Below are 56,694 nucleotides of genomic sequence, written 5' to 3' on the forward strand. Positions count from 1 at the left end.
ATATTTTGACTACTTCATAATGAACTTATAAACATTGATTGGTGGTGAATGGGATGAAAAAACTTGTCAGTGCTTTGGTTCTGGGCTTCATGCTATTGGGCGCAGTTTCTTTAAGCAATCCGGAAACAGTAGAAGCGAGTACTGTTAAATCGGATACAACAGAAACCGTGGCCGAGTTTCAGACCACTGGTTATCTACCTGACGGCAGACCCAGACCGATCGATGTTTACTAGGGACTCATAGTAAGTTCATTTTTCCTTACCCTTAATTGGATTGACCCCTGCCTGCTGAATGCACCCGACCTCTTAATAATTTCAGGCAGGGGCTTTTTTGTGTCAAATTTGCATGATGTATTTGGATCAGGGCGCTTCTCTTACGTTTTATTATACATAATTGTGACTATAATTTCATTTTTCCTTTGATTTGTTATAATAAGCTAAAAGCGATTTTGGAGGAAGCAATGAAAAAGTATATCAGAGTTGTCGGCGCGGTGATTGTAAATGAACAGGATGAAATTTTATGCGCCCAGCGTCCTGAAGGTAAAAATCTGGCGTTAAAGTGGGAATTCCCCGGCGGTAAGGTTGAAGCAGGGGAAACCCCGGATGCCGCTTTAATCCGTGAGCTTAAGGAAGAGATGGACTGTGATATCAAAGTTGGAGATAAGATCACAACGACAGTTCATGAATACGATTTTGGAACGGTGGAACTGACGACATACTACTCCACAATCATAGACGGTGAAATTCAGCTGATTGAACATGTGGATATGAAATGGCTGGAGCGAAAAAGGATCGGGGCGCTTGAATGGGCACCTGCGGATATTCCGGCGATTAAAATGATTGCCAGTGGATAGAGAAAAGACGCCGGTCACATGAGTGGCCGGCGCTTATTTGGATTAATCTGGCTTTTTTGCAGGGAGTCAGTCATTCCGATTATGAACGTTCACTTCCGCATTGCGGTTTTCCACAATTTCTTCAGCGCGGGCGACTGCGTCTCTTTTATATTCAAATGTGTCGCTTGGTTTATCCGCCCCTTTTGTTTTCACTTTCCATTCTTTTTCTTTAAAGTACACGTCCACATTATTATCTGCGAGTTCCGGCCCTTTGGCGTCCGGGTCGCTTTTATGCTGTGTAATATTTTTATCTTCCAATTTCCTTATATCAGCTTCGTTTGCATTCTTGTACCATTCCTGTGCCTGTTCCGTGCCTACAGGGATTGCACGCCCGGCCTCATAGCCTTCCTCAAGCATCGCATTGATGATATCTATCGCTTTTCTTCTTTCAATCTTTTCAAGGCTTTTTAATGAACTCGGATAATCCGTCATTGTATAAGGCATTATGATTTCTCCTTTCATAGAAATCTAGTAGTATAATACCCAAAATACAAAAATTTAAAAGGTGATATTTTATGCTATTTACATTCAATGTGGATACGAACGAACGGGAAGAATTCGTGAATATTGATGCTTTGGTGGATGAGGCTGTTAAAAAGAGCGGGATAAAAAACGGTGTGGCCACGGTGTTTACGCCGCATACGACGGCGGGGATTACGATCAACGAAAATGCGGACCCGGACGTGACGCGTGATCTTGTTTACGGTATGAATGTAACTTTTGACAATAAAAAGGAATACCGTCATGCTGAGGGCAACACTGATTCTCATATGAAATCGTCTTTGACAGGGGCGAGTGAAACGCTGATCATAGAAGCGGGGAGCGTGATCTACGGGACGTGGCAAAGCACTTATTTTGCCGAGTTCGACGGTCCGAGGACACGCAGGGTCCATGTTAAAATAATTGAAGGGTAGTTCAGGCAAAATAAAACCTGCACTGGGTCAGTGCAGGAAAAATAGGAGAAATTTTTATTAAAAAATGGAATAGGTTGTAGTTAATATCTATTAACTGTCCCCTATAATACTGAATTTTCTGATTAATTTCAAGGGAAAATCTCTAAATTTTTAAAATTAATTGAAATTCTCCGGGTGAAGTATTAAAAATTTATATTGGAGGCTATCATGCAAATGATAAAATCGCTGTTACAGATTGTTTTCAAACTGATGGTCACGCTGCTTGTCATTTTAGCCGCGGGCTCTGCAGTGCTGGCGTTCTTCCTTAAAAAAGATGTGGATGAGATCAAGGCATTCACTGATAATCTCAAGCGGGAAAATGTATGAGGGAACGCTGGCGGACCGGCCGTTCCGCCAGCGTTCTTTATCATTCATTCAAAGCCCGGTCCAATACTTCTATGTTTTCTTGCATAATGGACTGATAAGTAGCATCTTCCGGATCATCATCGGTCAAAACGGAAATGTTGTGGAATTCGAGCGGCTCTGTGTCTGTCTGGTTTCGGATGGTGTCAGTTGTACTTGAGCTTGTGTTCTGTTCATAAAGGATATAAGGCGCCTCCGTCGATTCTATACTGTCAACGATTTCTGTCAGCGCCTGCTGTGAAGGCTGCTGGTTGTTGATGCCGGAAATGCCGATCTGCTCGAAATGATATCTGTCTGCGAGATAGCCAATGGATTCATGGGATATATATACGCTGTCTCTTTTCGGTGATTGTGTGATTTCCTGGAGCTGGCTGTCGATATCTTCCAGGTCTGATTTGAGCGCCTCAAAGTTTTCATTATACAGATCTTCATGCTCCGGATACATTTCGATCAGACGATCCAGGATCGATTCGGCCATGCTGATCGATACTACCGGATCCAGCCAGAGATGCGGATCCTGTGAACCTTGAGCGTGTTCATGGTCATGCGATTCACTTTCGTCATGTTCATGCGCATGATCTGTTTCCACCATGTTTTCTTCAGATATTCCCTCGGCTGCTGCAAATGCTTCAGTATTTTCTCCTATGGCACTTGTGATCGTTTCAGCGACCGGGTCGAGTGCATCTGTCGTGTAGATGAAGAGGCTGCCCTCAGCATACTCCAGGATTTCTTGCTGTGTCGGTTCATATGAGTGCGCATCGACGCCGTTCGGATAGATTGTCTCGACGGTCACAGTGTCCCCGGCAATTTGTTCAGTAAAGCTTTGCAGTGGAAATACTGTGGTATAGATTGTTGCTGTCTCACTGCCGTCCTCCTCAGTTTCAGCTGCATCGCTGCATGCTGTAAGTGAGAGTGCGAACAGAGTCATAGATAATAAGATTAGCACCTTTTTCATGTGAAGCTCTCCTTCTTCATTCGTAATCATTACGATTTAAAATTATATCGTAACGATTCCGATTAGGCAAGGGGGTTTTTAACCTTTTTACCAGGTGATTGATAAAAGTATTGAAAAATTGAGGATGAACCTTTAGAATAAGTAAGGCGGTTTAATGAAGATTCGGGTCTGGCTGTTATGTAATTGATAAATGTTTCATCTTTACCGAGATGATCAACTGGCCAGTTGAAAAGCGGCCGGGCAGTACTTTCAAAAGACGGCCCGGCATGGTATTATACTAATAATGTTCCAATTTACAGATCCATCACCCTTAAATCGAATGAGAAACACCAGATAAAGGAGGTGTAATTGATGAGAGTAAATATAACTTTGGCTTGCACTGAAACGGGAGATCGCAACTACATTACGACTAAAAACAAGAAAAACAATCCTGAGCGTATCGAAATGAAAAAATTCTCCCCAAGATTGAACAAACACACAATGCACCGTGAAACTAAATAATGGGTACAATCTGCCATCCTCATTTGGGGATGGTATTTATTTTGTGATGAGTGGAAGTGAACAAGCCTGTTTGATATCATTGAATTATCATTAACTGTATTTTGGCAAGTGAATCATTCTTAAGGAGAATTGGCTGATGACTACTATTATGGACGGCAGGAAAGTTGCAGGGCATTTATCTGAAGAGATCAAGGATGCGCTGTCACAGTCGAAGAAGCACGGTATCAGACCGAAAGTTGCCTTTGTCAGGGTCGGGGATATGCCGGACGCCATCTCATATGAAAATGCGGCGTTCCGGCGGTTTGAAAAGCTTGGCATCGATGCGGAGCAATATCATTTTCCGGAAGATGTTTCCGCGAAAGCTTTCTTAACAAAATTCAGGGAAATCAACAGCGATCATGCAATTAATGGTATTCTGCTGCTGCAGCCGGTGCCGGAACATATTTCCATGAAGCGTGTCGTCGAACTGATGAACCCGATCAAGGATATTGACGGCATGACACAAGTAAACCTCGGCAAGGTTCTGACCGGTGAGGATGATCGGCTGGAACCCTGTACGCCGGCAGCAGTGATGGAAATGCTCAATTTCTACAATATTGACCTGAAGGGCAAAAATGTCACGCTCGTCGGGGCCAGTGCCGTGGTCGGCAAACCGCTGGCCCTGTCACTGATGAATAAGGACGCAACGGTAACAATATGCAATCTCTATACGGATGATCTTGTAAGCAGGTGTGCGGATGCCGATGTGATCATCAGTGCCGCCGGCGCAGTTAATCTCATCGATGAACCGCATGTGAAAGCGGGGGCGATCATCGTTGATGTCGGTATCAATTTCAATGCGGATGGCAAAATGGTCGGCGATGTGAACTATGAAGCGGTTAAGGATAAGGCGGCATTCATTACACCTGTCCCCGGCGGTGTGGGTGCCATTACGACAACTGTACTTGCATATCATCTGATGATGGCAACGGATTTCCAGAAAGAACCGGTGTTGTTTCTGGAAAACTGATGGGTTCCTGCTCAATACGAGCAGGATTTTTCAGTTACAGCATAGCGATATCCAATATGTCCATGAATGATACGAAAACCACATCATCAGTATCACCCCCGGCATCCAGTTGCTGAGCAATCAGCATCATGCTCCAAATATCCACTTTGATGATCTTAAGCTTCACTTGAAACCGTCTGCCGTCATAATAATATTCCAGTTTGATATTGCGTTTGTCGTTCATGGCTTTTTTCAACACACGGTCCATGTCTTCCAGCCGGTCATCAGAAAGTTCGGGGCGGCTGATTTTAGTCTGGCTGTCAATCATGTCCTCCACTGCTTCAAACTGTTCGGGCATCGTTGCAAATGGTGCCCATTTAATCATGCCGCGGCCTCTGGGAATATTAGAATCCAGCTTGTCGATGGGCATATCACGGTAATCCATTTACATCCCTTCTTCTCTCTTAAAAAGTTTATACTGCAATTATACGAACATACGTTCTACTTTTCAAGCGGAGGATTTAAAACATTTTATTTAGGGGAGGGGCGGGTGTATGCTAATATGAATGAAAATGTCTGAAACAGGAGGAATAAAATGATCGGATACGCAGGTACTTATACGAAAGATCAGGGCAAAGGCATTTACCGGTTCGAACTGGATGCTGAAGCTGGCAGGCTTTTAAGTGCTGAAACAGTGGCAGAAACCCCCAATGCAACTTATTTAGAAGTTTTGAACGACCGGGTTTTTGCGATTAAGAAAGGGAAGACTAAAGCAGGGATTGCTACTTTTGAAATTGAAAATCTTGAGACAGGCACCCTCCGGTTCATCGACGACTGCCTGGAGGAAGGCGGTTCGGGCTGCCATCTCACCGTAACATCTGACCACAATTATCTGCTTGATACTGTGTACGCTTCCGGAGAAGTCAGATTATATGAAATTGACGACCGGGCAGTTGTGACAGACCGGCTGGATACCTACCAGGTGGAAGGGGACGGCCCCCATGAAAGACAGGATGGTCCGCATGCGCATTTTGTAGCAGAAACCCCTGATAAACAGTATATTGCGGCGGTGGATCTCGGAGCAGATAAGATCATTACGTTAAAAATTGAAGACAACAGCCTGGTTGAAGCAGCAGAATGCAGGGTGGCAGCCGGCAGCGGGCCGCGCCATCTGGTGTTCAATGATACAGGAGATTATGCCTATATCTTCACAGAGCTGTCCAATGAAGTCATTGTGGCTGCTTATGCCGATGGGGAATTTACGCCGGGGGCGGTCTATACGGCTCTGCCTGAAGATTTCGACGGCCATTCGCAGGGCGGTGCCATACGCATCCATCCAAACGGCCGGTATATATATGTATCAAACAGAGGACATAACAGCATTACTGTGTTTGAAATCGACAATGATGGCAGCGCATTGAGGAAAGTGCAGACTGAACCGACAAACGGCGACTGGCCGCGTGATTTTAACATCACGCCGGATGGAGCGTATCTGATTTGTGCGCATGAACGCTCGCATAACCTTGTACTTTTCAAAGTCGGAGATGACGGCACGATTGCCCGTCGGGAAGGGGAGCCGGAGGTGCCGGAAGGCGTCTTCGTCGGATTCTTGTAAACGATGAGAAAAGGGAACTGGGTTGTCATTGCGCTTCTCATCATTGCAGGATTGGTGCTCTTTTTACCATTGGCAGACAAGACGAGCGGATCAGAGCGTGTCATCGTCGATCATACACTTCATGAGATTGTTTCCCCCGGCTGTTTCGATCAGGCAGAGCTGACGAATTACATTGATGAAGTATCTTTCTCCAGGGCGGTTGACGAGCTGGAGTACACAGTGGAAGATGAGTGTTCAAAAGAATTTCTTCAGAAGGGCAAAGAAAGTGTAATAAGTAAAATTTTTAATGAATAAAAATATGAATACGATATTGATTTTTCTGAATATTGGTGCTATTATTGATTCATACCATTTTTTTCATTCTTTCAACTATAATTTTGGAATTGCCTTCCAAGCAGAAACCCCCCGCTCTTGAGCGGGGGGTTTCTGCTTGGCTGCGGTCTATAGCCGGATATCGTCGTAACTGTTATCTCTGATTGCATGTTTCACATACGGACAAGTCGGCTTGATCTTCATGTTCTCGTCTCTGGCATCTTTGACGATTTCATCCACCAGATCTTTGGCAATGCCCCGGCCGCGTTGGTCCGGATCTGTGAATGTGCTGGTGACGTCATAGTAATCATCGTGTTCGGTGTATTTGAGGTCAGCAATTTCCACATCGTTCTCTTTGATATAATACTTGCCTGCTTCCTTATTAATCATACAAACACCCCTTTCTATGACAGTGCTTCGGTAATGTTGGGCACGACTTGTTTCTTACGTGATACAACACCTTCCAGCACTGCTGTATTATCATCCAGTGAAACGTCAAACGCTTGTTCAACAGCACCTGCTTCTTTGCCGAGTGACAGTATTTTTGAATTAGAATTAAGAATATCAGTGACTACAAGTACAAACAGATCGTAATCTTTTGCCTCAATTTCCTGATTGATTGCGGCTTCGATTTCATCTCTTCTTTCGAAAACTTCATCCACATCTACAACGTTGACCTGGGCAATCCGCGTCGTTTTAGGGCCCATCTCGAATGACTTGGCATCTCCTGTGATCATTTCTTCAGCTGTTTTTTCCTTCGTGGATGCGCCCGCCCTCAGCATGTCAATGCCGTATGCCTCAAGATCTACATCTGCAATTTCCTTAAGTTCTGAGGCTGTATCGATATCTTGTTCAGTCGTTGTCGGTGACTTGAACAGGAGCGTATCGGAAACGATGGCTGAAACCATGAGTCCAGCGATTTCTTTTGTGATTTCAAGGCCGTTTTCCTTATACACTTTGTTCAGGATTGTCGCTGTACAGCCCACGGGTTCGCCGCGGTAGTAAAGCGGTGAACCGGTCTGGAAGTTGGCGATGCGATGATGGTCAAATACTTTGGTGACGTGCGCTTTGCCGATATCTTTCACGGACTGCTGGAATTCGTTATGGTCCACGAGAATGACTTTGTCTTCCTCCGTCACCGATTCCAGAAGTTCCGGCACACTCACATTGAAATAATCCAGCGCATATGCCGTTTCGGCATTTATCTCGTCGAGGCGGTATGCGGTCGTGTCATTGCCCAGCTGACCTTCGATATCTGAAGCGACGATTGCTGATGCTATTGTGTCAGTGTCCGGACTCTGATGGCCAAAAATTTTAACTGCACTCATATTTAATGTCTCCTTTATATATATTTACTATTCCCATTTTATCACTCCGCTATGCATTCTTCTATTCTTCAACCACAGCCCCCATGGAATTTTTAAAATGATCCAGTGCCACCTTGTGGCCGTCAGGGTTAAATGAGGCGACGCATGTTGAAGGGACAACGATCTTGTACCCGGCATTGTATGCGTCCACAGCGGTATGCATTATGCATATATCCGTTACAAGCCCGGTTAAAACAACAGTATCGATCTCTCTTTCATTGAGCAGCTGTGCCAGGTTTGTGCCGGCAAATGCGCTGTACCTTCTCTTGTCGATGAAAAACACGTTTTGAGCCCCTTTAATTTCTCCATATTTTTCTTTCACTCTGCCATACAGTTCCCTGCCTTTTGTTCCTTCGATATTGTGCGGCGGAAAAAGCGCTGTTTCGGGATGATACGGATCATTTTCATGGTGGAGATCCATCATGAAAAATATCGGCGTTGAAGCGCTGTAGAAAAGATCGATTTTCGCAGCAAGTGCGTCCTGTATCGCCTGCGCCGGCGCCCCGGCGGTCAGCTTGCCATCTGGTGCGGCAAAGTCATATGAGTAATCAATGACAATGAGTGCCTCTGACATTAAAATCCCTCTTTCCCCGGTTATTTTAATTTTATTATTTCATTAATTTCCCTGAAATGCTATTGTGTTGAAGCATTTTTCTTGACGATAAAGAAGATGTTCAACGACAGTGCCGTTACAATGATCAGCGCGATAAATGTAAAATAGAATGCGCCGCCGGTGGCACCGATAATTGCGCCGCCGATGGCCGGGCCGAAAATACTGCCCAGACTGAACATGATGCCCGCCATCAGGTTGCCGGCAGGCAGATTCGATTTCGGTGTGATATCTGTCATGTAGCTGATGCCGAGTGAGTACATCGAACCTACGAAAATTCCGGCAAGTATGAACAATATCAGCAGCATGATGAATGAAGTGCTGAAAAGTTCCATCAATATGAATGTGCCTGCACCCAAGGCGAGTAATATCGATATCATTTTTCCGCGTCCCATCCTGTCGCCGAGCGCGCCGATCGGGACCTGCAGTATGATTGCGCCAAAGCTGAATGCAGGGAGGATCCATGTCACCTGTGAAATTTCAAAACCGTTGCGGACAGCAAAGACCGGAAAGTTACTGTTTAAGGACGCTTCCAGCACTCCGAATATCATCGGGAACAGAAACGCCGCCCAGCTGGTGATGATTACAGCTTTGAAATTCCGGAACGTATTGAAGATAGTCACTCTTGCGCCGGTATCGACAGGCTTGGCATCTGCGCCTGAGATCAGAAAGATCAGCGGCCAGGCAATCATCGACAACGCCCCTGAAATGAGGAAAGGTAAAGGTTCCCAAATCGTCACCAGCTCACTGACTTTCGGTCCGGCCATGAATCCCAGCGAGAAGAATAACCCGTAAAACGCAACGACTGTACCCAGTTTCTGTTTTGGCGCGGTCTGTGTCAGCCACGTCTGCGTGCTGAACTGGAGGGCATTATCCCCGATGCCGACAAAAAGCCGCAGTACAAACCAGAATATGATACTGCCCCAGAGCGGGAAGGCCAGAAGTGATAAGCTGACAATGATACCGCCCGTGATGATCATTGGACGGAATCCGTATTTTCTGAGCGGTGCTTCTATGAAGAGTGCCGAGAGGAGCACACCAATATATAACCCCGAAGCATGCAGGCCGTTGACAGCCGGGCTGATACCGCGATTTTCAAATATGAACGAAATCAGCGGCAGCAGCAGGCCCTGGGAGAACCCTGAGATACAGACGATGACTGACAGAATGATAAAATGGGCTCTGAAACGCTCAAATTGCATGTGATCCCTCCAGTTTTTAATAGTATTGGTGTAGAATATCTTATGTTAAAATAATTATAATTGGCAATAGAGAATTTATGAAGGGGCGGCTGGCATGTATAAATTTGATGATGACAGTTTCATGTTACACACAGATCTATATCAGATCAATATGAGCAAGACCTATTTGGAGATGGGGCTGGCAGACCGCAATGCGGTGTTCGACCTTTATTTCAGGGAGATGCCCTTCGACAATGGTTATGCGGTATTTGCCGGGCTCGAGCGAATCATAGATTTTCTCGAGCATTTAAGGTTTACGGACAGCGATATAGAGTACCTGCGTTCACTTGGGTACGACGCGTCATTTCTTGCCTATCTGAAAGAACTGAAATTCACGGGTAATGTCCGCTCGGTCCAGGAAGGGGAAGTCGTATTTTCCAAGATGCCCCTGTTGGAAATCGAGGCGCCGATCATTCAGGCGCAGCTGATAGAGACAGCACTGCTCAACATCGTCAACTTTCAGACGCTGATTGCCACGAAAGCGAGCAGAATACGTCAAATTGTCCCGGATGACCAGCTGATGGAATTCGGCACAAGGCGGGCGCATGAGTTCGATGCGGCAGTGTGGGGCGCCAGGGCGGCGGTGATCGGCGGGTTTGACGGTACAAGCAATATGCGGGCGGCAAAGCTGTTCGGCCTGCCGGCCAGCGGGACGCATGCACATGCAATGGTCCAGGCATACGGTGATGATTACGACGCGTTTAAAGCGTATGCGGATACACACAGGGACTGTGTATTTTTAGTCGACACCTTCGATACGCTGCGGTCAGGGGTGCCGAATGCGATCAAAGTCGCAAAAGAATATGGGGATCAGATCAATTTCCTCGGTATCCGTCTGGATTCCGGGGATATCGCGTATCTTTCAAAAGCGGCGCGAAGAATGCTGGATGAAGCCGGATTTACAGAAGCCCGGATCGTTGTCTCAAACGACTTGGATGAAATGACCATTGTCTCTCTGCTCAACCAGGGGGCACAGGTGGATAACTGGGGCATCGGGACAAAGCTGATTACTGCGTATGACCAGCCGGCACTGGGGGCAGTATACAAACTCACTGCGGTTGAAAATGAGGAAGGAACGCTTGAGAATCGTATAAAAATCTCAGGCAATCCTGAAAAAGTGACGACACCGGGCAAGAAAAATGTCCACAGAATCATCAATACGAATACCGGCATGTCCGAAGGCGAGTATATCTCCCATCATGACGAGGCACTGGACGAGGATGAACCGCTGCTCATGTTCCACCCGGTCCATACGATGAAAAGGAAACTCATTCGTTCATTCAGGAAAGTGGAATTGCTGGAAGATATTTTCAGACATGGGGAACTGGTCTATGAGCGGGAGGAAATATCGGATATACAGAAACGGGTGGAAGATAATCTGGATATACTATGGGAAGAGTACAAGCGTTTCCTAAACCCTGAAGAATATCCGGTAGACCTGTCCAGTGAACTCTGGCAGATCAAGCAGGACCTGATTGAAGAGGTCAGTAATAAAACATTGGAGTGATGTATGTGAAGGGGCTTCAGCAGAAGATCATCGATGAGATGTTTGTGAAGCCGTCGATAGATCCGGCGGCAGAAACAAGAGAAATTATAGATTTCATGAAAAAGTATGCCAGGGACCACACCTTCATCAAATCTTTTGTCCTGGGTATCTCGGGCGGTCAGGATTCCACTCTGCTCGGCAAATTGGTCCAGATGGCAGTGGATGAGTTGAACAAGGAAGATAGTGCAAGCTATGAATTTCACGGCCTCCGTCTCCCTTACGGGGAACAGAAAGATGCCATTGATGCTGATGATGCAGTGGCATTCATCAAACCCACACACAGGGAAACCATTGATATCAGACCGTCTGTGGATGCCAGTGTCAACGCTTTAAATGAAGCAGGGTACACAATCAGCGAATTTGTGAAGGGCAACGAAAAAGCAAGGGAGCGCATGAAGGTGCAATATGCTGTGGCGGCATCGAGCAGCGGAATCGTTCTGGGGACTGATCATCCTGCAGAGGATATCACTGGATTTTATACTAAATTCGGCGACGGCGCTGCGGATCTTGCACCGTTGTACGGACTCAACAAACGGCAGGGCAAAGAGATGCTGAAGTATCTGGGGGCGCCCGCCCGCCTCTATGAAAAAACACCGACAGCAGATCTGGAGAGTGATCAACCGCTCCTTAGCGACGAGGAAGCGCTTGGTGTCACCTATAACGCCATCGATGATTTTTTAGAGGGCAGGGAAATTTCCGAAGAGGATTATGAAACGATTATAAAGTGGTATATCAGAACCCAGCATAAGCGCGATCATCCTTATCACAGAAACTTCCTTCCGGACTATGAATAATTTATAAAGCAGAGAGGTAGAAAAAATGTTAACAGCCATATCACAAAACCCCTGGCTGATGGTCCTGGTCATATTTATCATCAATATCATCTACGTCAGCTTTTTGACGATGCGTACGATAGCCACACTGAAGGGGTATCGCTACATAGCAGCATCTTTCAGTATTCTCGAGACTTTCGTATATGTCATCGGCCTTGGGCTGGTGCTTGAAAACTTGGATCAGTTCCAGAATATTATTGCCTATGCACTTGGTTTTGGCACAGGTATACTCGTCGGTATGCGAATTGAAGAGAGACTCGCACTCGGTTATCTGGTGGTCAATGTAATTACGGCTGAAAAGGACAGGGATCTGCCGATGAATCTCAGGGACCTGGGTTACGGTGTGACCCACGGTTATCAATATGGCCGTGACGGCGAGCGGACCACCCTTCAGATCCTGACGCCGAGGAAGTATGAACGCAAACTGATAGAAACGATCAAAGAACTGGATCATAAAGCATTCATCATCACACATGAACCTAAAAATATTAACGGCGGTTTCTGGATGAAAGGTGTCAGACGCCGCAGGCTTAAGAATTATCAGCCTGAAAATGTAGAAGAAGTGCTGGAAGAAATTTATGAAGAAGAGGTCAGGCAGGATGAAACCAAATAAGAAAAAATTTGAAGTTGAAGCAAGCGAAACACTGGCCGGCTGTCTCGCCCGCATGAAACAGGAAGGCTATACACCGGTGCGACGTATGGAACAGCCTGTTTTCACAGAAAAGGATGGGGAAAAAACCGTAGATCATCAGAAAACAGTCTTTGAAGGGAAATTGATTGAAGAATAGAATACTCATTTAAGAACGAACGTTAAAACCCAATATATATTTAATGTTCGTTTTTTATGCTGAGTCTGTTATACTGTTGACGGATAAATTATTAAGGAGCGTGCATTCATGATTTCTCGGTATTCCAGAGCGGAAATGTCAAAGATTTGGACAGAAGACAACAGGTATAACGCATGGCTTGAAGTGGAAATTCTGGCCGCTGAAGCCTGGGCGGAATTAGGTTATATCCCAATGGAGGCAGTCAGGAGTATCCGTCAGAAGGCATCCGTCGATGCGGATCGCATTAAGGCAATTGAAGCTGAAACAAGGCATGACGTGGTCGCGTTTACCCGCCAGGTATCTGAAACACTCGGCGAAGAAAAGAAATGGGTCCATTACGGTCTGACTTCAACGGATGTTGTGGATACAGCCCAAAGTTATCTGATCAGGCAGGCCAATGAAATTATCGAACGTGACTTAGAACGATTCATAGAAGTGCTAGGCAGCAAGGCGGTAAAATACAAAACAACTCTGATGATGGGCCGGACGCACGGTGTGCATGCAGAGCCGACAACATTCGGTATCAAAATGGCACTCTGGTATACGGAAATGAAGCGTAATCTGGAGCGTTTTAGAAATGTCAGAAGAGAGATTGAAACAGGGAAGATGAGCGGGGCTGTCGGTACGTTTGCGAATATTCCGTTCGAAGTGGAAAGCTACGTCTGTGAAAACCTGGGCCTTGGTGCCGCCGAGGTGTCCACCCAGACACTGCAGCGGGACCGTCACGCCTATTACATAGCGACACTTGGTCTGATAGCGACGTCCATCGAGAAGTTTGCGGTTGAAATACGCGGGCTTCAAAAGACGGAGACCAGGGAAGTCGAGGAATCTTTTGGCAAAGGGCAGAAAGGTTCAAGTGCCATGCCTCACAAGCGGAATCCGGTGGGCAGTGAGAATGTTACAGGCTTATCCCGTGTCATCCGAGGCTACATTACAACGGCTTATGAAAATGTCCCGCTCTGGCATGAGCGCGATATCTCCCATTCTTCATCAGAACGTATCATGCTGCCGGATGTTACCATCGCTCTGGATTACATGCTGAGCAGATTTACTGATATCATCGATAACCTCACAGTGTTTGAAGAGAATATGAAAGCGAACATCGATAAGACATACGGGCTTGTCTATTCACAGCGCGTGATGCTGACGTTGATAGATAAAGGTCTTGCCCGGGAGGAAGCGTATGATCTTGTGCAGCCGAAAGCAATGGAATCATGGGAAACTCAAGTACCGTTCAAGGAACTGGTCGAGAAAGACGGACGGGTTCGGGCGCTGCTGACCAAGGAAGAAATCGAAGAGTGTTTCGATGAGACTCACCATCTTAAGCGGGTGGATACGATATTCCAGCGAGCCGGATTAGCATAAACGATTGTGGTTAGGAGTAGATAGGGTATGAAGACAATGGGCACAGGTTTTTTCATCTTGGCCGTCTTCTTTTTGACAGCCTGCGGCACCGTCACTTTGAGCGGGGAAGAGACCCAAGACCATGCGGCGCATCCTAAAGATTATTCGGTGGCGGCCATTGATGACATGGCCGCCCTGCCTGATATAGAAATGGTGGATGGTGTCACCTATGTTGATGATATACTGGTGGTCAATGAAGCGTTCTCGCTGCCTGCTTCATATAACCCGGGGCTTCAGCCTGAAGTGGTTGAAGCTTATCAGCAGATGTTTCAGGATGGTTCCGAAGAAGGCCTTGATTTCGTTCTTGTCAGTGATTTCAGAACCTACCAGTATCAGGAGCAGCTGTATAACAGCTATGTTGCCCGGGATGGCCGTGAAGCGGCTGATGAATACAGCGCACGTCCCGGACATTCTGAACATCAGACCGGACTGGCCATAGATGTCGGCTCTGCTGACAGCGCAACGACTTTAAGTGTCGAGTTTGGAGACACACCGGAATTTGAATGGATGGAATCGGCTGCCCATGAATATGGGTTCATTATCCGGTACCCTGAAGGGAAAGCGGAAATTACAGGCTATCAGTATGAACCGTGGCATCTGAGATACGTTGGAGAGGAAGCCGCGGCCATCTATGAAAGCGGATTGTCACTGGAAGAATATTTAGGTATTGACTGATAAAATTCCCGGTAATCGTATATCGGGATTTTTGTATGCAGAAAATAAGGTTCCCTGCATATATTATGAAACAGTAATCGCGTAAAAATGCTATAATGTTCTTATGAAATTTAATGGGAGTTTTCCAAATGCTTAAAAATTGCAAACACGTATTCAAGCTGGACCCCGCGAAGGAAATCAGTGAAGAGACCCTGACCGGAATCTGTGAATCACAGACGGATGGAATCATCGTCGGCGGCACGGATAATATCACAGAAGATAACGTGCTGAATCTCTTGTCGCGGGTGCGCAGATTTTCAGTGCCGGTTGCACTTGAAATCACTGCGACAGACGCTGTCGTGCCCGGTTTCGATCATTATTTCGTGCCGGCAGTGTTTAATACTGAAAATATAAAGTGGCAGCATGGTATCCTGCTCAGGGCGTTGGAAGAATTCGGTCATCTGCTCGATTATAGTCAAGTGTCGCTGCTGCCGTATCTGATCATGAATCCGGAGTGCAAGGCATTCAAAAAAGCCGAAGCAAAAGAAATCACTCTGGAGATGCTGCCGCATTACGTCAATATGATCGATAAACTCTATCAGACCCCGTTTATTTACATTGAGTACAGCGGTACCTACGGCGATCCGCAGGTGATGCAGATTGTACGCGACAATACGCAAACGTCACATATCGTTTACGGCGGCGGTATTTCCTCAAGGGCACAGGCTGAAGAAATGGGTCAGTATGCCGACACAATCGTGGCGGGCAATATCATTTATGAGAGTAAAAAACAGGCCATAAGGACAATTATAAAGTAAAATGGAGTTTTTAAAATGGATTTGAACACGATGAATAAAGAACAGAAAAGAGCGATCGAAACCACCGAAGGCCCGCTGCTCATAATGGCAGGGGCCGGCAGCGGAAAAACAAGAGTGCTCACCCACCGGGTCGCCTATCTGCTTGAAGAGAAGGATGTCCCCGCCGGGAATATCCTGGCGATCACATTTACGAATAAGGCAGCGCGTGAAATGCGTGAGCGGGTGACCGCACTCATCAATGAAGGCGCGCGCGATATGTGGGTGTCCACATTCCACGCTATGTGCGTGCGTATTTTAAGAAGCAGCATCAACTACCTCGGGTATGAGAACAGTTTTTCAATTCTCGATCCCACAGATCAGAAATCCGTTGTCAAAGACATTTTGAAACGCCGTAACCTGGATGTTAAACAGCACAACCCGAGGAACATCATCGGTTTTATCTCAGACAAGAAGAACCAGCTCATCGGGCCAAAGGAGAGCATGGAGGCGGCGGCAGGCTACCCGGATACGCTGTACAGTGAAATGTATCATGATTACCAGCAGATCCTTTACCGTAACAGTGCGCTCGATTTTGATGATCTGATCATGCTGACCATCGAACTGTTCGATAAAGAACCAAAAGTACTTGAGTATTATCAGAACCGATTCCAGTACATCCACGTGGATGAATATCAGGATACGAACCACGCACAGTACCAGCTGATAGCGAAGCTGGCGGGCAAATATAAAAATATATGTGTCGTCGGCGATTCTGACCAGTCCATTTATAAATTCCGCGGAGCGGACATCACCAACATACTTAATTTTGAAGATGACTACCCGGATGCAGCTGTGATAAAGCTGGAGCAGAACTACCGTTCCAGCAGAAACATCCTGGATGCAGCCAATGCTGTGATTGATAACAATACGGAACGGAAACCGAAAAATCTCAGAACCGGGCGTGATGGCGGACCGAAGATACAAAGCATCGTCTCCGATTCGGAACGTGATGAAGCCCAGGCAGTCATCAGAAACATTCTCGATTTGTCTGACGGGCAGTCATATAATGATATGGCTATTTTATATCGGACCAACGCACAATCCCGTGCAATTGAAGATGCGCTGGTCAAATCCAATGTACCGTACAGAATGGTCGGCGGCATGAAATTTTATGATCGCATGGAAATCAAAGATTTGATGAGCTATCTTAAGGTGATCCAAAACCCAAACGATGACATTGCATTCGAACGGATCATAAATGTGCCGAAACGCGGCATCGGCCCCAAGACTGTCGATAAGTTGAAAGAACATGGCCAGCGTACAGGCGCCAGTATTTACGGCGCAATCAAAGAAGCTGATTTTATCGGTATTTCCAAAAATGCGGTTGTAAAGCTGATGAATCTGAATGACATGGTTGAAAATCTGCAGGAAAAATCCAAATATATGTCAGTGACAGAACTGGTCGATGAAATACTGGGGGATACTGGCTATGTGGACCTGCTTGAGAAAGAAGATTCACTCGAGTCAAGAAGCAGGATTGAAAACCTGGAAGAGTTCAGAACGGTGACACGGGAGTTTGACAAAGAAAACGACATTTCAGATGAACTTTTATTCTCGTTTCTCAGTGATATGGCACTCGTATCCGACCAGGACAATGTGGAAGATGACGCAGGCGTTACCCTGATGACCATGCACGCTTCAAAAGGCCTTGAATTTAAAGTGATCTTCATCGTCGGACTGGAAGAAGGGATTTTCCCGTCAAGACGTGTGATGTTTGATGACAAAGAGCTGGAGGAAGAGCGGCGCCTGATGTATGTTGCACTGACGCGGGCTGAAGAGCATCTCATCCTGTCGAGAGCTGACAGCCGGATGATCTATGGAAAAACAGAAACCAATATGAAGAGCCGGTTTCTTGCTGAAATCCCTGAAGAACTGGTCGAAGGCGGGGCACAGGAAGAACCGGTGCCCATTGCTTCCGGAAGTTTTACAATGAAAAAGCGCGGGCCCAAGAAACAATCCAGAGTGGTTTCAGACAACAGGGATGTATCCTTCTCAGTTGGAGATAAAGTGGAACATAAGAAATTCGGCGACGGCATCATTTCCAATGTCCAAGGGGAAGGGGACGGACAGGAACTGGATATCATTTTCACTAAAGAAGGTGTGAAGCGGCTGCTGGCAAACTTCGCACCGATATCGAAAAAGGAGTAGAGATTTATGGAAGAGCGGATCAAAGAACTTCAGGAAAAACTGAATAGATATAACCATGAATATCATGTGCTCGATAATCCATCCGTCCCGGACAGTGAATACGATAAGCTCCTGCATGAACTCATCGAACTCGAAGCGCAGCACCCGGAGCACAAATCCAATACGTCACCGACTGTAAGAGTGGGCGGCGAAGTACAGAGCAAATTTGAAAAGACCGCCCATGACACGCCGATGCTGAGTTTATCCAATGCTTTTGGCAGTGCTGACCTGAGGTCATTTGACAGGAGAGTCAGAGAAATGGTGGGGGAAGCCGATTATATGTGTGAACTTAAGATTGATGGGCTTGCGGTCTCCCTTAAATATGAAAATGGAAGATTCGTTCAGGGGACCACGCGCGGAGACGGCACAGTCGGTGAGGACATTACTGTTAATCTCAGAACGATCAGGGCGATCCCTCTGACGATAGACAGCCCCTTGTCATTCGAGGTCAGAGGAGAAGCATATATGCCGAAAGCCTCGTTTGAACGGTTGAATGCTGAAAGGGAAAAGAATGATGAAGGGCTGTTTCAGAATCCAAGAAACGCAGCCGCAGGTTCTCTCAGACAGCTCGACCCGAAACTGGCATCCCAGAGATATTTGTCAATATTTCTCTACAGCGTCAATGATCTGAGGGAGCTGGATGCATCTGCGCAGAGTGAAGCGCTCGACAAATTGGATCAGGAAGGCTTTAAAACGAATCAGGAAAGACGTCTTGTTGGTTCGATCGATGAGGTGATTGAGTACATAGAATATTGGGCCGACAGAAGAAAAGCGCTCGATTACGACATCGACGGTATTGTCATTAAAGTGAATGATATTCGTAAACAGGATACCATGGGTTTTACTGCAAAGTCACCGAGATGGGCAATCGCTTATAAATTTCCTGCGGAAGAGGTGGTAACGGATCTGCTGGATATTGAATTGACCGTCGGACGTACCGGTGTGATCACACCCACAGCAATACTGTCGCCGGTCAAAGTGGCAGGAACGACAGTATCAAGAGCCTCTCTTCACAATCATGAAATGATTGAAGAAAAGGATATACGTATCAATGACAGGGTGGTCATCCGAAAAGCGGGCGATATCATCCCCGAAGTGCTCCATCCGATCCTTGAGGAGAGAAAAGGCCAGGCGGTTTATGAAGCGCCGATCACATGCCCGGTATGCAATCATGAAACGGTCAAATTGGAAGATGAGGTGGCGATCCGCTGCATTAATCCCAGCTGTCCGGCCCAGCTCGTTGAAGGGATGATATATTTCGTATCCAGAGAAGCGATGAATATCGACGGTCTCGGGGAGAAAGTGATCCGTCAGTTGTACGATGCAGGCCTGATCAAAGATGTGAGTGATATTTACGGTCTGACCCGTGATGATCTGCTGCCGCTCGAAAGGATGGGCGAAAAGAAAGTCCGCAACCTGCTCGCTGCCATTGAAGCATCAAAACATAACCCGCTGAGCAGGCTTCTTGTCGGCCTTGGTATCAGATTCATTGGGTCAAAAGCTTCAGGGCAGATTGCACAGGAATTCGGCTCTATGGAAGCGGTGATGAAACAGCCGGAAGCGCGTTTTATAGAAATACCAGAAATCGGCGAAAAAATTGCCCGGTCCATCGTTACTTACACCAGTCACCCTGATTTCAAGAGATTGGTCGAAAAGCTGTCAGATTTCGGGGTCAACATGACGGAAGGTGCATCAAAGCCGGACAGTAAAACTTTCGGCGGGATGACGTTCGTGCTGACTGGCAAGCTTGCCCGCTTGACGAGAGATGAAGCGAAGCAGATGATAGAAAATGCCGGTGGTAATGTGACCGGCAGTGTTTCCAGCAATACTGATGTGGTGGTCGCGGGTGAAGCCGCCGGCAGCAAACTCGAAAAGGCACAGTCTTTAGACGTCTCTGTTTGGAGCGAAGACGAATTCATTGAGAAGTTGGGGCAGTGATTATGAAAAAGATAGTAAGTCTGTTTCCCTTGCTGATTGTACTTATGGCAGCAGCATGCGGCGACCCTGAAAGTGACGTGGCTGAACAGCAGCCGCAAAGTGATGAAACAAATGAAGCAAGCAGTGTACCTGATGAAGAACAGGAGGAGACAGTGACGGATGGCACCGGAGCCGGGGGCGGTTATTATCAGACCGTCATTCCTTATGAAATTTCCCCGTCCAGAGGGCTGACCAGTTCCAACATGGTTTCCAGTTATAATGTGCAGGCGTTTGAAAAGGGCCTGTTTGACATCAGTAAGGAAACATTCAGCCCTGACAATTTTGTCTTCAGGGAAGGTCAGGTATTCACCGAGGAGATGGTTCGCGGTTTCCTTGGCAGAAGCTATACCACTGAAGAGATTGATGCAATGAGTGAAGAGGAAAAGGCGGAAAACAATGCCTTCAGCAACCTCGGACTCAACCCTTCAGTGAACGGTGAAACAGATCCCGAAGTGATCGCCGAGGAATCACCGCTTTATCTGTCGCATATCCTTGAACAGAACTATATGCAGCAGGATGAGAATGGAGATCTGAATTTTTCCGGCATGACTGTTGGTCTGGCGATGAACAGCGAATACAATTACCAGCCAGATGAAAATGGACAAACGGAGACCGTGCAGCTTGATGAGCAGGAGGTCAGGGAGCAGGGCGAACAGATGGCTTCTGAAATCCTCGAGCGTATTCGCGCCAATGAACAGTACCAGGATATGACTATCGTTTTCGGGATTTTCATGCAGTCCGGTGATACGGATATCGTCCCGGGTCATTTCCTGTCAAAAGCGGTCGCAGAACCTGGTGAGAATGAAATCAGTTCATTTACCGAAACAGATGAAGATTATGTAATGCTCCCTTCCCAGGAAGCTGAAGAAATCAGTGAGGAAGTGAACAGTGAATATCAGACATTCAACAGAAAACTGGGATCCTATTTCGAAAGTTTCACGACGTCAGTCGGGGAAGCCAGATTCAGAGATGGTGAACTTGAACAGTTGAATATTGAGATTCCGGTTGAATATTCAAGCCGCGGTGAGATTATCGGGCTGACTCAGTATGTACAGACGCTCGCCGAGGAGCATTTTATAAACACCAATGTCGAAATATCGATAGAAGATAAAAATAACAGCTATGCTCTGATTACTAAAAATGCTGATGAGGAAATAGATGTACACATATATGAATAGGCAGCATAAAAAGGGAGACCGAACGGTCTCCCTTTATGCATGCGACGTTATTTTTCTTTCACTATGCGTGTCGTCTCATCAAATTCTGCTTCTATATCCTGAGAAATCCCTTTACCGGCAGTCAGCTTACTGACGATGAATGCTGCAAGCAGTGAAACGATGAAACCTGGAATAATTGAGTAAAGCTCAGTTCCGAAAGTACCCGCTGCAATCCAGATGATGACTGTGCCTGCACCGCCGACAATCGCCGCGAGTGCACCGGAGCGGGTGAGTCCTTTCCAGTGAAGGGCGAGAATCATCAATGGGCCAAATGCAGCACCAAAACCGGCCCAGGCGTTAGCCACGATGCTCAGAATCACCGACTCATCATCCCATGCGATTGTTATCGCGATGAGCGCAACGAGGACAACTGACAGGCGCCCCATAAAGACGAAGTGCTTATCCAGTGCTTCATCTGATTTCGTTTCTTCATTTTTATATTTCGAACGGATAATTTTATAGAAATCCTGAACAAGCGAACTGGATGTCACAAGCAGCTGTGAAGAAATGGTACTCATGATTGCTGCAAGTATTGCTGCCAGGAAAAATCCGCCGACAAGCGGGTGGAACAGAACCTGACTCATAAGTATCAGAATCGTTTCAGGGTCTGCAACTTCGTGCTGGGTGACATCTGTGAACGCAATACCCAACAGACCGGTCATAGTGGCACCGAGCAAAGCGATTGCCATCCAGGTAATGCCGATACGGCGTGCCTGGGGAATCAGTTTGTGTGACCGGATGGACATGAAACGTATAATGATGTGGGGCTGGCCAAAGTAACCAAGTGCCCATGCAAAGTTGCTTATTATCGTGATGATACTGACACCGCTGATCAGCGATAAGTAGTCAATATCGGCTAATGCACCGAGTTCCTCAATCCTGACGAGAGGATCTACACCCTGCCCGGTCAGGTTTGTCCATGTAACGATTGGAATCATCACGATGGCGATGAACATGATTGTCCCCTGGAAAAAATCCGTCAGACTCACAGCCAGGTAACCGCCAAAGAAGGTGTAAATGACAACAATTCCTGCTGTAATGAACAGACCTACGTGATATTGACCGTCAAATGCACTTTCAAACAATTTGCCTCCGGATACCATTCCGCTCGCGGTATAAACTGCAAAGAAAACTACAATAACAATCCCTGAGACGATTTTAAGTATATGATTTTTATCTTTGAATCTGTTCTCAAAGAAGTCGGGCAGTGTAATGGAATCCCCCGATACTTCAGAGTAGACGCGAAGCCTTGGGGCAACAACCCAGTAGTTGACATATGCGCCGACTGTCAGTCCGATTGCAATCCACAGACTCGATAAGCCGACGCTGTACATATCGCCGGGCAGCCCCATGAGCATCCAGCCTGACATATCTGACGCGCCCGCTGACAGCGCAGTGACCCATGGTCCGATGCTCCTTCCGCCGAGCATATACTCATTCAGGCTTGATGTGGATTGCCTGTAGGCGTAATAACCGATACCGAGCAGGATTGCGAAGTAAACAGCCATCGTTATGTACTGTTCCCACCCTGCTGTGAATGTAAAGTCTCCGTTTATTGCTGAATTAAGAATCATTTTTCCTATCTCCTCCCCAAAAGTCACAATACAAAACTGAAAGTCTGTTTGCAAACGGATTTTGTTAAATTTCCACCTGTATATTTTGGGACCTGCTGATATGACTGGGTTTAATCAGGTGTAAAATTATACGTCTTAATTATACTACATGGAATTCTGAAACCAAAGAATATTTCGAAAATAAAGTAAGCAGTTTTACACTTTTTGTAATTCTATATCAGAACCGGTCATTGAATAGATTTTTAAATGGATATTTGATAAAATTTATATGTTCGCATTAGAAATGGAGGGAGTAGTATGTCTGAGATAAATTTAGACACAGTAAAACATATTGCAGACCTTGCCCGTATCGAATTACAGGACGAGCAGGCCGCAGAAGCTTTTACTAAAGAGCTGGACAAGGTTGTGGACTATGCCCACCTTCTTGATGAAGTAGATCTGAGCTCGACAGAACCGATGTTCCATGCTTTGGATCTGACCAACGTATTGCGTGAGGATGAAGTTGTCGAGCCTTTGAGTCAGGAAGAAGCATTGAGCAATGCCAAATCAACACAGGACGGCCAGTTTAAAGTGCCGAAAATGCTGTAGGGAGGTCTACTGTGAAAATACATGAACTGACAGTTGAGGAACTGTATGAAAAGATACAGACAAAAGAAATCAAACCGACTGAAATAGCGGAGGCGCTTTTCGATCGAATCGAGGCATCTGATGAAACAATCGGATCCTTTTTATACGTCAATAAGGAAGAGGGCTTAAAACGTGCTGAAGCGCTCGACCGTCTTCAGGCGGCGGACCGGATGGACGGTGAATTGTTCGGTATCCCGGCGGGCATCAAGGACAATATCTGTACAAGGGATATTTTAACGACGTGTGCAAGCCGCATGCTGGAAGATTTTAAACCTGTATATGATGCGACAGTTGTGGATAAGCTGAATGATGAAAACCCGGTCCTTATGGGTAAGCAAAACATGGATGAATTCGCCATGGGCGGTTCAACAGAAAACTCCTACTATAAATTGGCCAGAAACCCATGGGATATAAATGCTGTGCCCGGTGGTTCATCAGGCGGTTCTGCTGCTGCAGTGGCAGCCGGCTTTGTACCATTCTCCCTGGGTTCCGACACCGGCGGTTCGGTACGTCAGCCCGCCGCGTTCTGCGGTGTTGTCGGGATGAAACCGACATATGGGCGCGTCTCCAGATACGGGCTTGTCGCTTTCGCATCTTCGCTGGATCAGATCGGTCCAATCACCAGGAATGTAAGGGACAATGCCAAAGTGCTCGAAGTGATCTCAGGCAGTCATAATAAGGATGCTACAAGCATGCCCGGTCTGGAGAATAAGTTTCTTGAAGGCATAGATAAGGATCTGACAGGCATGAAGATTGCACTGCCCAAGGAATTCATCGGGGAAGGCATTGGCGAGGACGTGAGTGAATCCATCAGGAATGCAGCGAAAACGTTCGAATCCCTTGGAGCGACAGTGGAAGAAGTATCACTGCCGCATACGAAATATGTCGTCAGTGCTTATTATCTCATTGCCTCCAGTGAGGCAAGTGCCAACCTCGCACGCTTTGACGGTATCCGTTACGGCTACAGGGCAGAGGGTACAGAGACACTTGAAGAACACTATAAGAAAACGCGTGCTGAGGGGTTCGGTGAAGAAGTGAAACGCAGAATTCTGCTGGGCACATTCGTGTTGAGTGCCGGCCACTATGATCAGCATTACATCAGAGCGCAGAAACTTCGCGGAATCATTGAAAAAGAGATGGAAAGTGTATTTAAGGACTACGACCTGGTCATTGGCCCGACGGCGCCATCTCCGGCATATGATATCGGTGAGAAAACCGATGACAGTCTCAAGATGTATAAGGACGATATCCTGACAGCCCCGGCAAACCTTACAGGTATGCCGGCGCTGTCAATCCCGAGCGGACTCAGCGGCAAAGGACGCCCGATCGGGCTTCAGATTATCGGCGATCATTTTGATGAAAAGAAAATTTATAATGCAGCATTCAAATTCGAAGAACAGTTCAATATACACGAAGAACTGAAACAGCTGCAGCTGGAGGTGCAATAATGCATTTCGAATCAGTAATTGGACTGGAAGTCCACGTGGAACTAAAGACCGACACAAAGATGTTCTCCGACGCCCCTGCGCATTTCGGAGCGGGTCCGAATACGAACCTGAGTGTCGTAGACCTTGCATATCCCGGCACGCTGCCCGTCCCGAATAAGGAAGCGATCAACTACGGCATGAAAGCCGCACTGGCACTGAATATGGATATTGCTGATGTGACCAAATTTGATCGTAAAAACTATTTCTATCCGGATAATCCGAAAGCGTATCAGATTTCCCAGCTGGATCAGCCGATTGGTGAAAACGGCTGGATCGATATCGAGGTCAACGGTGAAACAAGACGCATTGGCATTACCCGCCTCCACCTTGAGGAAGATGCGGGGAAATCCACCCACAAGGAAGATCATTCACTCGTCGATCTGAACCGTCAGGGCACGCCGCTTGTCGAGATTGTCTCAGAGCCCGATATTCGTACACCTGAAGAAGCGTATGCCTATCTTGAAAAACTGAGATCAATCATCCAGTACACAGGTGTTTCCGACGTGAAGATGGAAGAGGGGTCACTCAGGTGTGATGCAAATATCTCCCTGCGTCCGTATGGCCAGGAAGCGTTCGGCACCAAAACAGAACTCAAAAACCTGAACTCATTCAACTTTGTCAAAAAAGGGCTTGAACATGAAGAGAAACGCCAGGAAAAAGAATTGATGAAAGGCGGACCCATCGAACAGGAAACACGCCGTTTTGATGAGAAAACCGGGGAAACCCTTCTCATGCGGGTGAAAGAAGGGTCCGATGACTACAGATACTTCCCGGAACCGGATCTCGTGCAAATTCATATCGACCAGGAATGGAAAGACAGAATCCGCGCAAGCATTCCGCTGCTGCCGGATGAACTGAAAGATAAATACGTCAATGAGTATGAACTGCCTCCGTATGATGCCCATGTACTCACGATAAGAAAAGAAACATCTGACTTCTTCGCAGCCATGGTGGAAGATCACAGTGCGGACGTAAAACTCGCTTCCAACTGGCTGATGGGCGGGGTGAGTGAATATCTCAATAAAAACCAGGTGGAACTCAGCGAAACAGCACTGACCCCAGCCAATCTGTCCGAAATGATCAGTCTCATCGAAGACGGTACGATTTCAAGCAAACAGGCGAAGAAAGTTTTCGCTGAGCTGGTGGAAAAAGGCGGAGCAGCGAAAACAGTCGTCAAGGATCTGGGGATGGAACAAATATCTGATCCACAAATACTCGGAGAAATGGTGACCGAAGCGCTGGATAACAATCCTCAATCCGTCGAGGACTATAAGAACGGTAAAGACCGTGCGATCGGCTTTTTGGTCGGACAGATCATGAAGCAGTCAAAAGGGCAGGCCAACCCTCAAATGGTCAACCAAATTTTGAATGAAGAAATCAGTAAAAGATAATATTAGACATAAAAGGGAGAGCATATCTATGGATATGCTCTCCCTTTTATGCTGCCGCCCATCGTGGAACTAAAAAGACCATCCAGCAAACCCAATATCTTCAAACATTCAATAATCAGCACACAAAAAGAGACAAAACCTTAAGGCGTTGTCTCCAGTCTCCAAAACTATTAGAAAAGCAATTATTCTTATTCAGCCATGTAACCATGAATATTCTGAGCGATCTGGGTCTCGACTTCAGGTGTCAGTTCCCCAGTGTCATAATCATAGTATTCTCCATCAATGTCAACATCCTGATTATCGATGTAGTAGTAGTCATTATCAGTCAATGTTTCCTGTTCTTCTGCCAGAACGCTGCTCAGATTTTCGTGCTGGTGGGCATTCGGGTTGCCGAGAATATAGACGGTCTTGCCATTGTTATAAATATTCATATAGGCATTTGTCAGATTATCGACGGAACGCTGAGGCAATATTTCGTCATTGTAGTCTCTGATCTGCAGCGCGTCCATAATCACAGCATCGCTGTTCTGACTGACTGTCAGCTCGCTCAGGTTTATGGTGTTCGTGTCGACGTCTATACGGTTGAATTCAACTGTCTCACTGTCAAATTGTCCGGAGAGTGTATCCATGAAACCATCGGTATAGTAAGATGGTAAGAGAACATCGATGATCAATGGTTCATTGCTTTCTGAGGTTCGGTCATACGCTTCCTGAAGCGGCTGCTGGCTGAATATCAAAGTGTCATCAGCGGGTGTTTCCCGGGTTTCATCCTCGGCAGTGTTTTCATCTGTGTCTGAAGATCCTTCTTCGGTTTCTTCCGTTGATGTCTGAGAAATGATGTCTGACTGTTCGACGTCCCGCTCCATGCCGAAATTTGCATACAGCCCTGCGCCAAAGAGGAGCAGCAGGATCACAATTGATATATTCTTCATGGTGACCTCCTTACACAAGTTGTGCATACTTTTAATAGGATATGGTATAATGCTGGAAATAAAACTTTGTCATAATTTATTATACACAAAACTGATTCTTAATGATATATGGGAATGATTACAATGAATGGAACGACGCTTTACAAAAAGGCTTCCCAAAGTTATGTAAGAGCAACTTTGGAGGTGCTTAATTACTTTAAGACAGATGTGATGGAAGTTCATCATATCGGCTCAACAAGTCTTGAGATGATGGATATGCCGGGAGATATTGATGTGCTTGTCCTGGTTAAATACGAGCGCTCCCAGACTGAACTCCCGGAAGAGATGGCGGAACAGGGATATGAGCTGGTGGAGGATACCATTCCCTACTATGATAGTGAGACAGTTTTACGCTGCTCATTTGAAGGGTATACAGTGAACTTCATATTGATGAAATACGATTCCGCTCGAAAAGCGGATATTCTGTATTGCAGAGACTGTATTAATGAAAATGAGAAATATACTTTGCAGCTTCAGAAATTGAAAAAAGAATTCCTGGATGCAAACCTGAGTCATGCAGAATATCAGGATAAAAAAGCTGAGTTTTTCCTGTCAATCACAGAGGGCAGTGAGGGTGTGGAAGTTGTATAAATTTCTTTTCATTCTCAATTTTGTTTTGATAGGGTTTATGATCCTGGTTTCAACTTTTGGCATTCCATGGCTGACAAGAGTGGTACAGATCGCGGTCTTTCTGCTGACTGTATATTTAGTTTTTGCCTACACAAAACATGATAATAGGAGAAAGAAATGAAAACTGCGAGAATTATTTATAATCCGACTTCCGGCAAAGGAGTGTTTAGAGAAAATCTTGCAGATGCTCTGGAGCGTCTTGAAACGAACGATTACATAACAAGCACCCATGCGACGGTTGCAGAAGGGGACGCAACGACGGCGGCAATCAAAGCCTGTGAGATGGGCTTTGACCTGATTATTGCAGCTGGCGGTGACGGTACTGTCAGCGAAGTGATCAACGGCATGGCAGATTTTGACGACAGGCCGGCGCTCGGTATCGTGCCGATGGGGACGGTCAATGATTTTGCGAGTGCACTTCATCTGCCGACTGATGTTTTGGAAGCGGTGGATTTTGTCATAGAAGGCAGAACTGCAAGGATTGACCTTGGGCTGATGAACAGTAAATATTTTATGAATATTGCGGGCGGCGGTAAAATTACAGAAGTCTCCTATGGAGCGCCGAGCAGGCTGAAAGCGATTATAGGGCCGCTCGCCTATTACGTTAAAGGAATAGAGATGCTGCCCAAGATAACGGGCTCCAATGTCAGGATCGAATATGACGGCAGTGTTTTTGAAGGGAAGGTGATGCTCTTCCTGCTGGGCTTGACGAATTCGATCGCCGGGTTTGAAAAACTGGTTCCGGAGGCAAAGCTTAATGACGGCATGTTTTCCATCATCATCGTCGAGGAGGCCAGTCTGGCCGAACTCGGTCATATCATGACGCTGGCTACGAGAGGAGAACATCTGAAGCATCCGAAAGTCCATGCATTTAAAGCAAGTGAAGTGAAGGTTTCCTCCTATGAAGAAGTACAGCTGAATCTCGATGGTGAATTTGGGGGCGTCCTGCCGGCACACTTCATAAACCTGAAAGAACATCTGGAGATCAGAGTGCCGGCATCTTTTTATGAATCCAATATCGTCAATCACGAACCGGATAGTGATGATGAAGAGGGTCAGGAGTAATATATTGCGATTGGGCAGACTCGGACAATGGATTAGATGATATGAAACCAAGCTGGATGAGAGGGATAAAATGACTACAGTATCCAAGAATGAGTATTACACAGCAGTCGTGTCTGATTATACGCACGAAGGCATGGGCGTCGTCAAAGTGGACAACTACCCGGTCTTCATCCCGGATGTACTGAAGGGGGAGGAAATCGAACTGAAAGTCGTAAAGGCGAATAAGAAGTTCGGTTTCGGCAGACTGATCAATGTGAATACTGCATCAAAAAACAGGGTCACCCCGCCATGTGAATATTATTACCAGTGCGGCGGCTGCCAGATCCAGACGATGAATTACGAAGAGCAGAAACAGTTCAAGAAAACGGTTGCAGATAAAAGCATCAATCATATGGCAAAGCTCGACAAAGAGATCAATGATACGGTATCCATGGACGTTCCAATGTACTACCGTAACAAATCCCAAATTCCTGTAAAATTAAAAGACGGTAAAATTGAGATGGGTTTTTACAGGCCGAGAAGCCATGATATTGTTGATATTGATCACTGCCTCATCCAAAAAGGCATTCATAATCAGCTCATGGTATTCATCAAGGAAGAATTGAACAGGGAGAAAGTTTCTGTATATGATGAAGCGGTACACCAGGGGTTGTTAAGACACGTGATCATCCGTTCCAACAGCGATGATTCAGAAGTGCAGATTGCTTTTGTCACAAACGGCAAGAAGAACATTTTTCAGAATATCAACGACAGAATCATAGAAAACTTCCCGTCAGTGACAAGCATTGTGCAAAATATCAACACAGAGCAGACCAATGTCATCTTCGGGGATAAGACAAATATCCTCAAAGGGAAAGAATATATTACAGACACAATACTTGGCAAAACGTTTAAAGTCAGGGTCAGATCCTTCTATCAGGTCAATCATGAACAGACTGAAAAGCTGTATAAAAAGGCTATTGAAACCGCAGAGTTAAAAGGTGACGAGACAATCATCGACACGTATTGCGGCATCGGCACAATCGGCCTGGGAGCTGCTGATAAAGCAGGGAAAATCATCGGTATCGAAAGTATAGAATCCGCTGTAGAAGATGCGAAAGAAAATGCGCAGTTAAACGGGGTGCATAATGCCGAATATCATCTCGGAAAATCAGAAGATGTCATGACACGTCTTACAGCAGAAGGCGTAGAACCTGACGTCGTCTTCGTCGATCCGCCCAGAAAAGGTTGCCATCCAGAATTCCTGGAGGCGCTCGCTGAAGTGCAGCCTGAGAAAATCGTGTATATCTCCTGCAATCCCAGCACACTGCAGAGAGATTTGAAATATTTGAATCAGCATGGATATGAGGTCAGCCCGGTCACGCCTGTAGATATGTTCCCGCAGACGAAGCATGTGGAGGCCTGTGTGCTGTTACAGCGGAAGCGCAGGTAGAAATGAAGCATTTTTACCTGTTTTATGTACAACGCATGCATCCATTGAATTAAATGGTGAAAAAGTGAAATGAATACTTGTCCAGCTTCCCAGGATGACAGGCGTTTTTATAACTGGCCGCTGTCTCAGTGTTCTTTTTCTCTGGATTTTTATCCGTGTATCGTTTAAAATATAATGATTGAGAAAAAGTACAGTCCAAATGCCCGTGGACAATGTGCGGCGGAAACGGTGATCTTTATCCCTGTTTCCTGTATAAAATGTCTGACGGTTAAGCTGTAATGAGAGGGTTTGAAGTTTGATATGGAAAATAATTTTTGGCATGAGCTGCCACGGCCCTTTTTTGTTCTGGCACCGATGGAAGATGTGACGGATGTCGTCTTCCGCCATGTGGTCAGTGATGCGGGCCGGCCGGATGTGTTCTTTACAGAGTTTACAAATTCTGAGAGCTATTGTCACCCGGATGGATACCAAAGTGTGCGGGGACGATTGACCTTTACTGAAGATGAACAGCCGATGGTTGCGCATATATGGGGAGATAAACCAGAAAATTTCCGGCAGATGAGTATCGGCATGGCAAATGAAGGATTCAGCGGCATTGATATCAATATGGGCTGTCCGGTGCACAATGTGGCAGCTAACGGCAAGGGATGCGGTCTGATCCGCCGCCCGGATGTTGCGGCTGAACTGATACAGGCAGCAAAAGCCGGCGGCCTGCCAGTGAGCGTAAAAACCAGGCTTGGATATACGGAGCCAGACGAGTGGGCAGAGTGGCTGACACACTTATTGAAACAGGACATTGTTAACCTTTCTATCCACCTGCGTACTAAAAAGGAAATGAGTAAAGTGGATGCGCATTGGGAATTGATTCCAGAGATCAAAAAACTGCGTGATGCGGTTGCGCCGGACACACTGCTCACTATCAATGGCGACATTCCTGACCGGCAGACCGGCCTGAAGCTTGTGGAAGAATATGGTGTTGACGGTGTGATGATCGGACGGGGCATATTCGATAACCCATTCGCATTTGAGAAAGAGGCGCAGGCACACAGCAGCCAAGGATTGCTTGATCTCTTAAGGCTGCACCTGGATCTCTTTGATGAATATTCGAAATTGGAACCGCGTGCGTTCAAGCCCCTTCGCCGTTTCTTCAAAATTTATGTCCGGGAATTCCGGGGCGCGGGTGCCCTTAGAAATGCATTGATGGAGACAGAAACGACAGATGAGGTGCGTGAGCTGCTGGACAGCTTTGAAAAAAAGGACTCGATAAAAAAAGAAGCTGAAGTATAATCAGCTTCTTTTTACTTTATAATTCAGTTCCACGAATTGATTATAGGTTTCTGTTCCGGTCAGTTCCAGATCCAGGTGGTATTTCCCTTCCCTGAACAGCGGGATGCCCTCGCCGATGATCACGGGTGCTACAGTGACTGTGATCTCGTCGATCAGATCTTCCTCCAGGTATTGCTGTATCAGTTCACTGCCGCCCATCACCCAGATTTTATCCCCCGGCTTTTCCTGCAATTCCGCAATCAGTTCGGCGACATTGTCCCTGGCAAATCTCACGTCTTCGTTATCCGGGATGTCAGATCTCGTATATACATAGCATTCTTTCCCTTTGTAAGGAAAAGATTCCAGTTCCTGGTCCAGGAGCCAGTCGTAAGTCCTTTTTCCCATGATGATCGTGTCTGCCGTGCCGTAGAATTTGGAGAGGCCGTTATCGCCCTCACCTTCAATATTATACAGCCATTCCAGAGAATCTTCTTTTGTGGCGATGTATCCATCAAGTGAGGCTGCGATGAATAAGACTACTTTACGATTATTCTTCATAATGATCATCCCTTTACAAGTCTTCCTCATCTATAATCTAACAATTTCAAGGACTGACAACAAATGAAAAATCAAGAAACGGGCCGGCGGGCGGTATATAATTTCTTTCAAGAGACCAGCATATGCTTTTATCTTTGCGGGAAATATACTATACTAATATAATATGATTTAATTTGAAAAGAGGTAAATGATATGAAAAGGGTCGACAGTATTGTAGATCTCATCGGAGATACTCCCGCTGTAAAACTTAACAGGATAGTGCCTGATGGTGCGGCGGAAGTATATGTAAAGCTCGAAATGTCAAATCCGAGTAAAAGTGTCAAGGACCGTGCGGCTTACAGTATGCTTAAAAAAGCTGAAGCAGAAGGAGTGGTCGCCCCCGGCGGTACGATTATTGAACCCACCAGCGGTAACACCGGTATCGGTCTGGCAATGAATGCTGCAGCCAAAGGATATAAAGCCATCTTTGTGCTTCCGGACAATTCTACGGCGGAACGCGTCAATATTTTGAAAGCTTATGGTGCAGAAGTGGTGATGACACCTGCGGAAGAGAAAATGCCGGGTTGTATCAGAAAAGCGAAGGAATTGAATGCTGAGATACCGAACAGCTTCATCCCGCAGCAGTTTGAAAATGCTGCGAATCCTGATATTCACCGCACGACAACTGCGATTGAAATACTGGACCAGATGGATAGGGATCTGGATGCATTTGTGGCAACTGCAGGTACCGGCGGTACGATTACCGGCACTGGAGAAGTTTTAAAGGAGCATCTGCCTGAGCTTCACATTGCTGTGGTTGAACCTGAGGGTTCTCCAGTACTTTCCGGCGGTGAACCGGGCAAGCACAAGCTTGTAGGTACAAGTCCCGGGTTCATCCCGAGTATTTTAAATACTGATGTGTATGATGAAATCATTCAAATTAAAGATGAAAATGCAGTGGATATGTTTAAACGGATGGCGCGGGAAGAAGGTGTCTTCGTCGGTCCGTCCGCAGGCGCTTCTGTGTATGCTGCTATTGAGGTGGCGAAAAAGCTTGGTCCGGATAAACGCGTGATCTGTATCGCCCCAGACAGCGGAGAACGCTATTTGAGTATGGATCTTATGGATGAATAGTTAACAGGACGGCAGAATATGATCTGCCGTTTTTTTGTGTCTAACGCTTGGCAAAAAGCCAATTTTTTAATGTATAGTGACAGTAACAACAAAATCCGGGAGTGTTTATATTGGAGAGAATTATCACGATCGAAGATATGCATTGGCAGCGTAACAGAGAAGGGATTTTAAAATCTGTCAACTGGAAAGTGGAGAAGGGTCAGCATTGGGCAATATTAGGTTTAAACGGCTCAGGTAAGACATCACTGCTGAACGTGATAACCGGTTATAATTATCCAACATCAGGCAGAGTCAATGTGCTGAATAATGAATTCGGCAAATCAAGCCTGCCCGAAATGCGTAAAAAAATAGGATATGTGAGCAGTTCTCTGGGCAGATTCGCCTCGACGATGAATCGTGAGATGACAGAGAATATCATTGTCAGCGGCAAATACGCGTCCTTCGGCCTTTATCACGAAGTGGCTGAAGAAGATTGGCATCGCGCATATAGAATCATGGAAGAAATGAAGCTTTCCTATTTGCAGGGAAAAACGTATGACCGGCTGTCCCAGGGCGAACAGAGAAAAGTGCTGATCGGAAGGGCACTGATGAGCCGGCCACAATTGCTGATATTGGACGAGCCATGTGCAGGGCTTGATATTCTGGCAAGGGAGGATGTGTTGAACATGACCGAGCGGGTGGCACAGGATTCATGCCACATTCTCTATGTCACCCATCACATTGAGGAAATCACTGAATCCATTTCCCACGTATTACTGATGAGTGACGGTGAAATTGCCGCCAAAGGTCCGAAATCGGAAGTGTTGGCAGACAATACTTTAAGCAGTGCCTTTAAGATTCCTTTGAAAGTACACTGGGAAGCCGGGCGGCCATGGATGGCAATCCGTAAATAATGTTTATTGGAGGGGCGAGATGATAAAAGGACATCACCACATTTCAATGTTCACGAAGGATTTAAAAGAAATTAACCAGTTTTACACTGAAATTCTGGGGTTAAGGCGGGTCAAAATCTCTGTCAACCAGAGTGATCCGGGGATGTATCATGTGTTTTACGGCGATACAACCGGCACAGCGGGCAATGATCTGACATTTTTTGAGATTCCAAACATCGGCAGTACACATAAGGGGACGAATGCCATAACAGCAATTGGCCTGCTGGTGCCCGGACGGGACTCATTGATCTACTGGCAGCACCGGGTGGCTGATTTAGGTACTGATGTCAGTGAAATTTTTGATTATGCAGGCACAGAAGCAATCGAATTTCAGGACATTGAGGGGCTCAAGCTTGTCCTGATCAACCACGGCAGCCGGGCAATTCGAGAAAATTGGGAGCCTTGGGCCGGTAATGATGTAGACCCGGCACATATGATCCTCGGCATGGGGACTGTTGAACTGAGTGTGCATGAAAAAGCCGAAACCGTGAACCTTCTGACGGAACTTTTCGGTTATTCGAGTGTTTATGACAATGGTACAGAAACACTGCTGCAATCAGTTGCGGGAGAAGTGTTTGGGGAAATACTGGTCAAGGAAATAAAAGGGAATCAGGAACGTCCCGGCAAAGGCAGTATTCACCACATTGCGATTCAGTCGAAAGAAAAACCGCTTGAAGAATGGGACTCTTTGATCAAAGAACGCGGATTTCTCACTACGGGGATAAAACGGCGGTACTACTTCGACAGTCTGTACTTCAGAGATGATAACGGAATTATGTTTGAGATCACAGGGCCTGACGCCCGTGGATTTACGGCAGATTCCTCAATTGAAGATCTGGGGACAACTTTGGATCTTCCTCCCTTTCTGGAAGACCGAAGGGCAGAAATCGAATCCAGGTTAAGACCGATAGAAGCGTGGACGTAAAATTGGGGCCGGGACAAAACTCGATAAAAAAATACTTATTCCCACCCTCTTAAATTTAACCTGTTTCTATTTAAATCATTGGATTGAATATGTAAATGAGAAGGTAATGATATAATATGATTGAAATTATCAAATTCTTTCTAGAATGGGGTCATTTATGGTTACTTTCTTACAACTGATTTTGATTGGTGCAGTTTCAGCCATTATTCTCGGGGGTGTGATGAAAATCATCCGAAAGTTAACAGATAATAAAGCAGATATTCTGCTTTACAACATGGATTATATGCCGGTGCTGAAACGCTGGAGTGATAAGTGGATTACGGGTGTGATCTTTCATTTTGCCACTTGTATCTGCAGTGTGGTCGTTTTATATTACCTGCTGATTCCATTCGGGCTGGAACTGGTCTTATGGCCGTATATACTTGTGTTTACTGCTGGCGGCGCCATATTATACTTTTTAAGTGCACTGACAAAGACACCGCCGGCATATAATGATTTTGCAGCCTGGTTCAGCTGGACCTTTGGTCACTGTATTTTCGGTATTTCCGTCGGGTACTTTATTTCAATCTGGATATGATGGATTTATTGTAAAATACGAAAGGATGAAAGCTGGCTGAATGTCTTGATAATGATAAATTCAGTCTTTAAAATATGCAGGCATACATATAATAGAAACAGAGTGTATGGATAAGGAGTGACTTGTGTGTCAAAGCAGAATTCCGAAACACATACTGTTAAAATCGATGGCCTGGACAAAAAAGGCTCCGGGACGGGCACAGTATGGCGTGATACAGGCGGAAGCAATCCACGCAAACTAAAATTGATCGTGCCTCAGACTTTAATCGGGGAAACGGCGAGAGTGACAGTGCAGCATCCAGACCGCAAGACCGCAAAGGTGCTGCCGGAGGAGATAATGTCAAAGAGCTCTGAAAGAACAGTACCGGCCTGCCCGCATTTTGAAATGTGCGGGGGCTGTGTATGGCAGCACTGGGGTTACCGTTATCAATTGGACCATAAAACGGAGGAGGTTAAGAAATTTCTCGGCCGGAACGGTTTTGATACGACGGCAGTCAATGACACCATCGGTACGGGAGACCCATGGGAATTCCGCAATAAGATGGAATTCACTTTTGGCAGGGATGGCGCCCTGGGCCTGCATGAACTCGGTAATTTCAGAAATGTGATAGACCTTGATACCTGTCTCATTGCAGAACAGGATATGGTGGAAGCGATGCTGGAAGTGTCCGACTGGCAGAGGGCGCACAGTCTGAGTGGTTATGATAAGGATCATCACGCAGGTCTGCTCAGGAATTTAATGGTGCGGCAGTCACAGCATACGAAAGAACTGATGCTGGCAGTATTTGCAACCGAGTCACCGGAGGGCGCACTTGAAGCGCCGGTTGCGGACCTGATCAACCGTATTACGGACAAATTTCCGCATGTAAAAAGTCTCATGTGGATGGAAAACAGAGATTGGGCAGACATCACACAGTCAGAAAAAACGCATATCTTATATGGCAGGAGCTACATTAATGACGAGATGTATGGTTATCAGTACCGCATATGGTTTGATACCTTTTTCCAGACAAATCCCAGGCAGGCTGAGAAACTCGTCGATCTTGCAATTGAAATGGCGGACGCCGGGAAAGACGAAAGCATGATCGACCTGTTCTGCGGTGTCGGTACTTTCTCACTGCCATTTGCCGAAAGAGTGAAGTCGCTCGCAGGTATTGAAATTGTAGAAACTTCGATAGAATCAGCAAAAAGAAACGCCAATGATAATGGCATAAATAACACCTATTTTCTTGCAAAAGACGCCAGGCGCGGCATGGATGAAATTTTAAAAACATGGGGAGTTCCCGATCTGCTTATGCTCGACCCGCCGCGTTCAGGTGCAGGCGGTAAAGTCATGAGACGGATCGGCCGTCTGGGAACTGACAGAGTGGTTTACGTATCGTGTAACCCCGAATCATTTGCTGAAGATATTTCATGGCTGAGCGCATATGGTTACGAACTCGAAAAAGTACAGCCAGTCGATTTATTCCCGCACACAGTCCATGTAGAATTGGTCTCATTATTGAGAAAGACGAGATCCTCTGAATAGTGGGGCGAGCAATCACCGGAAAAGAAAGGGATCCAGGTGATTGCGGATGAAATCAGCTTCAGAGGATTTGAACATGGTTCAATGATGATCAATTTCCCGTGTAAGCAGCCGATGGATTATGCTCTGTTAGCGGCCCCACCGATTATAATATTGAAGACAACAAAGATACCGAAACATATTGGAGAAAATGAGCATTGCGGCCGGAACTGCGGTTCCGGCCATTTCTGTATGTATCTATAAAAATGTATGATTAAGCGATAACATTTCGCTCTGACTGCAATTTATGTTTATAATTTAGGTAATAGGGCAAGTAAGCGCGTGGTTAAAGGAGACGGATATGAAACAGTATAAATTCAAGGTTTCTTTAAAAGATGATCTCGCTTCAATATTGATGATTAACGAGCAGGGCGAAAAGGTTGGAGACATTCAAAGGGATGTCATGAGAAAATGTGATGATCAGTTTACTTATACCTATACACCTGTAAAGGCCGACAAAGTGACCATGGGGATGAAGACCCGTAAATTAAGGGATTTGAACATCGCCAAGTATATACTCGTTACGAGTGAAGGTACGACAATTTTCAAAGAGCGTGCCGGCAGTAATCTGCTCAGATTCAGAGTGGATGGCAAAATTAGTGATAACTTTATCAGTATAGAAGAGAATAAAGACGGTGGTATGGAGTTGATTTTAGACAATGTATCCATTATTACAGTAACAGATGGCCCCGGTAATGAAAAAACGGTCATTGAAATGGTGGATGATATTGATGAATATTCGATCGTTTTTGCAGTCAGTGCTCTGATGTTCTTCATGTATAAGCTTTATAAAAGAGAATCCTGGTATATTGAAGAGATGCTGACCTGAATCCATGGGCAATATGTCTAAACTTTGTGTTAATTAAATCGTTATAAGGGTATAGATAATCACAGGTTAAATTGACTTATAACAGGAGGGTTACAATGACAAAAGTTGCAGTTGTCACAGGCGCCGGAGCTGGTTTGGGGAAAGGGATCGCGGAACGTTTGGCCAAAGACGGATTCCAGGTGGTCATTAATGATATTGATCCGGAAACAGTCAAGTCAACGGTGGAAGACTTCAGGGAGAGCGGATATGATGTGATGGGTGAGCAGGGCGATGTTTCCAAAAGAGAACATCAATTCCTGCTTGTTCAAAGAGCTGTAGAGGAATACGGACATATCGATGTGTTCGTCAATAACGCCGGTATTGATTTTGTCTCTCCATTTCTGGAGGTAGACGAAGCGCAGTTAAACAAATCATTTTCCGTCAATGTCAATGGGACGGTTTTTGGTACACAGGCTGCAGCAGAGCAATTCATCACCCAGGGCACAAAAGGGAAAATCATCAATGCCTGCAGTATTGCAGGTCATGAATCCTATGAAATGCTCTCAACGTATTCCGCGACAAAACATGCTGTCAGATCATTTACACATTCAAGTGCCAAAGAACTGGCGGCAGATAATATCAGGGTCAATGCATATTGCCCCGGCGTTGCAGACACGGCCATGTGGGACCGCATCGATGAAGAGATGGTTAAATACAATGAAGATATGGAGCCCAGGGATGCCTTCAAAAAATTTACAGGCGATATTTTGCTTGGCAGACCGCAGGAAGCTGAAGATGTAGCAAATCTGGTATCATTTCTTGCTTCAGATGATTCGGATTATATTACCGGGCAGACAATAGTGACAGACGGGGGATTGGTTTTCAGGTAAAAATGAACAGGAAAAAGCCAGGTCAAATCAGAAGGGCGCAAATATTTACATCATCCATACCGTGGCACAACAAAAAGCCCTTCAAAAAAAGAAAGTGTCATATCGTGAGCCGGTCAAATATACCGGCAAAACCCAACAGGCGCAAGCCTTCGAGTATATCAAAGTCAAAAAACAAACTATGTATTCTTTAAAACTATTAACTACTTTGTTTAGTAGTACTCAGCGTAGATATAAACGCATGCGAAATCAATTACGTTTGGCACGCATCGAAAACATCAAAGCAGCAACATTCAACAACCATATCGTACCGGAACGGGTTGATCAGCAGTTTAAACCGTTCTTCAGTGATGCCCAACTGACCGCTTTATATAAAACTGCCATGAATAGCCTCGAAACCTTTGATCTTGATGCAGAACAACAGACAGAGGCCATAATATATGGCATGGAATCGCTCGTAAAAGCAATGAAACGCTACCACAAAAACGCCGGGCACCAGTCTACAATATCTATGCTTACTTGAATCGCACACTGCTCCATATTGGATTTAATGCAGAGTTCTATGACGACGTCTATGCTTATACAGACGCAGATAGTTTTAGAAAAATGACTGGCTGAATATGAAAACGGAAGCCATATAATTGTTTGCATATCCATATATGGTTTAAACCGTTAAAATTAAGCAATCACACATTACATGCATTTACCCGAGCACTCAAGCTCCGTATATTTCAGTCCATCATGCTTATCAGAACAACAGCAAAAATATATAAAAATAAAATACTGGGGTGATTATGCATCATACCATGCACACGAAATGACAAAAATCACCCGTAAAATCTCATTTAGCTTTGACCTCTCCAACAAAAACACGCGTGGTGTTGGAGAGGTCAAAGGTTGAATATAGTAATTTATTATGATTACGAATTGAGATGATGACGGGTCTGTATTTCTTTATAGCGTGTGCCTGGATTCTAATTAAAAAAATGAGGTTCCCCTGCATTTCCCCTGATTTTCACTCCCTTTTAGAAATCAGTTAGAAGTATTTTTTGTTCTAAATACTGAAAATCTTGTTGGATTTTGCGTATATATTTCTATATATATTTGTATTTTTACATCGAAAATCGAGCGTTTTTATATATATTTCTGTATATATTTGCCTAAATCTTATCCGGAAGAAAAATATGTCGGCACTGCCGACATATAGAGGGGTTTGAGGTTTTGTAGGAGGAAAATCCGGAAAAACCTCCTTATGCTCTTACTGGAATTAACAATTTTTAGATTCTGAGATTGTTTTTGTTTAACTTGGAGTGGGATATCCTTTCAAAGCTCAAATAAGCCCGTATGAGCGTTTAAATGATTTTAATGGGGTTTTTTATCGGTTTTAAGGATAAGATAATCCGTGAGGGGTGCACTTATACGTCGTTTACGACGTTTTTGTGTGAATCTTTCTCGCCTGCGCTTGGAATAAATATTTTTTTATGCTATTTCAGTGCCATAACATGCTTTATGTGCTTTATAAATTTGATAAGATAGACCGATTATTGTTGCGTTAGGTAAATTTTTTGCAGCATTTTTGACTACTTCTTTGAGGTCAGACCATGTCCAGTTTGGATTATTTAATAATGCTAAGACAGTTGTTGCATCTTGAGCTATTTGTTTATAGCTTGCCCCTATATGAGCAACCATACATTCTGAAGAAGCGTTTGCTGCTTGTGCAACTTGATTTTCTAAATTAGATTCATTAGTACTTTGAGCTTTTCTAAGTTCTTCAACATAAGCATTTACTTCTTTTTCAATTTCTTCTTCAGTTTTTCCATCTGTAATTTCATTTGTGTTTGCACTAGCATATGATGAAAAACTTGTGTTTAGTATACTTGTTACTAATGCAAATGTTAAAACGATAGAGATAACTTTAAAATATTTCTGGGTTTGTTGCATAATCATTCTCCTTTTTATTTTATTGTTATTTCCTTAATCAGCAGATCTAATTTATAAATAAAGTTTCAAGGGGATTTTAATATGAATAATGATTATGAAAAAAATTAAATAATAATAAGTGGAGAAGGTTAGTAAGTGGAATACTTTTTATTGGGTTTTATCTTATTTTAGAAATTTAAATGTGATAGAGGATACTGGAGTTATTATTGGGATTTTAATAATAATTTTGGCCGCTGTGATAATCGATAATATCGTAAGAATGATTTTTAAATTATTTATAAAATAAAAAATGATTTTTAAAACTAGAAAATTAGGTAATATTAAAAATAATTTACTGGATAACGTACTAGGTATTAATAATCTAAGGAGTGAAATTTATGAATAACATTTCAATGACAAATGAGGACTTTCAAGAATTAAAAGATTTAATGAATCAGCTTACAGAACGTATGAATAGAATAGAAGAAAATAATCAACCTGTATTAGAAGAAAAGAAAAAAACAAAGAAAGATCAAGCACTTGAGGCGGACGATGGAGTTCAAGGTCAAAAGCGTACTAATAAAGTTAAAGTTTTGAATTTAGTGAACAGGTTCGGAGTGATAACGAACAAGCAACTTTTTAAATATTTTGAGGGAGAGATTACTAATCATACAATATATAAAATACTATCAGAATTAGAAGGTATGCGATACATTTCAAAAGGTAACATTGGGCGTGTTTATTATGTTTATATAAGACCAAGTGCAGATTCTGTAGTTAGTGAGCCAATGTATCGGTTCAAGCAACTTAATCAAAACGAATTATTGCATGATTTAAGAGTAAACAATTATTTGATTCATCAGTATAAAGAATCTCAAAAAGATGTACTGACTTTGAGTGTATCATTTAAAACTAAAAGAGAGCTGATTGAGGAAGCCCTAGTTGAAAGGGAAGATGAAATGACTGATTCTAACTATACTCGGGAGAGAAATAAACTAAAACAGCATATGCCGGATGGCATTTTAATTACAGAGAATATTGACGATAGTATCAGTCGAATCGCAATAGAATATGAATTGACAAAAAAAGCGAAAACTACCTATGAAAAAATACTGAGCAGATATTACAACATGATTGAAAATGGAGAAATTGACTTCATTATATATATAGTTAAAGGCAGTCGGATTCGACCGAAAATTGAACAGGTAATGAGTGAACAAGATTATCATTTTAGAATCATTTTCAAAGATGAACATGAAATTTTCGAATAGATATGGCACTTTTGGAAAAAGACAAAGTGTGTTAAAGCGCCCCCGTTAGAAGATAACATTCAGTAGTTAGTCAATTTAACGACCGTTATTTATTTTTTCAGCTAATGATTGAGCTTTGTTTGGCTCGACTCCAAATTCTATTAATTCATTAGGTGTTACTTCAGGTTTCTTTTCGTTGGCCTCTACAGAGAGACTAGAGCCTAATGATATAGTGAGGACTATCATTAGCGTAAATAAAATTGGGTATTTGATTTTTTCGATATACTGCATCTAAAATTCCTCCTTAATGTCTATTTAAGTATAATCATCCCATAGATGTAATAAATTTCAAACAGTAAAGGAGTAGATAAAATGAAAAATAAAAAATTGTTAGAGTATATAGACATTACTTCAATGATTTTTAGTTTCTTTTCAGTCTTTTTGGTTTCAAATTTAATGGTTATCTTCTTTTCAGAAGGAACTGGAGATTTGGGTAAGAATATATTTTTATCTTTTTTTTATATGAGTTTCTTGCTTTTTGTTTTGGTAGTTATAAATAAGGTAAAAGAGAATCATGAAAATAACAAAGGGTAGCAAAGAGGAATCTTTGCTACCCTTTAATCTTGATACTAGATGAGAAAATTTTAAAGGATGTAGAAAAATCGAATAATATTAATCATGCTATTGCTAAAGCTAATAAAAAAGTATTAAAAAACATCAAGTCATCTCCGTTTTTTTTTATTTAGTGTTTGATTATGATGTTACGAGAGAGATCTGTTTATGCCGAGAAAACTTTTGGTGGGAAAAGCAACCCTAAATAAACTAAAATGCCTACCGACAGCTTTTGGGTTTTTAGGGTTGCCGTTGGTTCACACCAAAAGGAAATTGGAATAAATATTAAAGGTAATGGTCGTGTTTAGAGTTGGCTTCTTTTATGCATGTGTAGTTTATCTGTGCGTAAAGAGTAATTAACCCTGGGACTGTAAGGTTAAATCCTTTTTTAGCAAGTTCTTTTACAGCATATAAGATATTACCTGCAGCTATTGCATTAAAGATTGAATCTATCGCTGATGATCCGAATTGGTCTTTCAAGTAATTTTTAGCGCAAGTATCTCGTGCATTTTCCCAATCTGGATTTACGTTGCTAGCGGCAGCTGTGGCTATATTAGGATTAGTTTTGCTAGTTAGTAGATTTTTTTGTTCCAATGATGTTTTAATTTCTTCGTAATTTTCATTGTCTCCGAGTAGTTTTTCCAGTTGTTTTTCATTAATTAGCATAGTGTTATCTTCCATAGTCACACTGCTTTTTTCTAGAGCACTGAGGATTTCACTTGCTTTTTCATATTCTAATTCCTATGTGTTTGCAGAAGCATTCACAGATAAAACATTTGATAGAGTTAAAACTAATGCTAAAGTGAGTAGAATTGGTTTTAAAATAAATTTTTTTGACATGTTTGTTTTCTCCTTTTATGTATTTTAAAGTGCAAGTTTGTCATAGTTGTTTTTCTTGTCAATAAACACAAATTAAGAAGAAAAACCAAGAGGAGTGATTTTTTGCAAAAAGGAACGAAAAGAGCAGGAATTTTTATGATTTCATCAAGCGTATTACTTTTAATATTAAATATGATTTTTATAGTGGTGACCTGGTCATGGATAACGAAGTTTTTTATTATATTCTTTCAATCTTTTTTATTATATTTGGGATTACACTTTTGATTATAAGAAATAAAGAAAATAAAAAAATGAAAAAGGAGCTGGGACAAAAAGCCGCTGAAAACTAAGAAAAAATGGCGATGCATCTCGATAGAAAAAAGACACGGTTTTGTGGGAAACCGTGCCTAAGCCATGAGGTGTACTCATTTTCTAGTCACTTATTATCATACAATAGTGAAGGGGATTTAAGTAAAGTTTTTACCCTGTTTAGCTGTGTAATGATCTATTACAACTTTTGCTATCTGCTTACTTCGGCTTCTCATATCCTTTTGAGCGTCCTTTTCAATCTCTTTAACTATATCTTTAGGCAAAATGCTTATCCTTTATCATTGGAATTATCAAATAGATAAGGAGTGAGTTACATGAAAACCGTTATATCGGTTCTCCCGGATATCATATTTACTACAGCCGCAGTAACATTTCTTGGTGGAGATATCTTAATCTTGGTATCAACCTATTTATACAATGTAATGAGTGTGGTGGTCACAGATGGATAAACTGTATGAGTTATTAGATCTCACACGGAAGAACACTGCAGAGGCTGAACGTATAGCACAGCGACTGGAAGCACTCAACAAAGAGATGGCACAGGGTCGCAAGGAGGGCGACAGATGGCGTTTAAAGAAGCACTAGAGGTTATTTATGCAGATGCTGGCACACATTACAGAGGAATGATTCATGAAGCAATACGATATATACACTATTAAACTGGAGGAATTGAAATGAATCACATAATGACTAAAGAACAGGCACATGCACTAGCAGGCTGAACGTCCACAATCATGCGTCACTTGAGCTTACAGAACAATCTGTATGACTTCCTGCCCGACCCTAAGCGAGCACCTAAAGACGATATACTGATGGCTTATGCCCGTCTGTATGAGGCACTGGATAGTGTATTTGATATCAATCAGGGATTAGAAAGCGAACTGGACGACATAGCAGCCGCACTGTACGACCTGGGCGATCAGATAGAAGAACAAAAAAATGACTGATGTCGCAAATCACGACATCAGCCTCAACTAACTAATATTATAACAAAGCCTGCACTTAATTGTGTGATTTGACCCGGCTTTTTGATGCTATTTCCGCTCGTCATCTTCTATGACGTCCGGTGCTTCTTCTTTTGTATCACCAGTATTTTTTACAATCCGGTAGTTATCTTCATAGTCGTAATTATCTCTGGCCTTCTGTCTCGCCTCTGCCGCTTCCCGGTTTTTCCTGTCTTCCACTTCTTTTTTGGTGATGATATCCCCGTTTGGTGTCATATACTTTTTATTCATGTTGCGGGTTTCTTTATCAAAATAGCTGTAGAAGACTGGGATGACAAACAATGTGAAGAAAGTACTGCTGACGAGCCCGCCAATGACGACGATGCCCATCGGGCTGACAAGCTCTCCACCTTCACCCATGCCGATTGCAAGCGGCAGCATGCCGAGTGCAGTTGTTGTGGCTGTGATGACGATTGGTCTGAAACGGTCCTGTACACTGATTTCAAGTGATTCGAGTGTCGTACTGCCTTTTTCTTTCTGCTGGTTCGTATAATCGACCAGTAATATCGAGTTGTTCACGACAATGCCCAGCAGCAGTATGACCCCAACGAATGCCACGATACTCAGCGGGTTATTTGTCACCAGCAGTGAGAGCATAACTCCGATAATACTCAATGGTATCGCAAAGATCACGACGAACGGGTGCTTGAATGACTCGAATTGTGCGACCATTACGAGATAGATGAATACGATGCCGAGGATTAATGCGAGCAGCATCTGAGGCAGCGCATCTGTCAGCATTTCAAGATCTCCGCCAATCGAGTAATTGGTTTCATCGTGGTAATCGGCGCCATCAATGATTCCCTGAACATGACTGCCGGCTTCATTCAGTGACATATCCGACGCATAGGTGATTGTCAGTGTTGATGTTTCTTCCATACTGTCACGGTTGATCAGCGGCAGCATATCCGCTTCTGTAAGTTCGGCAACCTCCCCGATTGGGACATATTCACCGTCAGAGTTCGCGATTTGAACATTTTCAAACGCTTCAACGCTTGTGGTGATATCATCCGGGTATTTGACATTGATGGTCAGGAATCCATCTTCAGAATTTACTGTTGAAGCCTGTACACCATTGGAAGCTTCATACAGAGCAGAACCAATCTGTGCCGGCTGTAATCCATTTTCCCTGGCAGCTGGCCTGTCTACCTGTACCTGCAGCTCCTGGACCATCTCTTCACGGCTGGATGCGACATTCTCAATCTGTTCATCCTCTTCCAGTTCACTGATGATGGTTTCTTCTGATTCCTGCAGTCTGGTACTGTCATCGTCAGATACGTTTACTGACATGGTATTCGGTTCGGAACCGGTGCCGGATTGGGACATTGGAACGATATTAATATCTGCATCCTGATCGACATTTTCAACTTCATCTTCGATGTCATTGATGAATTCACTAGTCGTTACATCCCGTTTTGATGCATCTACCAGTGTTGCAGTGATAGTGCCTGTGTTCGGTTCTTCAGCCATGCTCATCTGAGAGGAGGAACCGACTGAACTGAGATAGATATCCACTGCGGATTGTTCTTCCAGTATCTCTTCTACCTGAGTCACAGTTTCCTGGGTATCCTCGAGTATTGTCCCTTGCTCTTTCTCGATTTCAACTGTCAGTGCCCCTTCGTCACTTGACGGGAGCAGGTTGATTCCCTGATTGATGATGCCAAGGATACCGCCGGCCATGAGGATGAGCGTGAGGATGAGCACAAGCAGCCGATGCCGTAATGACCAGCGTGTCATTTTGTTGATGACGCTCATATAAGGTCTGCTTTTACGTTTTTCCTCCATGTTTTCTTTTGGCGCTTTGAGCAATCTGCTGGCTAACATCGGTACGACAGTCAATGCGACAAATAATGATGCAAACAGACTGAATGCAACGGTGATGGCAAGCGGTGTAAACAGCTGGCTGACCAGACCGCTGACAAATACCACCGGCAGGAATACAGCGGCAGTAGTGAGTGTGGAAGCTGTGATCGCTCCACCGACTTCTTTTGTTCCTTCACTTGCCGCTTGTTTAGGGTCTTTGCCCATCGACAGATGTCTGTATATATTTTCAATAACAACTACAGCGTTATCTACCAGCATCCCTATACCGAGAGCAAGACCGCCGAGTGTCATCATGTTGATGCTGATATTGGTGAAGAATAACAGCGCGAAAGTTGTAATTACTGAGAAAGGTATTGACAATCCGATGATCAGCGGAGACTTCAAGTTTCTCAGGAAGGCGAAAATGATGACCATTGCGAGAATCGCTCCGCTGATAAGCGCAGTCAGTACACTGTTGATGGAAAGATCGATGTACTCACCCTCATCATACAGCGTTTCTACAGTCAGATTGTCGTATTCATCTTCCTGGAGTTTCTCGTCCAGAATTTCATTGAATTCGTTGTTCACATTTGATGCGTTCGCATCGGAAGCCAGACTCATATCGATCTGCATTGCGTCATCCTGATTGAGCCGTGTGATGGAATTTGATTCCTGTTCAGCCAGGCTGACGTCTGCGACATCATTCAAAGTGACAGTGCCGGCATCATCCGGAAGGTCGGCAAGCACCAGTTCCTGCAGTTCTTCCACGCCGTCAATTTCACTGACCGTACGGGTGGAAATCGAAGTACGGTCCTCTGTATCTTCAATCGTGGCGTTTGGTATGGATATATTATTCGCTTCAATAATATCTGCGACATCACTCTGACTCATGTTGTATTGTTCCAGCTGCTCGGTGTCCAGGGTCACCTGGATTTCCTGGGTGACTGCGCCGCTTTCTGTAATGGAAGCAACGCCTTCCACATTCTCCAGTTCATCGATCAGACCTGAGACCTGACCCTGGTATTCTGTCACAGCTTCGCCTTCAGAGGCGACTGCCAGCTGTATACTTGGCAGCATGGATATGTCGAATTCCAGGAATGAAGGGGACTCAGCCTGCTCAGGCAGTTCTACGGAGTCAATGGCGCGCATGATGTCATTTTCCACTTCATCAATGGTCATGTCGTATCCGAATTCCAGCATTACGACTGATGAATTTTCCTGTGACTGTGAAGATATGTTTGTCAGCCCATTGATCGAAGAGAGTTCCTCTTCAACAGGGACGGTGACATCCTCCATCACTTCCTGCGGTCCGGCCCCTTGGTATGTAGTGGCAACGGCCGCAATGGGCGGCTGGACATTTGGCATTAATTGTAACGGTAATCTGGTTACGGAAACAGCCCCCAAGATCATCAGTACAAGCATTATGACGATTGTAAACTTAGGGCGTTTTATCGAGAAATTTGATAGTTTCAAGGTGATTTTCTCTCCTTTTTGGCAGTTCATAAAGCATCCAACAACGTGTTGTCCAATAGTATATGATAAGGTACATTATACACATCATCAATGAACAATTAAGGTAATTCTGTCGAAAAGGTGGGAATGTGTCCAAAATGAGTCGCAGACATGAAACGTATAATAACCTTATCGAGGCTTTCTGGGGTGTCTATAAAAAGAAACCGATCTCTAAAATAACAGTGAAAGAAGTGACTGATCGAGCCGGGTAAACCGCGGCACATTCTACAGCTATTTCACTGATATATACGAGGTGCAGGAGATATTGAAAGAATCCATAATGCCCGAAGAATCGATGATTATCGGTCCCTTGAAACAACTTGCAGAAGGCAATGGCAAAGTCATGGCATCCATTGAACGTACGAATGAGTATATCAGGAAAAACGGTGATATCATTGCTGTTCTGATCGGTCCGGAAGGCGATCCCAGCTTCGTATATGAATTCAAGATGAAAATACGGAAAATGATTATGAAATATGTAGGTCAGCAGGGCGTTAAGCATCCGGAACATATAGAGTATGTCATCGAATATCATATATCAGGAATCATCAATGTCTTCAGGTTATGGATGGAAAAAGAGGAAGAGATTGATGAGGATATCTTAAAACAAATGATGGAAGATGTTTCCCATAACGGTGCTGTTACAATTTTAAATTTACTGTTAAATGACAAAAAAGACAAGTAAAAGTTCTTGCTGGATGGATGCTTGTTTTTTGAAATCAGCCTGTATACTTTTATAGTTTGTCGAGTAAACTATAAAAGTATATTTTCTGATTATTCATTATTTTCGTGTTGTATGTCTTAAAATTTTATGATATATTCAAATCATTAATTAGTTTATCGGGTAAATTAATTAAGCACAGCTGTATCAAAGGGGCCCTTTTCGCAAGGTATATTTAATTTTTGTAAGCGATTACATTAGGGAGGGAGGTTATTATGGGAAAGTTAAATTTAGAAGGGGATTTTTCAAGAGAGAAGTATCATACTGCAAAATACTGGCAGATCGCACTTTTTGCACTGAATAACAGTGCGACCAATCTGTTCTTATTTGGCATAGGATTCATTACGTACTACACAACTGGTGTTGCCGGTCTGGCTGTCATAACAGTGAGTACGATACTGGGTCTGATGCGGGTGTTTGACAGTGTTACAGATCCGATCATTGGTTATATTATTGACAGAACGGAAACGAAATTTGGCAAATTCAGGCCGATTATGGTTATTGGCAATGGGATACTGCTCGTTACATTTCTGCTGATGTTCAATGTGCTTCATCTGTTTCCTCAAAATTTTCAGATGTTTGTGTTCATCATTCTGCAATTTGTATATATCCTTGGCTATACAATGCAGACAACAGTCACAAGGGCTGCACAGACAGTTTTGACAAACCACCCGCGACAGCGGCCTTTGTTTTCAATATTTGATGCTTTATTCACTTTGTCATTGTTCAGTTTTGGACAGGTGTATGCATCACAGTATCTGATCGACAAGTATGGGGATTTCACCTATAACTATTTCATAGAATTATCATTTACATTTGCCGGCTTATCAGCACTTATGACATTGCTTGCGGTTATAGCAATATGGAATAAAGATCGGAAAGAGTTTTACGGAATAGAGGAAATCAATGTCAAGACGAGATTCAGAGATTACCTGCCCGTACTGAAAAGGAACAGAGCATTGCAGATGCTTGTAATTGCAGCTGCAACCGATAAATTTGCAGCTATGTTCATGAATCAGCAGGTGGTGCAGGTGATGCTGTTTGGTATTCTGCTCGGCAATTTCGCATTGAGTGGTCAATTCAGTCTGATCGTCCTGGTTCCCAGTCTGTTCATTGTTTTCTTTGGTGTTAGATACGCCCAAAACTTAGGTTTGAAAAGAGCATTGGTCCTGTTTTCATATATTGGGGCCGTTTCGTTTTCAATACTATTCATATTAATGCTGGCGTTTGAAACAGAGGAATTCGCATTGGGCAACTGGGGCATTCTGTCAATTATATTTCTGATACTTTTCTCCATCGGCCGTGCAATCAGCACCTTAACACCGTCCATAGTGATACCGATGATTGGGGATGTTTCAGATTATGAAACGTATTCCTCAGGAAGATATATACCTGGCATGATTGCCGCGCTGTTTTCATTTGTTGATAAGCTGGTATCCAGCTTAGCTCCGTTCATTGTCGGCGCGCTCGTATCTATCATCGGTTTTGGAAATGAGTTCCCAACAGTGAATGATGAAATGACCACCGGTCTGCTGTGGGTTTCATTGATTACGGCACTTGGTTTTCCGATTCTTGGCTGGGTGATTTCGATTATTGCCATGAAGTTTTATCCATTGACTAAAGAGAGGATGGCTGAAGTTCAGGAGGAGTTGAACAATACGAAAAATTTCATACTGGATGCCAGAGATGAAAAGGCCGCAGAAGCAGAAGCTACTGAACGGATGGATGAGGACACAGAAGAAGATATTTCAAAAAAAGATAAGTAAATCATACTCACATAAGGAGAGATACAGATGCTTTATCCAATTACTTCGGAGACAAGAAGTGTTATTGACCTGTCAGGGATATGGAAGTTTAAAGTGGACGAGGGAGACGGCCATGAGCAGAAATGGTATCAACAGAAACTGGAAACGGATGAATATATGGCTGTACCGGCATCCTACAACGATACAGCAGTTTATGAAAAAATCAGGAATCACATCGGGACGGTCTGGTACGAAAAAGAGTTTACAGTGCCTCATATGCTTTTGGATGAAACAATCATCCTCAGATTTGGTTCTGTCACCCATAATGCTGAAGTTTATCTGAACGGGGAAAAAATCTCAGAGCATAAAGGTGGTTTTCTGCCTTTTGAAGTTACAGTCAATAAATATCTGGAGAATGGTAAGAACAGACTGACGGTTGCTGTGGATAATATATTGGATGAGTCCACATTACCGGTCGGGATATACGGCGAAAAAGAGGTGAACGGGCGGACTAAGAAATATAACAATCCAAATTTTGACTTCTTCAACTATGCCGGTATCCATCGTCCTGTAAAGATATATACAGTCCCTGATGTACATGTCACCAATCTGACAGTCTTCACAGAGAAGAACGGCAGTGATTATGCATTCAATTATAAAGTGGAAACCAATGAGCAGGTTGAAGCTGCAGAAATACAGGTGGTGGACGAAGCGGGTCACCTCGTTTTCGAAGGGGACGGACTGGAAGGCAGTGCCGGGATAGAAAATCCGCAGTTATGGCAGCCCATGGACAGCTATCTCTATGACTTTAATGTCTATCTCAAAGGCCGGAACGGCGAAGTCATCGACCACTATAGCCTGCCGGTGGGCCTGAGAACAGTCGAAGTGAAGGATGGACAGTTCCTGATTAATGGGTCACCGTTTTATTTCAAGGGATTCGGCAAGCATGAAGATACTCACATACATGGCAGAGGGTTCAATGAAGCGGCGAATGTCCTGGACTTCAATCTCATGAAATGGATTGGAGCAAATTCCTTCAGGACCGCTCATTATCCATACTCTGAAGAGATGATGAGACTGGCGGATCAGGAAGGTTTTATTGTCATAGATGAAACCCCGGCGGTCGGTGTCCATTTAAACTTTATGGCAACGATGTTCGGGGATGCAGATAAAAGAGATACCTGGGAAGAGATACAAACAGCCCAGCATCATAAAGATGTTATCAGAGATTTGATTGACAGGGATAAGAATCACCCGTCTGTGGTAATGTGGAGTATCGCCAATGAGCCAGCCTCTGATGAAGCAGGTGCATACGAATACTTCAAACCGCTGTATGATCAGGTGAAAATTCTTGATCCTGAACAGCGTCCGGCTACAATTGTAACGTACATGATGGCAACTCCGGATAAAGAAAAGACGGCAGATATCGTCGATGTATTTGCGATGAACAGATATTATGGCTGGTACGCCAACGGCGGGGACCTTGAAGATGCGAAAATCGGATTGCAATCAGAGCTTGATTTTTATCAGAAAAATTACCCGGACAAGCCCATTATCATGACAGAGTACGGTGCGGACACAGTGTCAGGGTTCCACGCTGTCGATCCGGTGATGTTCACTGAAGAGTATCAGAAGCTTTACCTCGAGGCCAATCATGAAATATTTGACCAGACAGTGAACTTTGTCGGGGAACATATATGGAACTTTGCGGATTTTGAGACCAGTCAGGGAGTGATCAGGGTTCAGGGTAATAAGAAAGGAATATTCACGAGGGACCGTAAGCCGAAATTGGCTGCACATTATATGAAAGAACGCTGGGAAAATATACCGGATTTCAATTATAAGAAATGATTCAAGCCCTCCAGGCCCGCAGATTAAATAATTGTCTGTAACCTGGGGGGTAATCTGTCCGATCAAGCATCACTGGAATGAAAAATCATTTATGTCTGGTATCATGGATATTGAAATCTAAATATTCAAGCAATGAGGGAGGCTTATATTTGAAATGTTTCGCTGTATTGCTGCCGATGAAAGATGAGGAGAAAAGCAGAAGTTTCAGAGACCAGCACTTGGCATTCCTGAGCAAAATGAGAGATGACGGAACGATATTGATGAACGGGCGATTCGTCGATGGCGCCGGAGGCCTTGTCATTTATCAAGGAGATTCGCAGGATGAAGTCGAGAAAATTGTCAACACTGATCCGTACATTATCAACGGCGCCCGTGATTACGAAATACATGAATGGGAAATGGTTTCCAATTATAATTTCTAGAGAGGGGTGTCGGTATGCAAATAGGTTTTATCGGTCTGGGCATTATGGGTAAACCGATGTGCGCCAATCTGCTTAAAAAAAACATGGACGTCTGTATCTCCAGCAGCACAACTTCAACGAATCAGGATCTGAAGAAGCAGGGTGCCAATGTGATGGACAGCTATAGTGAAGTGGCAAACAATTCAGAAGTGCTTGTACTGATGCTGCCAAACTCACAGGATGTCCATGATGTCATGATAAAGCACCAGTTGTATGAATCGTTGAAACCCAATGCAATCGTTGTGGATATGAGCTCAATCACACCGGATATGAGCAAACAGGTGGCTGAAGCACTCAGAACCGCCGGCTCGGAGTATATTGATGCGCCGGTGAGCGGCGGTGAGGAAAAGGCGGTCGAAGGTACACTTTCCATAATGGTCGGCGGCAGTGAGGGTTCTGTAGGGAAAGTCAGACCGTTGCTGGATATTATGGGGGCGAGTGTCACCCACGTAGGTGAAGTTGGACTTGGCAATGCGACAAAACTTGTGAATCAGGTGATTGTTGCCAATAATATCGCTGCATTATCAGAAGGTGTGGCTGTCGCAAAATCCCTGGGACTCGATCTGGACACCATGTATGAAGCGATTAAAGGCGGGCTTGCCGGAAGCAGTGTCATGGATGCAAAGACATCCAGGATGATCAATGATGATTATGCGCCCGGGTTCAAGCTGGATCTCCATATGAAAGATCTGAACAATGCTTTTGAGAGCCTGGAATCGAGTGATCAGAGTCTGCCAATCACATCAAAGACCAAAGAGATTATGTCCAAACTGATTGATGAAGGTAAAGGCGGCAACGATCACGGCGGACTTTATGAGTACTATAAATAACGATAAATATAAGTGGTTGCGATCGGTTCATTCCCGGATTAAGATTGCTTGAAAACAGGCTGGATCCGCTCAAGAAGAAGAAAAGAGGGCCGCGGCCACAATCAGTCGCAGATAACGGGCAGCATATATATAATGGTTTTTAAAACGATTGATAAAAAAGAAAACGAGTTCTGAAATTTGATCAGAACTCGTTTCTTGATGCTATTCATTCCACGGTGAGTGAAGGATGCATGTACAGAAGTTTTTATTTTCATAATCAGGTCTGAAGTGTTTCACGACATCTTCTTTCATGTTGCCAAATGTCGTTTCCGGTTTATGTTTGAAGCCTTCATAAAATGCCGGAATGATTTCCTGTTTGAAATTGTTTCTGGGGAAGGCGTCCAGTATCGCGTCCCTTTTCTCCGCAGGAAATTCGTCGAATCTGTCCCCCATGACGTCAAGGCCGACCCCATGGAAAAGCATCGCGACTTCAGCCTGCTTGTGCTCTGCAACTCCAGGTGTTGTATGAAGTGCTATTGCATCCCACACGAGCTGAACTGTATTGTCAGGGAGATTATAAGTCTCGAGGAACTGTCGTGCTGCATTTGCACCGTCTACTTCAAATCTTAAATCATCGCTCATGTACTTATCTGTCAGTCCCAAATCGTGAAACAATGCACTGACATACAGCAGTTCCGGTTCATGCTTTTGATTTTCCTTCCGGGCAAACTCAGCCCCGAAATAATATACACGATTTGAATGATTCCATAAGAGATCGTTCCCATGTTCACGCAGAATATCAGCTGCGTCTTTCGCCAATTGGGAATCTGGTGCTTTAATTCCTGCAATATCCTGAGTCATCTTGAACCTCTCCTTTACATACGGCTATTCTCAAATGAATGAGTTAATCCTATTATAAAGAACCTTTTCTAAGGATGTCTAATGAATCAGGTTATGCCTGCGTTTTACCTGAGTGATAAACATAATGTTTGAGAACCCTTATTTAGAGGAATAGACTTGATGTACAATATATTAAGGAGTTGAATTATTAATGAGTATCTATGAAGCAAAAGTATTTAACACCGGCGGCAGAGGCGGCGAAGTTCACAGTGAAGACAATTCCTTTAAAATGAGCGTGAAACAACCAAAAGAAATGTCCGGTGAGGATACAAACGAATCGAATCCGGAACAGTTATTCGCAGCAGCTTACAGCGCTTGCTACAACAGTGCCCTGGACGGCGTACTAAAAAAAGACGGCGCGGATGATGTAAAACGCACAGTCATCGCAACAGCCAAGCTGTTAAAAGATGAATCCGACGGCGGATTCAGACTCGGCGCTGAAATTGAAGTGGAATTTGAAGGTGTCGATCAGGCCAAAGCTGACGAATATGTGGAGCAGGCGCATCAGGGCTGCCCTTATTCAAAAATGACGCGCGATGGCATCAACGTCGACCTGAAAGCAACCGTAAAATAAAAATATTGAGAGTATATAAGGAGAAGGCTCAGCCTTCTCTTTTTTTGTGTCAAATCATTTGCGCATTATTTTATGGTATTTATTGGAATTAATGTTGAATAATGCAGTTATTTATCTAATACCTCCTTTTTATCCGATGAAAAAAGCAAAATGACCTTTTTTTTGTATATATAGAAGAAGGGCCATTTAAAGGAGGTTTTAAAATGTTTTTGAATGAAAGAAAAGAACCATTGGAATTACTGTATTATCGTGTGTTAAGACACAGGCGTCAGTTGAGTGATAAAGAGGCACGCAGTCTGTCTATTTATGAAAAAGGGTTTTCCGGGGAGTGTTTGTATGATGAAGTATTTGAAGAGACCGGTCATGACAATGTCTTTATATTCAGGGATATCTGGCTGCAGGTAGAGGCTGGTAATGTTCAGCTTGACAGCCTGATTGTCAGTGATGGAGAAATGGAGATTAATGAGATAAAGAACTACAGCGGAGAATATGTGTATCACGACGGAGTCTGGAAAATTCAAAACAGGAGAATTTCAGAAGATCCGATCAGTCAGTTGAGGCGGGCAGTCAACAAGTTAATCAAGGTGAAATTCGAAAAGAACTTGAGTTTTGATGTGAAAGGAAAGATCGTTTTCCCGAATCCGTATTTTGTGCTGGAGAGTGCAGAACGTTCTTCGTTGGAAATGATCGTTAAAAGGGAAAAATTAAAAAAATATATGAGAAGTTTCCGTATGAAGCAATCCGGACGATCAGCGGAAATGCTGGTTAAGGAAATAGCGGAAAGAATGGTTGAAAATCCATATTTTAAACCAAAAACCGATTTTACACGGTTGAGGCAGGGGTATTACTGTGTGCATTGCGGGAGTTTCGAAGTTGAGAAAAGGAGAGTCCATGTCATTTGTAAAAAATGTTTTTGCCGTGAAGTGTCGGAAACAGCGATCGTGAGAATGGCGGTAGAATTTAAACTGTTGTTCCCGGAAAGAAAGTTAACTGTGAATGAAATTTATGCTTTTTCAGGCGGTTTATTCCACAAAGATCATATTCAAAGGCATCTCAGCAAACATGGTACCCGCTCAGGCCAGGGGCCCACTTCTTTTTATGAGGTACACTCCTTATATTTGAAAGATTTTTCAATAGAGAACAGGTATAAGAGTTCGAATAAGCATCGTATAAGGTAGCGTCTCGGGCTTGAGAAATCGACGAGGCCGAGAAAGGGCGGAGTCTCAGGCTTGAGAAATTGACGAGGCCGAGAAAGGGCGGAGTCCCGGGCTTGAGAAA

59 protein-coding genes are annotated in these 56,694 nt (G+C 44.1%); 44 read left to right on the forward strand and 15 right to left on the reverse strand.

Features of this window, described 5'->3' with window-relative positions; all coding sequences use genetic code 11:
• Nucleotides 1–53 precede the first annotated feature (53 nt).
• Both G343_RS0110020 and G343_RS0110025 read left to right on the forward strand, forming a co-directional pair.
• The gene (locus tag G343_RS0110020; RefSeq protein WP_020008011.1) at nt 54–233 is read left to right on the forward strand and encodes a hypothetical protein; all 180 of its coding nucleotides are present in this window, start codon (nt 54–56) and stop codon (nt 231–233) included.
• A 227-nt stretch (nt 234–460) separates the two neighbouring features.
• Complete coding sequence (locus tag G343_RS0110025; protein WP_020008012.1) at nt 461–853, forward strand: (deoxy)nucleoside triphosphate pyrophosphohydrolase; 393 nt, start codon at nt 461–463, stop codon at nt 851–853.
• Nucleotides 854–919: 66 nt separating this feature from the next.
• Here G343_RS0110025 and G343_RS0110030 read toward each other — a convergent pair whose 3' ends face one another.
• Complete coding sequence (locus G343_RS0110030; RefSeq protein ID WP_020008013.1) at nt 920–1,336, reverse strand: DUF2188 domain-containing protein; 417 nt, start codon at nt 1,334–1,336, stop codon at nt 920–922.
• 71 nt (nt 1,337–1,407) lie between these two features.
• On the opposite strand from G343_RS0110030, the gene G343_RS0110035 reads away from it, so the two are divergent.
• Nucleotides 1,408–1,806, forward strand: a complete 399-nt coding sequence (locus tag G343_RS0110035; protein ID WP_020008014.1) for a secondary thiamine-phosphate synthase enzyme YjbQ — start codon at nt 1,408–1,410, stop codon at nt 1,804–1,806.
• Between the two features lie 207 nt (nt 1,807–2,013).
• On the forward strand, nt 2,014–2,172 hold the full coding sequence (locus G343_RS15590; RefSeq protein WP_020008015.1) for a hypothetical protein: 159 nt from the start codon (nt 2,014–2,016) through the stop codon (nt 2,170–2,172).
• A 40-nt stretch (nt 2,173–2,212) separates the two neighbouring features.
• Here G343_RS15590 and G343_RS0110045 read toward each other — a convergent pair whose 3' ends face one another.
• Nucleotides 2,213–3,163: a metal ABC transporter solute-binding protein, Zn/Mn family gene (locus G343_RS0110045; RefSeq protein WP_020008016.1), complete on the reverse strand. Its 951-nt coding sequence runs from the start codon at nt 3,161–3,163 to the stop codon at nt 2,213–2,215.
• Nucleotides 3,164–3,514: 351 nt separating this feature from the next.
• Between G343_RS0110045 and rpmG the strand changes: the two genes are divergently transcribed.
• Together rpmG and G343_RS0110055 are read left to right on the forward strand one after the other, a co-directional pair.
• Nucleotides 3,515–3,664, forward strand: a complete 150-nt coding sequence (rpmG, locus tag G343_RS0110050; protein ID WP_020008017.1) for a 50S ribosomal protein L33 — start codon at nt 3,515–3,517, stop codon at nt 3,662–3,664.
• Between the two features lie 136 nt (nt 3,665–3,800).
• Nucleotides 3,801–4,673 carry a bifunctional 5,10-methylenetetrahydrofolate dehydrogenase/5,10-methenyltetrahydrofolate cyclohydrolase gene (locus tag G343_RS0110055; RefSeq protein WP_020008018.1) on the forward strand — a complete coding sequence of 291 codons (873 nt, stop codon included), beginning with the start codon at nt 3,801–3,803 and terminating at the stop codon, nt 4,671–4,673.
• Between the two features lie 34 nt (nt 4,674–4,707).
• On the opposite strand, the gene G343_RS0110060 is transcribed toward G343_RS0110055, so the two are convergent.
• On the reverse strand, nt 4,708–5,097 hold the full coding sequence (locus G343_RS0110060; protein ID WP_020008019.1) for a YolD-like family protein: 390 nt from the start codon (nt 5,095–5,097) through the stop codon (nt 4,708–4,710).
• A gap of 150 nt (nt 5,098–5,247) precedes the next feature.
• On the opposite strand from G343_RS0110060, the gene G343_RS0110065 reads away from it, so the two are divergent.
• Nucleotides 5,248–6,267 carry a lactonase family protein gene (locus tag G343_RS0110065; protein ID WP_020008020.1) on the forward strand — a complete coding sequence of 340 codons (1,020 nt, stop codon included), beginning with the start codon at nt 5,248–5,250 and terminating at the stop codon, nt 6,265–6,267.
• A 3-nt stretch (nt 6,268–6,270) separates the two neighbouring features.
• Nucleotides 6,271–6,561: a hypothetical protein gene (locus G343_RS0110070; protein ID WP_020008021.1), complete on the forward strand. Its 291-nt coding sequence runs from the start codon at nt 6,271–6,273 to the stop codon at nt 6,559–6,561.
• A 147-nt stretch (nt 6,562–6,708) separates the two neighbouring features.
• Here the strand turns inward: G343_RS0110070 and G343_RS0110080 are convergent, their stop codons facing one another.
• From G343_RS0110080 to G343_RS0110095, 4 genes are all read right to left on the reverse strand, one after another.
• Complete coding sequence (locus G343_RS0110080; protein WP_020008023.1) at nt 6,709–6,969, reverse strand: GNAT family N-acetyltransferase; 261 nt, start codon at nt 6,967–6,969, stop codon at nt 6,709–6,711.
• A gap of 14 nt (nt 6,970–6,983) precedes the next feature.
• Nucleotides 6,984–7,907: a manganese-dependent inorganic pyrophosphatase gene (locus G343_RS0110085; RefSeq protein ID WP_020008024.1), complete on the reverse strand. Its 924-nt coding sequence runs from the start codon at nt 7,905–7,907 to the stop codon at nt 6,984–6,986.
• 61 nt (nt 7,908–7,968) lie between these two features.
• Nucleotides 7,969–8,520: a cysteine hydrolase family protein gene (locus tag G343_RS0110090; RefSeq protein ID WP_020008025.1), complete on the reverse strand. Its 552-nt coding sequence runs from the start codon at nt 8,518–8,520 to the stop codon at nt 7,969–7,971.
• Nucleotides 8,521–8,579: 59 nt separating this feature from the next.
• Complete coding sequence (locus tag G343_RS0110095; RefSeq protein WP_020008026.1) at nt 8,580–9,758, reverse strand: MFS transporter; 1,179 nt, start codon at nt 9,756–9,758, stop codon at nt 8,580–8,582.
• A gap of 94 nt (nt 9,759–9,852) precedes the next feature.
• Between G343_RS0110095 and G343_RS0110100 the strand changes: the two genes are divergently transcribed.
• From G343_RS0110100 to G343_RS0110145, 10 genes are all read left to right on the forward strand, one after another.
• Nucleotides 9,853–11,304 carry a nicotinate phosphoribosyltransferase gene (locus tag G343_RS0110100; RefSeq protein WP_020008027.1) on the forward strand — a complete coding sequence of 484 codons (1,452 nt, stop codon included), beginning with the start codon at nt 9,853–9,855 and terminating at the stop codon, nt 11,302–11,304.
• The gene (gene nadE / locus G343_RS0110105) at nt 11,304–12,137 is read left to right on the forward strand and encodes an ammonia-dependent NAD(+) synthetase (RefSeq protein WP_020008028.1); all 834 of its coding nucleotides are present in this window, start codon (nt 11,304–11,306) and stop codon (nt 12,135–12,137) included. Before G343_RS0110100 ends, nadE begins: the two co-directional genes overlap by 1 nt.
• A gap of 25 nt (nt 12,138–12,162) precedes the next feature.
• Nucleotides 12,163–12,789, forward strand: a complete 627-nt coding sequence (locus G343_RS0110110; protein WP_020008029.1) for a DUF2179 domain-containing protein — start codon at nt 12,163–12,165, stop codon at nt 12,787–12,789.
• Entirely contained in the window at nt 12,776–12,964 is a 189-nt protein-coding gene (locus G343_RS0110115; RefSeq protein ID WP_020008030.1) for an NETI motif-containing protein, read from the forward strand. The genes G343_RS0110110 and G343_RS0110115 overlap by 14 nt, the downstream gene beginning before the upstream one ends.
• Nucleotides 12,965–13,072: 108 nt before the next feature.
• The gene (gene purB, locus G343_RS0110120) at nt 13,073–14,368 is read left to right on the forward strand and encodes an adenylosuccinate lyase (RefSeq protein WP_020008031.1); all 1,296 of its coding nucleotides are present in this window, start codon (nt 13,073–13,075) and stop codon (nt 14,366–14,368) included.
• Nucleotides 14,369–14,395: 27 nt separating this feature from the next.
• Nucleotides 14,396–15,082, forward strand: a complete 687-nt coding sequence (locus tag G343_RS0110125; protein ID WP_020008032.1) for a M15 family metallopeptidase — start codon at nt 14,396–14,398, stop codon at nt 15,080–15,082.
• Between the two features lie 128 nt (nt 15,083–15,210).
• Nucleotides 15,211–15,879, forward strand: a complete 669-nt coding sequence (gene pcrB / locus G343_RS0110130; protein WP_020008033.1) for a heptaprenylglyceryl phosphate synthase — start codon at nt 15,211–15,213, stop codon at nt 15,877–15,879.
• A 15-nt stretch (nt 15,880–15,894) separates the two neighbouring features.
• Nucleotides 15,895–18,066, forward strand: coding sequence for a DNA helicase PcrA (gene pcrA, locus G343_RS0110135; protein ID WP_020008034.1), 2,172 nt, complete (start codon nt 15,895–15,897; stop codon nt 18,064–18,066).
• Between the two features lie 6 nt (nt 18,067–18,072).
• On the forward strand, nt 18,073–20,043 hold the full coding sequence (ligA, locus tag G343_RS0110140; protein WP_020008035.1) for an NAD-dependent DNA ligase LigA: 1,971 nt from the start codon (nt 18,073–18,075) through the stop codon (nt 20,041–20,043).
• A 2-nt stretch (nt 20,044–20,045) separates the two neighbouring features.
• Entirely contained in the window at nt 20,046–21,260 is a 1,215-nt protein-coding gene (locus G343_RS0110145) for a CamS family sex pheromone protein (protein ID WP_020008036.1), read from the forward strand.
• Nucleotides 21,261–21,307: 47 nt separating this feature from the next.
• Here G343_RS0110145 and putP read toward each other — a convergent pair whose 3' ends face one another.
• Nucleotides 21,308–22,873, reverse strand: a complete 1,566-nt coding sequence (gene putP, locus G343_RS0110150) for a sodium/proline symporter PutP (protein ID WP_020008037.1) — start codon at nt 22,871–22,873, stop codon at nt 21,308–21,310.
• A 297-nt stretch (nt 22,874–23,170) separates the two neighbouring features.
• Between putP and gatC the strand changes: the two genes are divergently transcribed.
• From gatC to gatB, 3 genes are read left to right on the forward strand one after another with little or no spacing between them, the layout of a single operon-like run.
• Nucleotides 23,171–23,461 (forward strand): Asp-tRNA(Asn)/Glu-tRNA(Gln) amidotransferase subunit GatC, encoded by a 291-nt coding sequence (gene gatC, locus G343_RS0110155; protein ID WP_020008038.1) that lies wholly within the window; start codon nt 23,171–23,173, stop codon nt 23,459–23,461.
• Between the two features lie 11 nt (nt 23,462–23,472).
• Nucleotides 23,473–24,948 (forward strand): Asp-tRNA(Asn)/Glu-tRNA(Gln) amidotransferase subunit GatA, encoded by a 1,476-nt coding sequence (gatA, locus tag G343_RS0110160; protein WP_020008039.1) that lies wholly within the window; start codon nt 23,473–23,475, stop codon nt 24,946–24,948.
• Entirely contained in the window at nt 24,948–26,378 is a 1,431-nt protein-coding gene (gene gatB / locus G343_RS0110165) for an Asp-tRNA(Asn)/Glu-tRNA(Gln) amidotransferase subunit GatB (protein WP_020008040.1), read from the forward strand. The genes gatA and gatB overlap by 1 nt, the downstream gene beginning before the upstream one ends.
• Before the next feature lie 188 nt (nt 26,379–26,566).
• On the opposite strand, the gene G343_RS0110170 is transcribed toward gatB, so the two are convergent.
• Nucleotides 26,567–27,310 carry a hypothetical protein gene (locus G343_RS0110170; RefSeq protein ID WP_020008041.1) on the reverse strand — a complete coding sequence of 248 codons (744 nt, stop codon included), beginning with the start codon at nt 27,308–27,310 and terminating at the stop codon, nt 26,567–26,569.
• Between the two features lie 123 nt (nt 27,311–27,433).
• On the opposite strand from G343_RS0110170, the gene G343_RS0110175 reads away from it, so the two are divergent.
• The 4 genes from G343_RS0110175 to G343_RS0110200 all read left to right on the forward strand — a co-directional run bounded on the left by G343_RS0110175 (nt 27,434) and on the right by G343_RS0110200 (nt 31,763).
• Nucleotides 27,434–27,940, forward strand: coding sequence for a GrpB family protein (locus G343_RS0110175; protein ID WP_020008042.1), 507 nt, complete (start codon nt 27,434–27,436; stop codon nt 27,938–27,940).
• Nucleotides 27,941–28,096: 156 nt separating this feature from the next.
• Nucleotides 28,097–29,044: a diacylglycerol kinase gene (locus tag G343_RS0110185; protein ID WP_020008044.1), complete on the forward strand. Its 948-nt coding sequence runs from the start codon at nt 28,097–28,099 to the stop codon at nt 29,042–29,044.
• A 70-nt stretch (nt 29,045–29,114) separates the two neighbouring features.
• Entirely contained in the window at nt 29,115–30,476 is a 1,362-nt protein-coding gene (rlmD, locus tag G343_RS0110190) for a 23S rRNA (uracil(1939)-C(5))-methyltransferase RlmD (RefSeq protein WP_020008045.1), read from the forward strand.
• Nucleotides 30,477–30,776: 300 nt separating this feature from the next.
• The gene (locus G343_RS0110200; RefSeq protein WP_020008047.1) at nt 30,777–31,763 is read left to right on the forward strand and encodes a tRNA dihydrouridine synthase; all 987 of its coding nucleotides are present in this window, start codon (nt 30,777–30,779) and stop codon (nt 31,761–31,763) included.
• Here G343_RS0110200 and G343_RS0110205 read toward each other — a convergent pair whose 3' ends face one another.
• Complete coding sequence (locus G343_RS0110205) at nt 31,764–32,300, reverse strand: dihydrofolate reductase family protein (RefSeq protein ID WP_026366364.1); 537 nt, start codon at nt 32,298–32,300, stop codon at nt 31,764–31,766.
• Between the two features lie 192 nt (nt 32,301–32,492).
• Here G343_RS0110205 and cysK point away from each other — a divergent pair, with 192 nt between their 5' ends.
• From cysK to G343_RS15450, 8 genes are all read left to right on the forward strand, one after another.
• Nucleotides 32,493–33,413 carry a cysteine synthase A gene (gene cysK, locus G343_RS0110210; RefSeq protein ID WP_020008049.1) on the forward strand — a complete coding sequence of 307 codons (921 nt, stop codon included), beginning with the start codon at nt 32,493–32,495 and terminating at the stop codon, nt 33,411–33,413.
• 110 nt (nt 33,414–33,523) lie between these two features.
• Nucleotides 33,524–34,306: an ABC transporter ATP-binding protein gene (locus G343_RS0110215; protein ID WP_020008050.1), complete on the forward strand. Its 783-nt coding sequence runs from the start codon at nt 33,524–33,526 to the stop codon at nt 34,304–34,306.
• Between the two features lie 19 nt (nt 34,307–34,325).
• Nucleotides 34,326–35,270 (forward strand): VOC family protein, encoded by a 945-nt coding sequence (locus G343_RS0110220; RefSeq protein WP_020008051.1) that lies wholly within the window; start codon nt 34,326–34,328, stop codon nt 35,268–35,270.
• Nucleotides 35,271–35,427: 157 nt separating this feature from the next.
• Complete coding sequence (locus tag G343_RS0110225) at nt 35,428–35,847, forward strand: hypothetical protein (protein ID WP_020008052.1); 420 nt, start codon at nt 35,428–35,430, stop codon at nt 35,845–35,847.
• Between the two features lie 126 nt (nt 35,848–35,973).
• A complete protein-coding gene (gene rlmD / locus G343_RS0110230) occupies nt 35,974–37,374 on the forward strand; it encodes a 23S rRNA (uracil(1939)-C(5))-methyltransferase RlmD (protein WP_020008053.1) in 1,401 nt (466 codons plus the stop codon).
• Between the two features lie 337 nt (nt 37,375–37,711).
• On the forward strand, nt 37,712–38,239 hold the full coding sequence (locus G343_RS0110240; RefSeq protein WP_020008055.1) for a hypothetical protein: 528 nt from the start codon (nt 37,712–37,714) through the stop codon (nt 38,237–38,239).
• A 95-nt stretch (nt 38,240–38,334) separates the two neighbouring features.
• On the forward strand, nt 38,335–39,108 hold the full coding sequence (locus tag G343_RS0110245) for an acetoin reductase (RefSeq protein ID WP_020008056.1): 774 nt from the start codon (nt 38,335–38,337) through the stop codon (nt 39,106–39,108).
• Between the two features lie 238 nt (nt 39,109–39,346).
• Entirely contained in the window at nt 39,347–39,628 is a 282-nt protein-coding gene (locus G343_RS15450; protein ID WP_156823605.1) for a hypothetical protein, read from the forward strand.
• A 956-nt stretch (nt 39,629–40,584) separates the two neighbouring features.
• Here G343_RS15450 and G343_RS0110255 read toward each other — a convergent pair.
• Nucleotides 40,585–41,046 carry a hypothetical protein gene (locus tag G343_RS0110255; RefSeq protein WP_020008058.1) on the reverse strand — a complete coding sequence of 154 codons (462 nt, stop codon included), beginning with the start codon at nt 41,044–41,046 and terminating at the stop codon, nt 40,585–40,587.
• Between the two features lie 377 nt (nt 41,047–41,423).
• Here G343_RS0110255 and G343_RS0110260 point away from each other — a divergent pair, with 377 nt between their 5' ends.
• Entirely contained in the window at nt 41,424–42,296 is an 873-nt protein-coding gene (locus G343_RS0110260) for a hypothetical protein (protein WP_020008059.1), read from the forward strand.
• Between the two features lie 75 nt (nt 42,297–42,371).
• Here G343_RS0110260 and G343_RS0110265 read toward each other — a convergent pair whose 3' ends face one another.
• Nucleotides 42,372–42,566 (reverse strand): hypothetical protein, encoded by a 195-nt coding sequence (locus tag G343_RS0110265; RefSeq protein WP_020008060.1) that lies wholly within the window; start codon nt 42,564–42,566, stop codon nt 42,372–42,374.
• A gap of 81 nt (nt 42,567–42,647) precedes the next feature.
• On the opposite strand from G343_RS0110265, the gene G343_RS0110270 reads away from it, so the two are divergent.
• Complete coding sequence (locus tag G343_RS0110270; RefSeq protein ID WP_020008061.1) at nt 42,648–42,869, forward strand: hypothetical protein; 222 nt, start codon at nt 42,648–42,650, stop codon at nt 42,867–42,869.
• A gap of 303 nt (nt 42,870–43,172) precedes the next feature.
• Here G343_RS0110270 and G343_RS0110275 read toward each other — a convergent pair whose 3' ends face one another.
• Nucleotides 43,173–43,568 (reverse strand): hypothetical protein, encoded by a 396-nt coding sequence (locus tag G343_RS0110275; protein ID WP_156823606.1) that lies wholly within the window; start codon nt 43,566–43,568, stop codon nt 43,173–43,175.
• Between the two features lie 356 nt (nt 43,569–43,924).
• On the opposite strand from G343_RS0110275, the gene G343_RS15855 reads away from it, so the two are divergent.
• Nucleotides 43,925–44,056 carry a hypothetical protein gene (locus tag G343_RS15855; protein WP_020008063.1) on the forward strand — a complete coding sequence of 44 codons (132 nt, stop codon included), beginning with the start codon at nt 43,925–43,927 and terminating at the stop codon, nt 44,054–44,056.
• 714 nt (nt 44,057–44,770) lie between these two features.
• Complete coding sequence (locus G343_RS15455) at nt 44,771–44,983, forward strand: hypothetical protein (RefSeq protein ID WP_156823607.1); 213 nt, start codon at nt 44,771–44,773, stop codon at nt 44,981–44,983.
• Between the two features lie 87 nt (nt 44,984–45,070).
• Here G343_RS15455 and G343_RS14565 read toward each other — a convergent pair whose 3' ends face one another.
• Nucleotides 45,071–48,316, reverse strand: coding sequence for an efflux RND transporter permease subunit (locus G343_RS14565; protein ID WP_156823608.1), 3,246 nt, complete (start codon nt 48,314–48,316; stop codon nt 45,071–45,073).
• Between the two features lie 304 nt (nt 48,317–48,620).
• On the opposite strand from G343_RS14565, the gene G343_RS0110315 reads away from it, so the two are divergent.
• The 5 genes from G343_RS0110315 to G343_RS0110335 all read left to right on the forward strand — a co-directional run bounded on the left by G343_RS0110315 (nt 48,621) and on the right by G343_RS0110335 (nt 53,963).
• A complete protein-coding gene (locus tag G343_RS0110315) occupies nt 48,621–49,040 on the forward strand; it encodes a TetR-like C-terminal domain-containing protein (protein WP_020008070.1) in 420 nt (139 codons plus the stop codon).
• 251 nt (nt 49,041–49,291) lie between these two features.
• Entirely contained in the window at nt 49,292–50,842 is a 1,551-nt protein-coding gene (locus G343_RS0110320; RefSeq protein WP_020008071.1) for an MFS transporter, read from the forward strand.
• A gap of 27 nt (nt 50,843–50,869) precedes the next feature.
• Nucleotides 50,870–52,672 (forward strand): beta-glucuronidase, encoded by a 1,803-nt coding sequence (gene uidA, locus G343_RS0110325; protein ID WP_020008072.1) that lies wholly within the window; start codon nt 50,870–50,872, stop codon nt 52,670–52,672.
• A gap of 149 nt (nt 52,673–52,821) precedes the next feature.
• Nucleotides 52,822–53,094 (forward strand): YciI family protein, encoded by a 273-nt coding sequence (locus G343_RS0110330; protein ID WP_020008073.1) that lies wholly within the window; start codon nt 52,822–52,824, stop codon nt 53,092–53,094.
• 14 nt (nt 53,095–53,108) lie between these two features.
• On the forward strand, nt 53,109–53,963 hold the full coding sequence (locus G343_RS0110335) for an NAD(P)-binding domain-containing protein (protein WP_020008074.1): 855 nt from the start codon (nt 53,109–53,111) through the stop codon (nt 53,961–53,963).
• A gap of 201 nt (nt 53,964–54,164) precedes the next feature.
• On the opposite strand, the gene G343_RS0110340 is transcribed toward G343_RS0110335, so the two are convergent.
• Nucleotides 54,165–54,803, reverse strand: coding sequence for an HD domain-containing protein (locus tag G343_RS0110340; RefSeq protein ID WP_020008075.1), 639 nt, complete (start codon nt 54,801–54,803; stop codon nt 54,165–54,167).
• Between the two features lie 190 nt (nt 54,804–54,993).
• On the opposite strand from G343_RS0110340, the gene G343_RS0110345 reads away from it, so the two are divergent.
• Together G343_RS0110345 and G343_RS14570 are read left to right on the forward strand one after the other, a co-directional pair.
• Entirely contained in the window at nt 54,994–55,416 is a 423-nt protein-coding gene (locus G343_RS0110345) for an Ohr family peroxiredoxin (RefSeq protein ID WP_020008076.1), read from the forward strand.
• Nucleotides 55,417–55,619: 203 nt separating this feature from the next.
• The gene (locus G343_RS14570; protein WP_020008077.1) at nt 55,620–56,594 is read left to right on the forward strand and encodes a nuclease-related domain-containing protein; all 975 of its coding nucleotides are present in this window, start codon (nt 55,620–55,622) and stop codon (nt 56,592–56,594) included.
• Nucleotides 56,595–56,694 lie beyond the last annotated feature (100 nt).

Source organism: Salinicoccus albus DSM 19776 (assembly GCF_000385175.1).
Lineage (GTDB): Bacteria > Bacillota > Bacilli > Staphylococcales > Salinicoccaceae > Salinicoccus > Salinicoccus albus.

Excerpts from the sequence above, each read along its gene's own strand:
- G343_RS0110020 (WP_020008011.1), top strand. The coding sequence starts at position 54 with ATGAAAAAACTTGTCAGTGCTTTGGTTCTGGGCTTCATGCTATTGGGC.
- G343_RS0110025 (WP_020008012.1), top strand. The coding sequence starts at position 461 with ATGAAAAAGTATATCAGAGTTGTCGGCGCGGTGATTGTAAATGAACAG.
- G343_RS0110030 (WP_020008013.1), bottom strand. The coding sequence starts at position 1,336 with ATGCCTTATACAATGACGGATTATCCGAGTTCATTAAAAAGCCTTGAA.
- G343_RS0110035 (WP_020008014.1), top strand. The coding sequence starts at position 1,408 with ATGCTATTTACATTCAATGTGGATACGAACGAACGGGAAGAATTCGTG.
- G343_RS15590 (WP_020008015.1), top strand. The coding sequence starts at position 2,014 with ATGCAAATGATAAAATCGCTGTTACAGATTGTTTTCAAACTGATGGTC.
- G343_RS0110045 (WP_020008016.1), bottom strand. The coding sequence starts at position 3,163 with ATGAAAAAGGTGCTAATCTTATTATCTATGACTCTGTTCGCACTCTCA.
- rpmG (WP_020008017.1), top strand. The coding sequence starts at position 3,515 with ATGAGAGTAAATATAACTTTGGCTTGCACTGAAACGGGAGATCGCAAC.
- G343_RS0110055 (WP_020008018.1), top strand. The coding sequence starts at position 3,801 with ATGACTACTATTATGGACGGCAGGAAAGTTGCAGGGCATTTATCTGAA.
- G343_RS0110060 (WP_020008019.1), bottom strand. The coding sequence starts at position 5,097 with ATGGATTACCGTGATATGCCCATCGACAAGCTGGATTCTAATATTCCC.
- G343_RS0110065 (WP_020008020.1), top strand. The coding sequence starts at position 5,248 with ATGATCGGATACGCAGGTACTTATACGAAAGATCAGGGCAAAGGCATT.
- G343_RS0110070 (WP_020008021.1), top strand. The coding sequence starts at position 6,271 with ATGAGAAAAGGGAACTGGGTTGTCATTGCGCTTCTCATCATTGCAGGA.
- G343_RS0110080 (WP_020008023.1), bottom strand. The coding sequence starts at position 6,969 with ATGATTAATAAGGAAGCAGGCAAGTATTATATCAAAGAGAACGATGTG.
- G343_RS0110085 (WP_020008024.1), bottom strand. The coding sequence starts at position 7,907 with ATGAGTGCAGTTAAAATTTTTGGCCATCAGAGTCCGGACACTGACACA.
- G343_RS0110090 (WP_020008025.1), bottom strand. The coding sequence starts at position 8,520 with ATGTCAGAGGCACTCATTGTCATTGATTACTCATATGACTTTGCCGCA.
- G343_RS0110095 (WP_020008026.1), bottom strand. The coding sequence starts at position 9,758 with ATGCAATTTGAGCGTTTCAGAGCCCATTTTATCATTCTGTCAGTCATC.
- G343_RS0110100 (WP_020008027.1), top strand. The coding sequence starts at position 9,853 with ATGTATAAATTTGATGATGACAGTTTCATGTTACACACAGATCTATAT.
- nadE (WP_020008028.1), top strand. The coding sequence starts at position 11,304 with ATGTATGTGAAGGGGCTTCAGCAGAAGATCATCGATGAGATGTTTGTG.
- G343_RS0110110 (WP_020008029.1), top strand. The coding sequence starts at position 12,163 with ATGTTAACAGCCATATCACAAAACCCCTGGCTGATGGTCCTGGTCATA.
- G343_RS0110115 (WP_020008030.1), top strand. The coding sequence starts at position 12,776 with ATGAAACCAAATAAGAAAAAATTTGAAGTTGAAGCAAGCGAAACACTG.
- purB (WP_020008031.1), top strand. The coding sequence starts at position 13,073 with ATGATTTCTCGGTATTCCAGAGCGGAAATGTCAAAGATTTGGACAGAA.
- G343_RS0110125 (WP_020008032.1), top strand. The coding sequence starts at position 14,396 with ATGAAGACAATGGGCACAGGTTTTTTCATCTTGGCCGTCTTCTTTTTG.
- pcrB (WP_020008033.1), top strand. The coding sequence starts at position 15,211 with ATGCTTAAAAATTGCAAACACGTATTCAAGCTGGACCCCGCGAAGGAA.
- pcrA (WP_020008034.1), top strand. The coding sequence starts at position 15,895 with ATGGATTTGAACACGATGAATAAAGAACAGAAAAGAGCGATCGAAACC.
- ligA (WP_020008035.1), top strand. The coding sequence starts at position 18,073 with ATGGAAGAGCGGATCAAAGAACTTCAGGAAAAACTGAATAGATATAAC.
- G343_RS0110145 (WP_020008036.1), top strand. The coding sequence starts at position 20,046 with ATGAAAAAGATAGTAAGTCTGTTTCCCTTGCTGATTGTACTTATGGCA.
- putP (WP_020008037.1), bottom strand. The coding sequence starts at position 22,873 with ATGATTCTTAATTCAGCAATAAACGGAGACTTTACATTCACAGCAGGG.
- gatC (WP_020008038.1), top strand. The coding sequence starts at position 23,171 with ATGTCTGAGATAAATTTAGACACAGTAAAACATATTGCAGACCTTGCC.
- gatB (WP_020008040.1), top strand. The coding sequence starts at position 24,948 with ATGCATTTCGAATCAGTAATTGGACTGGAAGTCCACGTGGAACTAAAG.
- G343_RS0110170 (WP_020008041.1), bottom strand. The coding sequence starts at position 27,310 with ATGAAGAATATATCAATTGTGATCCTGCTGCTCCTCTTTGGCGCAGGG.
- G343_RS0110175 (WP_020008042.1), top strand. The coding sequence starts at position 27,434 with ATGAATGGAACGACGCTTTACAAAAAGGCTTCCCAAAGTTATGTAAGA.
- G343_RS0110185 (WP_020008044.1), top strand. The coding sequence starts at position 28,097 with ATGAAAACTGCGAGAATTATTTATAATCCGACTTCCGGCAAAGGAGTG.
- rlmD (WP_020008045.1), top strand. The coding sequence starts at position 29,115 with ATGACTACAGTATCCAAGAATGAGTATTACACAGCAGTCGTGTCTGAT.
- G343_RS0110200 (WP_020008047.1), top strand. The coding sequence starts at position 30,777 with ATGGAAAATAATTTTTGGCATGAGCTGCCACGGCCCTTTTTTGTTCTG.
- G343_RS0110205 (WP_026366364.1), bottom strand. The coding sequence starts at position 32,300 with ATGAAGAATAATCGTAAAGTAGTCTTATTCATCGCAGCCTCACTTGAT.
- cysK (WP_020008049.1), top strand. The coding sequence starts at position 32,493 with ATGAAAAGGGTCGACAGTATTGTAGATCTCATCGGAGATACTCCCGCT.
- G343_RS0110220 (WP_020008051.1), top strand. The coding sequence starts at position 34,326 with ATGATAAAAGGACATCACCACATTTCAATGTTCACGAAGGATTTAAAA.
- G343_RS0110225 (WP_020008052.1), top strand. The coding sequence starts at position 35,428 with ATGGTTACTTTCTTACAACTGATTTTGATTGGTGCAGTTTCAGCCATT.
- G343_RS0110240 (WP_020008055.1), top strand. The coding sequence starts at position 37,712 with ATGAAACAGTATAAATTCAAGGTTTCTTTAAAAGATGATCTCGCTTCA.
- G343_RS0110245 (WP_020008056.1), top strand. The coding sequence starts at position 38,335 with ATGACAAAAGTTGCAGTTGTCACAGGCGCCGGAGCTGGTTTGGGGAAA.
- G343_RS15450 (WP_156823605.1), top strand. The coding sequence starts at position 39,347 with ATGCGAAATCAATTACGTTTGGCACGCATCGAAAACATCAAAGCAGCA.
- G343_RS0110255 (WP_020008058.1), bottom strand. The coding sequence starts at position 41,046 with ATGCAACAAACCCAGAAATATTTTAAAGTTATCTCTATCGTTTTAACA.
- G343_RS0110260 (WP_020008059.1), top strand. The coding sequence starts at position 41,424 with ATGAATAACATTTCAATGACAAATGAGGACTTTCAAGAATTAAAAGAT.
- G343_RS0110265 (WP_020008060.1), bottom strand. The coding sequence starts at position 42,566 with ATGCAGTATATCGAAAAAATCAAATACCCAATTTTATTTACGCTAATG.
- G343_RS0110270 (WP_020008061.1), top strand. The coding sequence starts at position 42,648 with ATGAAAAATAAAAAATTGTTAGAGTATATAGACATTACTTCAATGATT.
- G343_RS0110275 (WP_156823606.1), bottom strand. The coding sequence starts at position 43,568 with ATGGAAGATAACACTATGCTAATTAATGAAAAACAACTGGAAAAACTA.
- G343_RS15855 (WP_020008063.1), top strand. The coding sequence starts at position 43,925 with ATGGATAACGAAGTTTTTTATTATATTCTTTCAATCTTTTTTATTATA.
- G343_RS15455 (WP_156823607.1), top strand. The coding sequence starts at position 44,771 with ATGCGTCACTTGAGCTTACAGAACAATCTGTATGACTTCCTGCCCGAC.
- G343_RS0110320 (WP_020008071.1), top strand. The coding sequence starts at position 49,292 with ATGGGAAAGTTAAATTTAGAAGGGGATTTTTCAAGAGAGAAGTATCAT.
- uidA (WP_020008072.1), top strand. The coding sequence starts at position 50,870 with ATGCTTTATCCAATTACTTCGGAGACAAGAAGTGTTATTGACCTGTCA.
- G343_RS0110335 (WP_020008074.1), top strand. The coding sequence starts at position 53,109 with ATGCAAATAGGTTTTATCGGTCTGGGCATTATGGGTAAACCGATGTGC.
- G343_RS0110340 (WP_020008075.1), bottom strand. The coding sequence starts at position 54,803 with ATGACTCAGGATATTGCAGGAATTAAAGCACCAGATTCCCAATTGGCG.
- G343_RS0110345 (WP_020008076.1), top strand. The coding sequence starts at position 54,994 with ATGAGTATCTATGAAGCAAAAGTATTTAACACCGGCGGCAGAGGCGGC.
- G343_RS14570 (WP_020008077.1), top strand. The coding sequence starts at position 55,620 with ATGTTTTTGAATGAAAGAAAAGAACCATTGGAATTACTGTATTATCGT.